The sequence below is a fragment of the Martinezella sp. CNPSo 3890 genome (assembly GCF_057784455.1).
Genome location: NZ_JBXSOR010000021.1, coordinates 1 through 56,893, shown reverse-complemented (window position 1 = coordinate 56,893; position 56,893 = coordinate 1). Strand labels below are relative to the sequence as shown.

Below are 56,893 nucleotides of genomic sequence, written 5' to 3'. Positions count from 1 at the left end.
CAGCGCGGTAAACGCCGTTGTTGAGCGCGGGATAGATCCGGGCATTGAAGCTGTCGATCTCGTCCCGCTTGCCGGCCGGATAGAGATCGATCTCGTTGCGGGCAAGATCGCCGAAGCCGTCATTCAGCATGCGCAGGATATCTGAGGACTCGTTGTTGACGATCGTGCCATTCTGCTTGTCCCATAGGACTGGCACCGTGGCGCGGCCGGTAAAGTGAGGATCGGCCTTCGTGTAGATTTCATGCATATAGGTAGCGCCGTTTATAGGGTCCTTTGTCGCGCCGGGATAATCGCCGAACCGCCAGCCCTGATTGGAGAGCGCCGGCTCGACCACGGAAACCGAAATAGCCTCTTCCAGCTCCTTCAGCTTGCGGCCGATCAGGGTACGCGACGCCCAGGGGCAGATCAGCGCGACGTAGAGGTGATAGCGGCCAGCTTCCGCCTTGAAACCGCCCTCGCCCGTCGGCCCCGGCCGGCCATCCGGCGTCACCCAGTTGCGGAAGCTCGAAATCTGGCGAACGAAACCGCCCTTCTCATCCTTGGCCTGGACAGGCTGCCAATCCTCAGTCCATTTTCCATTTACCAGCAAGACTCTATCTCCGCGTCGCACACGTTCCTATCGACGCTCAGCATAGCGAAACAGAATTTCACCGGAATAACGCAAACTTGAAACAGACTGTCTACCTGGCGAATGTAGATGCCTCTATGTATCAAACAACGCGTTTGCGAACAGGTTTATCGGAGAAATCCCATGGCAAAATCCGTTTCCCACGTCAGGACCGACCATGCCAGTCGCTATCTCCAGCAGCTCTGCAAGCATTGGAGCCATCGCTTCAGCGTGGAATTCGATGCGGCTGTCGGCAAGGTGCCGTTCAGCGCGGAAACTTTCCTCGATCTGGCAGCCGAGCCCGGCACCCTCGTCATGACGCTGACGGTCGAAAAGCCCGAAGACCTTGAGCGCATGCAGAACGTCGTTGCCGACCACCTCAAGCGCTTCGCCTTCCGCGAGGAGCTTGACGTGAGCTGGACTGCTCCAGTTTAAGTTTCCGTCCCTTTCATAACCAGCCAACGGCCAGCTTCGACCGCCCACGGCCAATCATCTCCAAGGAAAGAAGCCCTCATGACATCAAGCAACAGCCGCGAATCCCAATATCCGATCGATAAGCTCTTTCTCGACCGCTGGTCGCCGCGCGCCTATTCCAACGAGGCGATGCCGGAAGCAGACCTGCTGACCATTCTGGAAGCAGCGCATTGGGCACCTTCCGCCTCGAACCTGCAGCCCTGGCGCTTCCTCTATGCGCTGCGCGGCTCGGAACATTGGGATCGGTTTTTGAACGTCCTGATCGACTTCAATCAAGGTTGGGTGAAATCCGCCGGCGCGCTGCTTTTCGTCATTTCCCGCACCCACAGCGGCGAGCTTGGTTCGGCCGAACAGAAGCCGAGCTACAGCCATTCCTTCGACGCCGGAACGGCTTGGGGTTTCCTGGCAATACAGGCACATTTAGCCGGCTATGAAGCCCATGGCATGACTGGCTTCCACGTCGAGAAATCCTATGAAGTCCTCGGTATTCCGGATGGCTTCCGCGTCGAAGCGGCCGTCGCGATTGGCAAGATCGGTGACAAGAACCAGCTTCCGGAAAAGCTGCGCGAGCGCGAGGTGCCGAGCCAGCGCAAACCACTTTCGGAACTTGCTTTCAACGGCACCTTCATCGCCAAGTAACCGATGAAAAGAAAAGGGCCCGCCGAAACATCCGGCGGGCCCTTTTAGCATGTGATGTAAACGATCAGATGTCGAGATTGGCAACGCTCAGCGCGTTATCCTGAATGAATTCGCGCCGCGGCTCGACCTCATCGCCCATGAGCCGGGCAAACAGGCCGTCGGCATCGGTCGCATCCGTGACCTTTACCTGCAGCAGCGAGCGCACGTTCGGATCGAGGGTCGTTTCCCAGAGCTGCTCGGCATTCATCTCGCCAAGACCTTTATAGCGCTGCAGCGTCAACCCCTTGCGGCCGCTGGCAAAGATCGTGTCCAGTAGCTGGCGGGGACCGGAAATCTCCGTCTCGCCATCGCGGCGAACAAGCTTCGGCGGTGTGACATAGACTTCCTTCAGCCGCGAGCCGAGCTGGTCGATCAGGCGGGCATCCTGTGAACCGATGAGCGCCATGTCGAGGAAGACGACTTCCTTGACGCCACGCACCGTGCGCTCGAAGCGCAGGCCGCCCTCGCCGGTCACAGCACCGCTCCAACCACGTTCGGTTTCCTCGGCGATGACGTCGAGCCGCTTGGCAACGTCGTTGACGAGCGCTTCCGCCCGCGTGGGATCGCTGACCATTTCGGCGTTTAGGGCCCCTGCGATTGCAGCCTGTTCGACCACGGCGCGATTGTAGCGGGAATGCAGATTATCGATCAGCGTGCGCAGGCGCAGCGCATCATAGATCGCTTCGCGCAGATCCTGGCCAGTACGGACTTCGCCGTTGCCGAGGCGCAGGCTGGTATCTTCGGTGCCCTGGCCAATGAGATACTCTTCCAGCGCCTTCTCATCCTTGACATATTGCACCGACTTGCCGCGCGTCACCTTATAGAGCGGCGGCTGGGCGATGTAGAGATGGCCGCGCTCGATGAGATCGGGCATCTGCCGGAAGAAGAAGGTCAGCAGCAGGGTGCGGATATGCGCGCCGTCGACGTCTGCGTCCGTCATGATGATGATCTTGTGATAGCGCAGCTTTTCGGCGTTGAATTCATCCTTACCGATGCCGGTGCCGAGGGCGGTGATCAGCGTACCGATTTCCTGGCTCGACAGCATCTTGTCAAAGCGGGCGCGCTCGACGTTCAGGATCTTGCCACGCAGCGGCAGGATGGCCTGGTTTTCGCGCGAACGGCCCTGCTTGGCCGAACCGCCCGCCGAATCACCCTCGACGAGGAAGACTTCGGATTTGGCTGGATCGCGCTCGGAGCAATCGGCAAGCTTGCCGGGCAAGGAGGCGATATCCAGTGCGCCCTTGCGGCGCGTCAGTTCGCGCGCCTTGCGGGCGGCTTCGCGAGCCGCAGCAGCTTCGACGACTTTGCCGACCAGAACCTTGGCTTCGGACGGATGTTCTTCGAGCCAAGTGCTGAGGGCTTCGTTGACCAGGCTTTCGACGACCGGACGAACCTCAGAGGAAACCAGCTTGTCCTTGGTCTGCGAGGAGAACTTCGGATCGGGAACCTTAACCGACAGCACGGCGGTCAGGCCTTCACGGCAGTCGTCGCCCGTCAGCGTCACCTTCTCCTTCTTGGTGATGCCAGACGAATCGGCATAGGAGGTGATCTGACGCGTGAGAGCCGCGCGGAAGCCGGCCATATGGGTGCCGCCGTCGCGCTGCGGAATGTTGTTGGTGAAGCAGAGCACATTTTCGTGGTAGCTGTCGTTCCACCACATCGCCACTTCGACAGTGATGCCGTCCTTCTCGCTGCGGATCGATACCGGCTTCTGGACGAGCGGCTTCTTGGCGCGATCGAGATAGGAGACGAAGGCTTCCAGGCCGCCGTCATAGAGCATTTCTTCCTGCTTGACGTCGGAATGCCGCTTGTCGGTCAAGAGAATGCGGACGCCGGAATTCAGGAAAGCGAGTTCGCGCAGGCGATGCTCCAGCGTTCCGTAATCGAATTCCGTCATGGTGAAGGTTTCGGCACTCGGCATGAAGCTGACTTCGGTGCCGGTGGCTTCGCCGGCATCGCCTGTTACCTTCAGCGGCGCGTCGGCAACACCGTGGGTAAAGCTCATCTCATGGATCTTGCCCTGGCGGCGGATCTTCAGGCGCAGCCAGACGGAAAGCGCGTTGACGACCGAAACACCGACGCCGTGCAGGCCGCCGGAGACCTTGTAGGAATTCTGGTCGAACTTACCGCCGGCGTGAAGCTGGGTCATGATAACTTCAGCCGCCGAAACACCTTCGCCGCTGTGAATATCCGTCGGGATGCCGCGGCCATTGTCCGTGACGGTAACGGAGCCGTCGGGATTGAGCGTCACCGTCACGATATCGGCATGGCCGGCCAGGGCTTCGTCAATTGCGTTGTCGACGACCTCATAAACCATGTGATGCAGACCCGAGCCGTCATCCGTGTCACCGATATACATGCCCGGACGCTTGCGCACGGCATCAAGGCCTTTCAAAACCTTGATGCTATCTGCACCATATTCGGCATTGCGGCCATTATCGGTAATATCGGTCATTTTATTGAAGTCTTTCCAGCGTTTAGAGAATATCGCCGATCCCTTGCGAATCAGCGGTTTTTCCTAGCCTGAATATAGGATGTTTCACCCTGAAGTTCCAAACGGAAGGCCCCGAAATCAGGTATAAAACAGGGGATTAAGGCGGTTTTCAGCCGGTTTTTCCGGCATTTTCCAGAACCTTTGACAGTTCGCGGATCGTTGCCGCGTCAAGGTTGCGGATCTTGCCCGCCAAGTGGTTGACAAAGGCCGTATATTCCGGTGCAAGCCCGGATGTATCGACGACAACGCGCGGGTCGGAAAATCGTGCGAGCAGGAACAATTCCTCGGCCTCGTCCCAGATAATGTTGAAATAGCCGGCGATGCGCTGCAGGAGATCGAAGGTTGGCAGACCACGCTTTCCGTGTTCTAAGGCGGATAAATAAGCCGGAGTCACGTTCAGCGCAGCCGCCATCTGCTTCTGCGAGACGCCCTTGCGCAGGCGCAGCTTGCGAACCGCTTCGCCGAACGGGGTCAAGGCTTCTCCCCTTTCAGGCGCGACAGGCGAATATAGAGCGCACCTTCGCCGCCATGATGCTGCGCTGCCGTCTCGTAGGAAGAAATCAGGAACCGGAATTCAGGTTTGGAGAACCACAGCGGCACGGCACGCTTCAGCGCCCCCTCGCTGCCCATGGAGCTGCCCTTACCTGTTATGACGAGCACATGGCGCAGGCCGCGGCTATGGGCGCGCATCAGGAAATCCAGAAGCATGCCATGGGCCTCGCTCTGGAAGAGGCCGTGAAGGTCGATCCTCGCCTCCAGCGCCAGATGACCCCTCGCGATCTTGCGTTTGACGGGACGTTCGAGCGGATGATGACGACCGGCGGGCTGCTTGGCCGGCGCCGGGGCTTCCTGCGTTTCAGCCGAGGGAGATACGGGTTTCGTCTTTGCAGCCCGGGTGCGTTCCTCGCTTTCGGCTTCTGCCTGCAGTGCGGCTTCGAAGGCCTCGATATCAGCCACGCGTCCTGGCATAGGGCGCGTGCTCTTGGCGACCTTACCCCAGAGGATGCGATCCTCCGCGCTGAGCTTTCGTTCCTTGTCCTTCCGTTCCGGGGCCATCAGCCGAACCTCTGCGCCGCCGCCTTCGGAATGAGTATATAAAAATCGGCATCGTTGCGCACGGTGCCGGCCAGCTCGCCTGCATCGTAGCCCGAACCGGTAAAGATATCCCCGCGCGCCGGCCCGACGATAGCGGAACCCGTATCGAGCGCCAGCATCAGCCGGGCGAAGGGCTTGCCGGCATCGAGATGGGTCAGGCTTTCAGACCGAATGAAGAAGGGAAAACCGAAAGTGTGAATGAGCCGGTCGACCGCAAGAGAACGGCCAGCCAGCAGCGGCACCTTCGCCGCTGCAATCGGCCCGAGAGCGGGATCGCTGACATCGGCCTCACGGAAGAAAATATAGGACCGATTGTGCCAGAGGACTTCATCGACCTGCTCCGGATGTGCGTAGAGCCAGTCGCGGATCGTCTGCATGGAGATCGTCGTGCGATCCAGCAGCCCACGGTCGATCAGCAAACGGCCGACGGCCGAGAAGGGATGACCAGCCTTGGCGGCATAGGTGATGCGGCCGAGGCGCCCGTCCGGATAGCGCAGACGCGCCGCGCCCTGTACATGCACGAAGAAGACGTCGACCTTGGATTTCGCCCAGGCAATTTCCAGCCCCTTGCCCTCGAGATAACCCCGATCGATCTCGCCGCGGTCTGGATAGGTGGAAATTGCGCCACCCTGAAGCCTGCCGAACATGTAGGACGGATCAATTTCGGCGGGCCGGTTGCTATCATCCAAATCGATCAGATCATCCGGTCTGCGATAGAAGGGATACCGATAGGTTCCGTCTGGCACAGCCGAAACGGCTATTTCCGGCTCGAAGAAAGCGGTCACGAAACCACTGGCACCGCCATCCCGGCGAATGAAGAAAGGCTGGCAGTGCTCCTCGAAAAAAGCACGGGCTTCTGCCGCATTGCGCGGTTCCTTCCCTTCTGCGGCATCGAGGAGCGTCAGGAGATCGTCGGCCGTCAGTCCCACCGCACCCGTGCGATAGGGCTTCACATCGCGGATGTGAGTGCGACAGTCCTTCATGGCGCGAAAAAGGCTGGAAGGATCGTCCTCCTCCCAGCCCTTCAGATTGGCGAAGGTTACCGGCTCCAGCCTGAATTCCTGCGATGGGCTCGTCATTGTTCCGATTCGGTCGCCACGAGTTTCCAGTTCGGATCGCGCGAACGTGTGTCGCGCGCAAAGGTCCAGAGGTCGCTGATCTCGGCAACAGCTTCAGCATCGCCATCGATCAAGGTGCCAGCTTTGTCGTAGGTGGCAGAGATCATCTGGCTGATGATGCGCATGGTGATCAGGGCATCCGTGCCTTTCACTTCGGCGGTGACGATATCGGCCTTGTCGATGCCGACGAAGGTCGATTTGACCTTTTCACCCTTGGCTTCGCGATCGGCGATGGCGGCATCGAAGCCCTCATAGACCTCACGCGACAGCAGTCCCTTCAGCGACTTGCGATCGCCCTCGGCAAAGGCCATGACGATCATCTCATAGGCCATGCGGGCACCGTTGACGAATTCCTTCGGATTAAAGGAAGGATCGGCTTTGCTCACTTCGCGCAGCGAATCATTAAGCGGCGTGCCGGCCGGGGTGAAGGCATCGATGGCGGCAAAACGGTCTTCCTCTTCGGTGCCATCGCGCCGCGGCAAGGTCACCACCTTGCCGGCATCCGGCGGCGTCGGGCCGTTTACCGGATCTGCGGAGCCGTAGAGATCGCGCGGCGGCTTCTCATTTCCTGTGCGGCGGCCAAGAACGCTGCGCAGCTGAAAGAAGATCAGCACCGCCGCCACCAGGAAAAAGATCGTCACAAAGTCGTTTGCACCCATCTCGTATCGGAACCACCGTTAAAATTAAAAGATCAGTCCCCATATAGTCCGCATCGATCTATCATTCAAATAGCGGCCCGGTTTCTTTATTATATACGAGAAACCAACGCTTACGCGAAGAAACCCGCTCTCAGGACCACCGTAACATGCGCCTATCACTTCTTCCTATCGTCGTTTTTCTGATGCCTCTGGCTGAAATCGCCGGATTCATCGTCGTCGGAAAGATGATCGGCGTCTGGGCGACACTGGGGCTCGTCATCCTCAGCGTATTACTCGGTGCCGCTCTTTTGAGGATACAGGGCATCGGTATTCTTCAGCGCATCTCGGCCGAAAGCCGCAACGGCGGCGATCCCGGCCGCGAGATGGTGCATGGCGCCATGATCGTCGTTGCCGCCTTCTTCCTGATGCTGCCCGGCTTCATCTCCGATATCATCGGCTTGCTGCTTTTCATCCCGGCCGTACGTGATCTCGCCTGGCAGGTTTTGCGCAAGCGCATCGTCGTCGTCGGCAATTCGCGGGCGTTCCGCCGCGGGCAAAGCCCGGGCGCCGGACCGCAAGGCCGGCCGAACAAACCCGGAAACGTCGTCGATCTCGACGAAGGCGATTTCCATCGGGAGCCGAACCGCAACTCGCCCTGGTCGGATCAAAAGCGGCTGGAAGACTAGACAACGGCCTCCGGAGCGCCGGAGCCATAAGGGTTGTAAGCCCCTTTTCTAAATGCTAGATGGCGACACCCATCGAGACGTGAGAGGACACCCCATGGCCAACGAGACCAACGGCAACGGTGCAGCCAGCCCGAGCCTCAGCATCCTTGCTCAGTACACCAAGGATCTTTCCTTCGAAAATCCGGGTGCTCCGCGCTCGCTCCAGGCCCGGGAAAATGCTCCCGACATCAATATCAATGTGAACGTCAACGCCAACCCGCTGTCGGATTCCGATTTCGACGTGGTCCTGACGCTGAGTGCCGAAGCCAAAGATGGCGAGCGCGTTCTCTTCCACACCGAGCTGGTTTATGGCGGCGTCTTCCGCGTGACCGGCTTCCCGCAGGAACACATGCTGCCGCTGCTCTTCATCGAATGCCCGCGCCTGCTGTTCCCCTTCGCACGTCAGATCATCGCCGACGTCACGCGCAATGGCGGCTTCCCGCCGCTGATGATCGACCCGATCGATTTTGCGCAGATGTTCACGCAGCGTATGGCCGAAGAACAGGCCCGCGCTCAGGTTTCGGCTGTTCCGAACTAAGATTTCCATCTCTTGGAAACAGAAATGCCCGGACACCAATCCGGGCATTTCTTTTTGTACGCGAGAAAAGCAATTTACTCGGATGTGCGATATTTGGACCAGATGCCCTTCGCGCCGAGCTTGCTGACCAGTGCAGCATGAGCCGAAAGCTCCTCCTCGCTCAGCCGAATGGGTAATGGATTGGGTCGAGTAAAGATATCGACGACCACCTCGCCAGCATCCTCACTCTGGCGCGAGCGCGCCGATGAACCGACAAAACTGCCGAGCCCGAGCGCCGTCTGCCGGCCACCGATCATCTCGATATAGACTTCGGCCAGCAGTTCGGAGTCGAGCAGCGCTCCATGTTTCGTGCGGTGCGAATTGTCGATGCCGTATCGACGGCAAAGCGCGTCCAGCGAATTCGGCCCCATCGGATGCTTGCGGCGCGCCATGGCGAGCGTATCGATCACCATGTCGGGCAGGATCGGCGGGCGGCCAAGCCTTGCGAACTCCGCGTTGACGAAGCCCATGTCGAAGGTGGCGTTGTGCGCGATCCATTTGGCGTCGCCGAAAAATTCAAGAATTTCGTCCGCGACGGTTTCGAAGAGGGGTTTGCCCGTCAGGAACTCATCGGTAATGCCGTGCACGGCCAGAGCATCGGGATGCACTTTGCGGTCGCCCGGATTGATATAGATGTGCAGCGTCTTTCCGGTCGGAAAATGGTTGAAGAGCTCGATGCCGCCGATTTCGATGATACGGTCAGCCCTATTGTCGAGGCCGGTGGTTTCCGTATCGAAAATGATTTCGCGCATATCGAAACTCCGCTTTCCTATTTCTTGCTCTGCTGTTTGCGCCGCAGATCCGCGATGATCTCTTTGACCTGTTCGCCGGCCGCCTCGATGCTTCCACTCGTATCGATGACGTAATCGGCGCGTGCCCGCTTTTCCGCATCCGGCGTCTGGCGGGAGAGAATCATGTTGAATTTTTCCTCCGTCATGCCCGGTCGAGCAAGCACCCTCTCCCGCTGAATCTGTGGATCACAGCTGACGACGACGATCTTATCCAATCGCTTGTCGGCGCCGGTTTCGAAGAGCAGCGGGATATCCAGCACCACCATATCGGCGCCGGCCTTGCGCTGACGTTCCAGAAACTGACGCTCGCGATCGCGGACCAGCGGATGAACGATGGCTTCGAGACGCTTGAAGCCAGAGGGATCGCCAGCAAGCTTTCGGCTTAGCTTCTGCCGATCGACCCTGCCGTCAGCCGTTGTCCCGGGGAAAGCAGCTTCGACCAAGGGAACGGCTTCGCCGCTATAGAGATCATGCACGACCGCATCGGAATCGTTCACCGGGATTCCGGCTTCAACGAAGAGTTTCGCCGAGGTCGACTTTCCCATACCGATCGATCCCGTCAGTCCGATCCTGATCATGCTAGTGCTTTTCCATATCGGCGATGATCAATGCCCTCAAGGTTTCATCGACCGCAGGACGCTTTCCGAACCATTTTTCAAAGCCTGGCACGGCCTGGTGCAGCAACATGCCAAGACCATCGACGATGGCGAAGCCCTGCTCCTCGGCCTGAGCGAGAAGCGGCGTCTTCAGCGGTACATAGACAATGTCGGTGACGACGGCGCCTTCCACAAGAGGAGAGAAATCGATCCGGGGTGCCACTTCGCCATCCATGCCGAGCGAGGTCGTATTGATAAAGAGGCCGGCACCCTGCATGACCTCGCCGAGTGCGGCCATCGGATGCGCATGAACCCTCGCGCCAAAGCGATCCGCCAGTTCCTGCGCTCGCTGAACCGTGCGGTTGACCACATGGATTTCCTTGAAGCCGCGGTCGCGCACCGCCTGGATGACAGCGCGGCTGGCACCTCCTGCTCCGAGGATGACCGCACGATCATTGCGATCCCAACCGGGATGACGCTCGTCGAGATTCGCTGTGAAGCCGCGGCCATCGGTATTCGTTGCATGCAGCTTGCCATTTTCAAGCCACAGGGTGTTGGACGCGCCCAATTCTTCCGAAAGTTCGTCGGGCCTATCGGCGAGCTTGAAGGCTGCTTCCTTATGAGGGATGGTGACGTTGCCGCCGACGAAGCCGCTGGAACCATCCTTCAAGGATGAGATGAAGGCTTCGAAAGCCTCTACGGGAACTTCGTGTGCCCGGTAGCTACCGGCAAGCCCGAGCTGCTTCAGCCAGTAACCGTGGATCAAGGGCGAGCGCGAATGCCGGACCGGATAACCCGTTACGAAAGCGTTTACGCTCTGTGTTTCACGTGAATCATCCATCGATCGTCCCCAACTCTCGCAGTTTTTCCAGAAGCGGCAGCATCGGCAAACCGACGATGGTGAAATAATCGCCGTCGACTTTCGAGAAAAGCTGGATGCCCTCGCCCTCAAGCTGATAGGCGCCGACGCTCGACAATGCCTTTTCCCCGACGCGGCTCAGATGTCGATGGATGAAATCGGCCGGCAGCTCCCGCATGGTCAGATCGGCGTGGGATACATGCTCCCAGATGATGTCGCCGTTGCGTGCCAAAGCGATGGCGCTGTTCAGCCGATGGGTTTTACCCGATAGTGTCCGCAGATGATTTTCCGCCTCGGCCATCGACTTCGGCTTGTGAAAGACCTGAGCACCGAGCGACATGGTCTGATCCGAACCGATCACGAGCGATCCGGGGAAGCGATCGCTCACCTCTTTTGCCTTCGCCTTTGCCAGCACGAGCGCGACAGCATCCGGGCTGGCACCACCCATTTCCAGGGGTGCTTCGATCACACGCTCGTCGATATCGGCAGCAATAGCCTGAAAATGCAGTCCAGCATTTTCCATCAGCATCCGGCGGAACGGACTGGACGATGCGAGGATAAGGGGCGAGGTCATGACGGCTGCCTCCGAGATAATCATGTGCAGCGCTTAGCGCAGCTTGGGTCGGAGGGCAACAATCGCGGCAGCAGTCTCTTCGATCGAACGACGCGTGACATCGATGATCGGCCAGTTATGTCTGGCGCAGAGCGAGCGGGCATATTTCAGCTCTTCGGAGATGGCGGCCCGATCGGTGTAGTCGCCGCGGTCGAAGCCAGGAGTCGTACCGAGGATGCGATTTTCGCGAACCTGCGAGATCCGGTCTGTCGTCGCCACCAATCCGACGATCAACGGCTTTGTCGCCTTGATCAGGCTTTCCGGTAATGGCACGCCGTGGACGATCGGAATATTGGCCGTCTTGATGCCGCGGTTCGCCAGATAGATGCTCGTCGGTGTTTTCGAGGTGCGGCTGATACCAATGATGACGACATCGGCATCATCATAGTCATCGGGCATCTGGCCGTCGTCATGATCCATGGTGAAGTTCAACGCTTCGATGCGGGCGAAATAATCCGCATTCATCACATGCTGCGCGCCGACGCGCCGACGCGACGCCATGCCGAGATAGGTCTGGAAGACGTTCATGACCGGCTCGAGAACATTGACGGATGGTACGCCCATCTCCCTGCAGCGCTCGGCGATGAAATCGGCAAGTTCGCGATCGACGATCGTATAGAGGACAATGCCGGGGCTGTGATCGATCGCTTCCAATACAGGCAGAAGCTGCTTGCGATTTCTGATCAGCGGATAGACGTGCTCAATCGGCTGGCTAGCATGGAATTGCACAGAGGCCGCGCGGCCGGCGGAGATGAGAGTCTCGCCCGTTGAGTCAGAAATCAGGTGCAGATGAAAGAAGCTCGTCCGGTTTTCCACGCTACTTTCCATCGCCTGTTGATATCTCGGGAGAAAAGAGAGGTACGGGAAGGGTGCCATCTTGGGCAAGTGGAAAACGGCCGAGTTTTCCACATTTGGAATTTTCGAGAGATGGCTTTCGCAGTGGCTGTGAGCAATGTGGATAAGATCGACAACACCTCGCCCATCCCCGACTTGTCCCCAGATGGCGAAAAGCCGAATTTCTCTTCAACCTCCTCAAAAGATTGAAAAATCGCCTCTCTTATCCACATATTGGCTTGCGATCTCGAAATCTCTCCAAATTTATGCGCGAGGCGCGACAAATTGGACAGGCAAGGGATGAACTTTAATCCTTGCTACTCACCGACTCTAAGAAATAGAAACCTTTCAATATATGTTTGGTTTATATAGGACGACGTCTGTGACCGATGAACGCCGGAAGATCATGCGGGTCTTGAGCGGAGAAACGCTCACCCCTCCCCCGCTCTGGCTGATGAGACAGGCAGGCCGTTATCTACCCGAATATCGTGAAACGCGTGCGAAGGCGGGAAGCTTTCTCGATCTCTGTTATTCGCCGGATCACGCCGTCGAAGTGACGCTGCAGCCAATCCGCCGTTATGGCTTTGATGCGGCCATTCTCTTCTCCGATATTCTCGTCATCCCCGATGCGCTGAAGCGGAATGTTCGTTTCACCGAAGGACATGGGCCGGAAATGGACCCGATCAACGAGACGGGCATCATGGCTTTGAAACCGGAGGGCATCACGGCGTATCTGGAGCCTGTCATGGAGACGGTGCGCCGGCTGCGGCAGGACTTGCCTCAGGAAACCACGCTTCTCGGCTTCTGCGGCGCTCCCTGGACCGTTGCGACCTATATGATCGCCGGACACGGCACGCCGGATCAGGCCCCTGCGCGGCTATTTGCCTATCGCTATCCCAAGGCCTTCGAACACCTGCTGATGCTGCTTGCCGACATATCAGCCGATTACCTAGTGGCGCAAATCGATGCCGGTGCGGATGCCGTGCAGATTTTCGATTCCTGGGCTGGTGTGCTTGGTGAGAAGGAATTCGAGGCTTTTGCCGTCAAACCGGTCGCGAAGATGATCGCATCGATCAAGGCGCGGCGGCCACAGGCTCGGGTGATCGCCTTCGCCAAGGGTGCGGGCTATCTCTTGAAAACCTATCGGCAGAAGACGGGTGCCGATGCGATCGGCCTCGACTGGTCGGTGCCTTTGGCCTTTGCTCGGGAACTGCAGAAGGACGGGCCGGTGCAGGGCAATCTCGATCCGATGCGCGTGGTTGCCGGCGGCAAGGCTTTGGACGACGGTATCGACGATATCCTGCAGCAACTCGGAAATGGCCCGCTGATTTTCAATCTCGGGCATGGGATCACGCCCCAGGCCGATCCGGCCAATGTGGCGGCGCTGGTCGAACGCGTGCGGGGATGGAGGAGCTGATGACGGTGGAAAAGCAGACGGATTCCGCGCCGGGCCAGAAGGCCGGACGGCGGGCCTATTTCATGATCCTGATCTTTGCGGTGCTGGCGATCGGTCTGTTCGCCTGGCATCCGGCCGATCTCTATCTCTGGATCAAGGCCTTGCACATCATCGCCGTCATCTCATGGATGGCCGGCATGTTCTATCTGCCTCGGCTGTTTGTCTATCACACCGATGCCGCGCCGGGATCGCAGCAATCCGAGACCTTCAAGGTGATGGAGCAGCGTCTGCTGCGCTATATCATCAACCCGGCGATGATCCTGACCTGGATATTCGGGCTTTATCTTGCCTGGTCTGTCTATGATTTCCAGGGCGGCTGGCTGCACGCCAAGATCGGACTTGTTGTGCTTCTATCGGCCGTTCACGGCCATTTCAGCGCTGCAGTGCGCGCCTTCGCCAGGGATGAAAACAAGCGCTCGGCGCGTTATTGGCGAATGATGAACGAGGCGCCGACGCTGTTGATGATCGCAATCGTCATTCTTGTGGTCGTCAAGCCATTTGCATGAGGTGGGGCTGTATTAGGCGTGACGTAAAATTTCTTTCATTTTGCGTGCCCCCCTTGCGGTTCAGAAAGTGAGTCGCTATTTTCCCGCCATCTTCTCTTCGTGGCATGTATCCATTCTGTCGCCCGCGAGCGCCCCTATCGCGGTTCTGAATACGAACAACATTGCCTTTCCCCTCCTAAAAAATGAGTAATTCCCTTCATGGCTGAAATGAAGCTTCAGGAACTGAAAAATAAATCCCCGACCGATCTTCTGGCCTTTGCCGAATCGCTCGAGGTGGAAAACGCCAGCACGATGCGCAAACAGGAATTGATGTTTGCGATCCTGAAGGTACTGGCGAGCCAGGACGTAGAAATCATCGGCGAGGGCGTCGTCGAGGTTCTGCAGGATGGCTTCGGTTTCTTGCGTTCCGCTAACGCAAACTATCTTCCCGGTCCGGACGACATCTATATTTCCCCCTCCCAGATCCGCCGCTTCTCCTTGAAGACGGGCGATACGGTCGAGGGACCGATCCGCGGACCGAAGGAAGGCGAGCGCTATTTCGCGCTGCTGAAAGTCAACACCATCAATTTTGATGATCCCGAAAAGATCCGTCACAAGGTTCACTTTGACAATCTGACGCCGCTCTATCCGAACGAGCGTTTCCGTATGGAACTCGACGTTCCCACTTCGAAGGATCTTTCGCCCCGCGTGATCGATCTCGTGGCGCCGCTAGGCAAGGGCCAGCGCGGCCTGATCGTCGCACCGCCGCGTACGGGTAAAACCGTCCTGCTGCAGAATATCGCCCATTCCATTACCGCCAATCATCCGGACTGCTACCTGATCGTTCTCCTGATTGACGAGCGTCCGGAAGAAGTGACTGATATGCAGCGCTCTGTGCGCGGCGAAGTCATCTCGTCGACCTTCGACGAGCCGGCCGTGCGCCACGTCCAGGTTGCCGAAATGGTCATCGAGAAGGCCAAGCGCCTGGTCGAGCATGGCCGTGACGTCGTCATCCTGCTCGATTCGATCACCCGCCTTGGCCGCGCCTATAACACCGTGGTCCCCTCTTCCGGTAAGGTTCTGACCGGCGGTGTCGACGCCAATGCCCTGCAGCGCCCGAAGCGCTTCTTCGGTGCTGCGCGTAACATCGAAGAAGGCGGCTCGCTGACCATCATTGCGACGGCCCTGATCGATACCGGCAGCCGTATGGACGAAGTGATCTTCGAAGAATTCAAGGGCACCGGTAACTCGGAAATCGTGCTTGACCGCAAGGTTGCCGATAAGCGCATCTTCCCCGCGATGGATATCCTCAAGTCCGGTACGCGTAAGGAAGACCTGCTGGTGCCGCGCCAGGATCTGCAGAAGATCTTCGTTCTTCGCCGTATCCTCGCGCCGATGGGCACGACCGACGCCATCGAGTTCCTGATCGACAAGCTCAAGCAGACAAAGAACAACCCGGATTTCTTCGATTCGATGAATACGTAATCCTTAGCCGGATTCGTTATATTGCCGCTTCAGCGGTGCTTCCATGCTGTTATGATCGGGCTGCGAATTGCAACCCGATTTGTTTTGTGGGATCAGAAGTCGGGTTCAAGGGTCGCTCGACAATCGATTCGGATGCGGATCAATCTTATGTTGACGATGAATGAGACGATCTATGCTTTGTCCAGCGGCGGTCTACCGGCCGGCGTTGCTGTGATCCGTATCAGCGGAAGTCAGGCGCTCCGTGTTGCCGAATCCCTTGCCGGTACGCTGCCGCAGCCGAGGCAGGCCGCGCTGAGAACGATTCGGACTCGTAACGGTCTGGTGATAGACCGCGGCCTTGTCCTGATTTTTCCTGGTCCAGCCTCTTTTACGGGCGAAGATTGCGTTGAGATTCATGTCCACGGCGGTAAAGCTGTGGTGAACGCGCTTCTGGAAGAGCTCTCGACCTTCGAGGATTGCCGAATGGCGGAGCATGGCGAGTTTTCGCGGCGCGCACTCGAGAATGGAAAGATGGATCTGGTAGAGGTGGAAGGCCTTGCCGATCTCATTGGCGCGGAAACGGAGATGCAGCGCCGGCTTGCGCTGGAGCATGCGGCTGGCGGGCTGTCGGATCTCTATAACGGTTGGGCCGACAGGCTGACGCGGGCACGCGCCCTGATCGAGGCGGAACTCGATTTCGCCGATGAAGACGATGTGCCTGGTTCGGTCTCCGATATGGTATGGGCCGAGATGAAGCGGCTGCGTCTTGAAATTTCCGACCATCTCGCAGGCGCCGATCTCGGCGAGATCATCCGGGATGGCTTAAAGGTGGTCATTGCAGGCGCGCCAAATGCTGGCAAATCCAGTCTCATGAATGCCTTGGCAAAGCGCGAGGTGGCGATCGTCACCGATATCGCCGGCACGACCCGTGACGTATTACATGTCGATCTGAATATAGCAGGGTATGCCGTTAAGCTTTATGATACGGCTGGGTTGCGGGATACGGATGAGGTGGTGGAGCGTGAGGGCATTCGTCTGGCACTGCGGACGGTTGCGGATGCAGACCTTGTTCTGTCTCTGGCCGAGATTGGCGGTGAGGCACAGCGGAGTTTTCCGGGTTTTGCCGGCAAGGTCCTGACTGTCGGTACGAAAGCCGATATTCACGCCGAGAAAACCAATCAATATGATTTGCTGATCTCCTCGACCACCGGCTCAGGCCTGGCGGAATTGCATAACCTTCTGCGGCAGGATCTGCAGGCCCGTTCTGGGGCGCTATCGCTCGCTTTGCCGAGTCGACTGCGTCATCGCACCCTACTTGCAGAGAGCCTTGATGCAATTGAGGCTGCGCTAGGTTCGGAAGATCGCGGCCTGGATATCAGAGCCGAATACCTAAGACGGGCGGCCACAAGCCTTGGACGCATCACCGGCCGCGTCGATGTGGAAGATTTGCTGGACGTGATCTTCTCAGAATTCTGCATAGGAAAATGATTCACGTGAAACAGAGAGTCATATACTCTCGCTGGACGTTTCACGTGAAACCTTCTTGACTCCTGAAATTGGTGTGCCAAACAAGCGGCACGACCGAGGACCTGATGATGTTCGATAAAGCGTATGATGTGATCGTTGTGGGTGGCGGCCATGCGGGCAGCGAGGCTGCAGCTGCGGCCGCACGCCTCGGTGCGCGCACGGCATTGATAACACATAAGCGCGACACGATCGGTGTGATGTCCTGCAATCCCGCCATTGGCGGTCTCGGCAAAGGCCACCTGGTCCGGGAAATTGACGCTCTCGACGGTTTAATGGGTCGTGTTGCGGATGCTGCCGGCATCCAGTTCCGTATGCTCAACCGCAAGAAGGGTCCCGCCGTACGCGGTCCGCGCACTCAGGCGGACCGCAAGCTCTATCGTCTAGCCATGCAGGCGGAAATCGGCGCAACTGATAATCTTGATGTTTTCGAGGGCGATGCTTTCGATCTTACCTTCGAGCACGGCAGGGTGTCCGCGGTGATCCTGAAGGACGGGCGAGCCATTCGCTGCGGAGCTGTTGTTCTGACCACAGGCACTTTTCTCCGCGGTCTCATTCATATCGGCGACAAGAAGATCCCGGCGGGCCGTGTTGGCGAAGAGCCGTCGCTTGGGCTTTCTGCCACATTGCTGCGACACGGCCTTGCTCTGGGGCGATTGAAAACTGGAACGCCTGCTCGCCTTGACGGAACGACCATCGATTGGAATTCCGTCGGACGTCAGGGGGCGGACGAAGATCCAACACCCTTCTCTTTCATGACCGATTCCATCGTGAATCCTCAGATCGAATGCGGGGTAACCCGAACCACGTCCGAAACCCACAGGATCATTGCTGAAAACCTGAAGCGTTCAGCAATGTATTCTGGTCAGATTGAAGGCGTCGGACCACGCTATTGCCCCTCGATCGAAGACAAGATCGTCAAATTCGGCGAACGCGACGGTCATCAAATCTTCCTTGAGCCGGAGGGATTGGATGATAGCACGGTCTATCCAAACGGCATATCGACCTCCCTGCCCGAGGATGTTCAGGATGAATTTATCAAGACCATTCCGGGTCTGGAACGAGTCCGTATTCTCCAGCACGCCTATGCCATCGAGTATGACCACGTCGATCCGCGCGAATTGAAGCTGTCCCTCGAAGTGGAAAAGATTCCGGGACTTTTCCTAGCGGGCCAGATCAACGGCACGACGGGCTATGAGGAAGCTGGAGCTCAAGGTCTCGTCGCCGGGCTGAATGCCGCGCGTCTCGCCAGCGGTGGCAAAGCCATCGAGTTCAGCCGAACGGAATCCTATATCGGTGTGATGATCGACGATTTGACCTCTCGGGGTGTGGCGGAGCCGTATCGTATGTTCACGTCCCGTGCGGAATATCGGTTGTCGCTCCGCGCTGACAATGCTGACGTCCGTCTTACGCCCGTCGGACTGGCCTTGGGCTGCGTCGGTTTCAGCCGTGCAGCGCGTTTCGGGCAATATGTAAAGAGGCTTGAACAGGCGCGTGACCAGCTGAGAAGCCTGACGGTAACACCGAACGAAGCCGAAAAGGCAGGTATGCATCTTAACAAGGACGGTCAGCGGCGTTCGGCCTATGAGCTTCTTTCTCATCCTGGTCAATCCGTAGAGAACCTGTCGCGGCTATGGCCGGAATTGCAGTCCATCGAGGGGAACATAGCCGAGGCCATCGAGATCGAGGCGGCTTATGCCGTCTATATGGATCGCCAGACAGCCGATATCGTTCAGGCCCGCAGGGAAGAAGAGCGCGTCATTCCGGCGGAATTTGATTTTTCGGTTCTTTCAGGATTGTCCAATGAGCTGAAACAGAAGCTGGAAGCAGCCCGGCCGAAGAATATCTCACAGGCCTCGCGAATCGACGGTATGACGCCGGCGGCTATTTCTTTGTTATTGGCTTATCTGAGGAAAATGAGCGTGTCGGAAGAACAGAAGCTCGTTTCCTGACAATACTACAAGGTTAGAGAGTCCATAGCATGGAACTGAACGGTGTACGTGTTTCACGTGAAACACAGGAACGGCTGCAGCATTTTGCGCAGCTTTTCCAGAAATGGGCGAAGACCATCAATCTTGTTGCGCCATCCACGATTGACGATCTCTGGCGCCGTCACATCGCGGATAGTGCGCAGATTTTCCAGCTGCATCCGACAACGGATCATTGGGTAGATTTGGGGAGTGGTGGTGGATTTCCCGGTGTGATAACGGCAATCCTGTTGGCGGAAAAAGGTGCGGGGCACGTCGATCTGGTTGAAAGCAATCAGAAAAAAGCTGCTTTTCTGCGTGTCTGCCTGCGGGAATGCGCGGCCCGGGGCGCTGTTCATGCCATTCGCATCGAAGAGGCACCGGCAGCGATCCAGGCCTGCGACGTTATCTCAGCGCGGGCTCTTGCGGAGCTTGAAATCTTGCTGGACTACGCAGCCCCCTGGCTCGAGCGCAACGAAAATCTGCGCCTCTTCCTGCACAAAGGCCGGGATTACGAACGCGAGCTGCAGAAAGCCCGTGGTCGTTGGCAATTCGATCTGGTAAAACATCAGAGTGTCGTTGAGCGAGATTCCGTCATTCTGGAGCTCAGTCGCCTTCGACGCCTGATTTAACCATAATTGGATGTGCGGCAGATGATCGGCGAGCGAAACCGGATTATTACCATCGCAAATCAAAAGGGCGGCGTCGGCAAGACCACGACCGCGATCAATCTGGCGACGGCTCTTGCCGCCATTGGTGAGCGCGTCCTGATTGTCGATCTTGATCCCCAAGGCAATGCCAGCACGGGGTTGGGCATCGAGCGGCGTGACCGCAAGCTGTCTTCTTACGATCTATTGGTAGGTAGCCACGGGATTATGGATACGGTTCAGGAGACGGCCGTTCCGAATCTCTTCATCGTGCCATCGACCATGGATCTGCTTGGTATTGAGATGGAGATCGCGCAGCAACCGGACCGCGTTTTCAAGCTGCGGCGCGCACTGAATGCGTCGGACGCCCTCGCCTTTTCCTATATTCTGGTGGACTGCCCGCCTTCCTTTAACCTTCTGACGATGAATGCAATGGCCGCGGCTCATTCTGTTTTGGTGCCGTTACAGTGCGAATTTTTCGCCCTGGAAGGCCTCAGTCAGCTGCTGGAGACGGTCGATCAGGTAAGGCGCACGGTCAACCCGTCCCTCGATATCCAGGGAATCGTCTTGACCATGTTCGATTCCCGCAACAATCTGGCGCAGCAGGTTGTCACCGATGTACGGACTCATCTTGGCGAGAAGGTCTACCATACGTTGATTCCACGCAACGTTCGCGTGTCCGAGGCGCCGTCCTACGGCAAGCCCGCCATTCTTTACGACCTGAAGTGCGCGGGTAGCCAGGCCTATCTGCAGCTCGCTTCGGAAGTAATCCAAAGAGAGCGGCAGCGAAAAGCTGCCGCCTGATATGACGTAGTATTTGTTCCAGAGTGAGTATCGGCGATGAATGATGATCTTTCGAAGCGGCGTCTCGGGCGCGGACTGGCGGCTCTCATCGGGGAGATGGATCAGCCGACGCCCGTGGATGCCGGCAGACCGGCCGTCAATCCCGATCGCCTGGTGCCGATCGAATTCATCAGCCGCAATCCACGTAATCCTCGCCGCTATTTCGACGAGACCGAGCTGCATGATCTCGCCAGCTCCATTCGCCAGCACGGCATCGTGCAGCCGGTCGTGGTCCGCACCATTTCTTCCGATCGCTATGAGATCATTGCCGGTGAACGGCGCTGGCGAGCGGCACAGCTCGCGGGTCTGATCGAAATTCCAGTGATCGTTCGCGACGTCGATGACAAGACCGCGCTTGAGATCGCCATTGTTGAGAATGTGCAACGCGCGGACCTCAATCCATTGGAAGAGGCGCTCGGTTACGAGCAACTGATCGCTGAACACGGCTATACACAAAACGATCTTGGCGAAATCATCGGCAAGAGCCGCAGCCATGTCGCCAACTCTCTGCGTCTGTTGAAGCTTCCTGACCCCGTACGCGATATGCTTGCCGCAGGCTCGCTTTCCGCCGGCCATGCCCGCGCTCTCGTTTCGACCTCCGATCCGACCGCGCTGGCGCGAACTGTTGTTTCCAAGGGCATGTCAGTTCGCGATGCCGAACGTCTCGCGCAGAATGACATCAAGGCTCAGAACGACCCCCGCCCCGTCGGCGCGCGCAGGGATGAGAAGGATTCCGATACGCTGGCGCTCGAGCGTACGCTGTCTGACACGCTAGGGCTCGATGTTTCCATCAATCATCGCGGCAATGGTGGCCAGGTGAAGATCAGCTATAAGACGCTGGAACAACTCGAGGAAATTTGCCGGCTTCTGGAGCGCCGCTAAGACGGCTCTGCTCTGTATGGAACGTCAAATGGTTCCCGCTGTTTACTTCTCGTGTTTCTAGATAGAAGCGTTTACGCACTTTTCCGCAGTTGCGCGGAAGGTTACTATAGTCCTTTAAAAACAATGGGATAGGCTGCTGCGGCGTCCGCATGGCGGATGCTTGTCCAAGTCTGTTTCCCGTGAAACATCAGCCTCTGCGTGCCGACTGCAATGTGGTCGCAAGCAGGGTTTGTGTTGCGATCGTGTCTTCGAGGCTCGCACGCTGGCGTGTCTGGAGAATGGCGGATTGCAGCCTGTTCATCTCGCGGGCGATCGCAGGGCCCGACCAGGTCTTGAGGGCCTGTTCAATGATCGGCTTACGCCTGAAATGCAGATGGCGCCCATGCGTCTGCATGACCTGTGCCGGGGCAACGCGCTTTTCATCCATTTCGGCTCGCATCGTATCGAGCATCTGAAATTGCCGCAGGCAGCCCTGCAGCACGAGAAACATCGGAGTCTTGGAGGAGGCGATCTTCTGCATGGCATGCAGAAAGGCCTCGGAATCCCCCTTCAAGATGGCATCGACAGCATCGTCTGTGGAAATCGCGCTGGCATCGCCGATGATCTCCATGACATGGTTCTCTTCGATCGTGCCCTGCCCGCGGCAGTAAAGCGCCAGTTTGCGCACCTCGTTTCGGGAGGCGATCCGGTCGCCGCCCAGAAGCTCGAGTAATGCCTGACGGGCTGCCGGGGCGATGCGCAACCCTTCATTTGCCAGTTCTGTATCGATCAGACTATTCAGCGCTCTGGCATCGTCGGCATAGCAGGGAATGGTTGCGACCGAGCGCGTCGGTTCCGCCACCTTGCGCAGACCTGCGCCCTTCTTCAGATCGCCGGCTTCAATGATGATGAAGCTTGCCACCGGCGGGCTTTCGGCAATGATCTGCAGCGAATCGACCAATGCTTTTTCATTGGCGGCGCCGCGAATCCAGACCAGCTTTTCGCCGCCGAACAAACCGATGGCGTTGACTTCGTCGAGCAGGCGACCCGCATCGTTCTGCAGGTCACCGACATCGAGCTTGATGAGGGAAAATGCATCATTGAGATCGACGCCGGTCCTGGCGGCAATCTGTGCGGCACGTTCGGAAACGAGGCCGCGATCCGGGCCGTAGATTACGAAGACCCGATAATTGCGCGCGGCGTTTTGCAGGAATCCATCAAATTCGTGAGACTTGATTTCTGCCATGCCGCGCTCTTTATCAGCGGCTGAGTGCGGCAGCGATATCGGCTGCAACCATTTCGGCAACTTCGCGGGCAGCACGGTCTTCCGAATCACGGATTGCGCGCTGCTTGGCGAATTCCTGGGTCGGGAAGTCGACGAGCGACGTCACCGCACGACTACCCGATTTGATAACCTTGCCGGTGCCGATCTCCCTCAATGTGAACGAGACGGTCACAGTCGTGCGGCCTGCGGCCGACGTGCTCGAAGACGGAAGATAAAGCACACCGCCAGTACCGGAGCTGACGCTCAGATCGACATTGTATTTTGGCGTCTTGGTCTCGCCTGCGCCACGCCCCGCAATGAAGATCAGCTGATTGCGCACCTGGAGACCGACGCGCGAGCCTACGTCGGAGAAGGAAACCTCCGACAGCTTCTGCGTGACGCCAGTGCTGACGGCGTAGAGCGGCCGAACCTGGCAGGCCGACAGAAGGCCGGCAACGGCCACAAGAGACGCAACGCCGGCGATGCGGGCGAATTTGAAAAGACTATCAGACGACAATGTTTACGATCCTCTGTGGAACGACGATGATCTTCTTTGGCGCCTGACCATTCAATGCGCTCGTAACGGCATCCAGGGCGAGCACGGCTTGCTGCACGGCATTCTGATCTGCATCGCGCGCGATTGTCAATTCGGCGCGCTTCTTGCCATTGATCTGAACGGGATAGATGATCTCGTTCTCGATGACGAGGGCTTCGTCATAGACCGGCCATGGGCTAGTCGCGACCATATGCGTGTTGCCGAGGGCGGCCGAACATTCCTCGGCCAGGTGTGGCGTGATCGGTGCAACCAAAGCAATCAGGATCTCGACGGCTTCGCGGACGGCAGAACGATAGGTGCCATCCGCCTGGCCGGCGGCCACTTTCGTCAGCGGTGCCGCCAGCGCATTGACGAATTCATAGATGCGCGCCACGGCCTTGTTGAAGGCGAGCTTGTCGTAATCACCCTGAACGGCCTTCAGCGTGCGATGAGCTATCTGCGAAATCGCCAGTGCCTCGCCTTCCTTAGCCGGAGTCGATTCGGCCGCTTTCAGGGCGTCGGCGGCTTCGGAAACCAGACGCCACATGCGCTGCGTGAAGCGGTGCGCGCCCTCGACACCCGCTTCCGACCAGATGACGTCGCGATCGGGCGGCGAATCGGACAGCACGAAGAAACGTGCCGTATCGGCGCCATAGGAAGCGATGATGTCATCTGGGTCGACGACATTCTTCTTCGATTTCGACATTTTCTCGATCGAGCCGATGGCGATGTCCTCGCCCGTCGACAGCAGGGTAGCGCGGCGCTGGCCGTCCACTTCCTCGATCTTGATATCGGCTGGGGACACCCATTCGCGCGTGAGGCCGCTTCCGCGGCTATAGGTTTCGTGCACGACCATGCCTTGCGTGAACAGGCCCTTGAAGGGTTCTTTCACGTCAAGATGGCCGGTTTCGCGCATGGCGCGGGTAAAGAAGCGCGAATAGAGCAGATGCAGGATCGCGTGTTCAATGCCGCCGATATACTGGTCGACAGGCAGCCAGTGATTGGCGGCCTTGGGATCCGTCGGCTGGCTTTCCCAGGGGGCGGTGAAGCGCGCGAAATACCAGCTCGAATCGACGAAGGTGTCCATCGTGTCGGTTTCACGACGGGCATCCTTGCCGCATTGCGGGCAGGCGACATGGCGCCAGCTGGCGTGCCGGTCGAGCGGATTACCCGGCTGGTCGAAAGTCACGTCATCGGGCAGCTTGACCGGCAGATCCTTCTTCGGCACCGGCAGCACGCCGCAATCATCGCAATGGATGACCGGGATCGGGCAGCCCCAATAGCGCTGACGGGAAATGCCCCAGTCACGGAGGCGGAAATTCACCTTGCGCTCGGCCTGCGGTATGTTGCCGAGATACGTTTCGGAGAGCTTCGTTGCCACCGTCTGGAAGGCTTCCTCGGTGCTCATGCCATCAAGGAAGCGCGAGTTGATCATTACACCATCGCCGTCGTAGGCGACATCGCCGACAGTAAAGGTCGCTGCATCGCCATCAGCGGGCATGACGACGGGAACAACGGGCAGACCGTATTTACGTGCGAAATCCAGATCGCGCTGGTCGCCGGACGGGCAGCCGAAGATGGCGCCCGTGCCATAGTCCATCAGCACGAAATTGGCGATGTAGACGGGCAGTTCCCAGGATGGGTCGAAGGGGTGGCGGACGCGGATGCCGGTGTCCATACCCTTCTTCTCGGCCGTCTCCAGGGCTGCCAGCGAGGTGCCAGCGCGGCGGCATTCCTCACAGAAGGCCTCGATGGCCGGATCCTTGGCCGCCGCTTCCTTGGCGAGCGGATGGTCGGCCGAGATCGCCAGGAAGGAGGCGCCGAACAGCGTATCCGGACGGGTCGTGTAGACGGTGATTTCGCGATCGCTATTGGGAGCTGTTTCCGGCACAATTTCCCAGCGAACGGTCAAGCCCTCGGAGCGGCCGATCCAGTTCTTCTGCATCAGCCGCACTTTTTCCGGCCAATGATCCAGCGTATCCAGGGCATCCAGCAGGTCCTGGCTGAACTCGGTGATCTTGAAGAACCACTGCGTCAGCTCGCGCTGCTCGACGAGCGCGCCGGAACGCCAGCCGCGGCCGTCGATGACCTGCTCATTGGCGAGAACGGTGTTATCGACCGGATCCCAGTTGACCTTGGACTTCTTGCGGTAGACCAGGCCCTTTTCCATCATGTCGATGAAGAGCATCTGCTGGCGGTGATAATAGTCGACATCGCAGGTCGCGAATTCGCGGCTCCAGTCCAGCGACAGGCCCATGGCCTTCAGCTGGGTGCGCATCGAGGCGATGTTCTGGTAGGTCCATTCCTTCGGATGCACCTTGTTGTCGCGCGCTGCGTTTTCCGCCGGCATGCCGAAGGCGTCCCAGCCCATCGGGTGCAGCACGTTATAGCCGCGGGCACGCTTGTAGCGCGCAACGACATCGCCCATGGCGTAGTTGCGCACATGGCCCATGTGGATGCGGCCTGACGGATAGGGAAACATTTCTAGAACGTAGTACTTCTCACGCGGATCGGCATTGTCTGTCACGAAGACCTTTTCTTCGTTCCATTTTTCCTGCCAGCGGGGCTCGGCATCGCGCGGATTATAACGTTCGCTAGTCATCTGTTCTTGTATTCCGGAAAATCATGGGGATTAAGGCGTGACCTTCACCACGAAACCACCCAAGCGTCAAGTTTAGCGGATGCAGCAAGTGCCTTATCTTGCAAAGCAAAGCCGGATTCGCGCGCGATCGCCCTTGGCAAGGCCCGCAAGCCGCATTACTGCAAAGTTTGAGAAGCAAGCCAAATATCGAGGCGAAAAGATGGAACTTCAAGAGCGCCTGAACGAAGTCCGTTCCCATATCGCAGCCGCCGAGCGTCAGGCCGGCCGAGCTCCCGGCTCGGTGCAGCTCGTTGCCGTTTCCAAGACATTCGATGCCGATCAGATTCGCCCCGCCATTTCGGCCGGTCAGCGTGTGTTCGGCGAAAACCGCGTGCAGGAAAGCCAGGGCAAGTGGCCGGAATTGAAGGCGGAGACGCCCGGAATCGAGCTGCACCTGATCGGGCCGCTGCAATCGAACAAGACCGCCGATGCCGTGGCATTGTTCGATGTCATCGAGACGATCGACCGGGAAAAGATCGCACGCGCTGTTGCCGATGAAATGAAGCGGCAGGGCAAGAGTTTGCGGCTCTATGTGCAGGTCAATACCGGACTGGAACCGCAAAAGGCCGGGATTGCGCCCGACGATACCGTCGCTTTCGTCGAGCTGTGCCGCGAGGAGCTGGGGCTTTCGATCGAGGGCCTGATGTGCATTCCGCCGGCGGAGGAAAATCCGGGGCCGCATTTTGCCCTGCTTGCCAAGCTTGCCAAGCAGGCCGGTGTCGAAAAGCTCTCCATGGGCATGTCCAGCGACTACGAAATCGCCGTCGCTTTCGGCGCGACAAGCGTCCGGGTCGGCTCGGCGATTTTTGGGGCGCGGTAGTTCTGCCGAAACAAAAAGTGCGGAAGGCCTTGGTGTGTGGAGCACATGACTGGCCCGGATTGGAGATTTGACGGGATCCCTCAGTCCTGAAGATGGCAATCATGGAATTGTCCCCTCTCAACGCCTGCTGGGAGACGAGGTCTATAATGCTCTCCGACAAACAAAAAAGCCCCGGTTCGGCCGGGGCTTTGCATTCTTATCCGCTATGCCGGATCTTAGAACTGATCGTCGTCCTCGTCGTCGCGGCTGGTCGACTTCAGCGACTTCAGCTTGGCGAAAACGGCGTCGGCGTCGATTTCCTTTTCCTTCTCTTCTTCGCGATCGTAGCTGAAGCCGAGCTTTTCGGTTTCCTGAGCCGGCTGCAGGGTTGCGCCGAGTTCGGCGGCGGTCGGCAGCGGACGGCCCTTCGATGCCTTTTCAACTTCCATGTCGAGGTCGATCTGGCTGCAGAGGCCGAGCGTGACCGGATCCATCGGCGTCAGGTTGGCCGAGTTCCAGTGCGTGCGGTCGCGAATCTGCTCGATGGTCGACTTGGTGGTGCCGACGAGGCGCGAAATCTGCGCATCCTTCAGTTCCGGATGATTGCGCACCAGCCAGAGGATAGCGTTCGGGCGGTCCTGACGCTTGGAGACCGGCGTGTAACGCGGGCCGCGGCGCTTGGATTCCGGCACGCGAACCTTTGGCTCGGAAAGCTTCAGCTTATGGTTCGGGTTGGCTTCGGCACGGGCGATTTCATCGCGGGTCAGCTGGCCGGTCGAGATCGGGTCGAGGCCCTTGATGCCCTGCGCTGCTTCGCCATCGGCAATGGCCTTCACTTCGAGCGGATGCAGCTTGCAGAACTGCGCGATCTGGTCGAATGACAAGGCCGTATTGTCGACAAGCCAGATGGCGGTTGCCTTCGGCATGAGCAATTGTTGAGCCATGGATATAGTCCTTCTGTCAGTCCGCGCCGGTGTCGCGGTCCGGGGTGTAACACCACATTGTCCGGGAAATACGGCCCTATATAGCGATAGTGTCGCGGAATTGCAATTCTTTGCGCATGAAATGCACTTTGTCCAATTGCTGTCGTAGTTTGACCTGCTATTTATTGCGCGGAAAGAGCACTCGCGGTTACAAAATCGGCGTGCGAGGATTTGAGGAGGAAACAATGTCGGAGAAGATCCACCCCGTGACGAAACCGGTCAAGGCGCGCGCCCTGATCGACAAGGCGAAGTACCAGAAATGGTACGAGCAGAGCGTCGAGGATCCCGACAAGTTCTGGGGCAAGCACGGCAAGCGCATCGACTGGTTCAAGCCCTATACCAAGGTCAAGAATACGTCCTTTACCGTCAAGGTCTCGATCAAATGGTTCGAGGATGGCGTCACCAACGTTTCCTACAATTGCATCGACCGGCATCTGAAGAAGCATGGCGATCGCGTCGCCTTCATCTGGGAAGGCGACAACCCCTATATCGACAAGAAGATCACTTATAACGAACTCTACGAGCAGGTCTGCCGGCTGGCGAATGTGCTGAAGAAGCACGGCGTCAAGAAGGGCGACCGCGTCACCATCTACATGCCGATGATCCCGGAAGCCGCCTATGCGATGCTGGCCTGTGCCCGTATCGGCGCAGTGCATTCGGTCGTCTTCGGCGGCTTCTCGCCGGAAGCGCTCGCCGGCCGTATCGTCGATTGCGCCTCGACCGTCGTCATCACCTGCGATGAAGGTGTCCGCGGCGGCAAGTCCATCCCGCTGAAGGAAAACACCGATAAGGCCATTCAGATCGCCGCCAAGCAGCAGGTTGCGGTCAAGACCGTGATCGCCGTGCGCCGCACCGGCGGCAAGGTTGCCTGGGAGCCCGGCCGCGATGTCTGGTATCACGAGGAAACCGCCAAGGTGAAGGCGGAGTGCCCGCCGGCGAAGATGAAGGCGGAAGACCCGCTGTTCATCCTCTATACCTCCGGCTCGACGGGCAAGCCGAAGGGCGTGCTGCACACGACGGCCGGCTATCTCGTCTACGCGGCGATGACGCACGAATACACGTTCGATTATCACCCCGGCGATATCTACTGGTGCACGGCGGATGTCGGCTGGGTGACCGGCCATTCCTATATCGTCTACGGGCCGCTCGCCAATGCGGCGACTTCGCTGATGTTCGAAGGTGTGCCGAACTATCCGGACCAGGGCCGTTTCTGGGATGTGATCGACAAGCACAAGGTCAATATCTTCTATACTGCGCCGACAGCGATCCGTTCGCTGATGGGCGCCGGCGACCATTTCGTCAAGCGGGCCTCGCGCTCCAGCCTGCGCATCCTCGGCACCGTCGGCGAGCCTATCAATCCGGAAGCATGGGAATGGTATTACAAGGTGGTCGGCGACAGCCGCTGCCCGATCGTCGATACGTGGTGGCAGACGGAAACGGGCGGCCACATGATCACACCGCTTCCTGGCGCGACCGATCTGAAGGCCGGTTCGGCGACGCTGCCCTTCTTCGGCGTGCAGCCGCAGCTGGTCGACAATGAAGGCAACGTGCTGGAAGGGGCGGCCGACGGCAATCTCGTCATCGCCGACAGCTGGCCCGGCCAGATGCGCACCGTCTATGGCGACCACGAGCGCTTCATCCAGACCTATTTCTCCACCTACAAGGGCAAGTACTTTACGGGCGACGGCTGCCGTCGCGACGAGGACGGCTATTACTGGATCACCGGTCGCGTCGACGACGTGCTCAACGTCTCCGGTCACCGCCTCGGCACGGCAGAAGTGGAATCGGCGCTCGTATCCCACAAGCATGTCTCGGAGGCGGCCGTCGTCGGCTATCCGCACTCCATCAAGGGCCAGGGCATCTATTGCTACGTCACGCTGATGGTCGGGATGGAAGGCACTGAAGCGCTGCGACAGGAACTGATAAAGCATGTCCGCGCCGAAATCGGCCCGATCGCCTCACCGGACAAGATCCAGTTTACCCCTGGCCTGCCGAAAACCCGCTCCGGCAAGATCATGCGCCGCATCCTGCGCAAGATCGCCGAAGATGATTTCGGCGCGCTTGGCGATACTTCGACGCTCGCCGATCCTGCTGTCGTCGACGATCTGATCGCTAACAGGCAGAACAAGGCGGATGCGGCGTAGGTCGAGCCAGGGGCACTGGGTCATTTGACATTAGGCGAGAGCTTGGCTCTCGCCTAAATCTTTCGTCTTGCAGTGCTGAAAAAAGCAACTGCCATTTGAGCAATATAGTTGTGCACGTTTTCTCGCACCAAGCCAGCAACATCGGTAAAGACAGCTGGTGCGGCCTTCAGGCCTTGCGGCGTGGGTTCAGGCAAAAACGTATAATGGCCCACCCCGCCGCCCATGATTTCAAGGGAGCTCGAGCGCACATTCTCGTGGAGCCATGTGCAGCATTCGTGGGCCGGCGCTATGACATCCGCATCGCCGCCAACGACCTGAACTGGTGCTGTTATTTCCTCGAGACTTTCCTTGGAAAAGCCGAGAACCGACCGACCTGGCGCGATCGCCAAAGCGGCTTTTAATCGATCATCCCTAAAACTGTCTCGTCGTCGATTCCATGATTCCAGGAATATCTCATCTTGGAGAAGCGAGGGAATGTGATCCGCCAAATGAGGGAATTCTCTCGGTCCTCGTATCGGGCTCTTCTGAGGGTTATCCGGTTCGAACTGAGAGTACGCAACGCGCGCGCCGACGAGCAGCATCGCGGTATAGGCGCCGGCGGAGAAACCCGCGACGTAGGCATGCTTTTCGATAGCCCCGCCCAAAACCTCTCTCCAGTCATTGGCATTGAGCAAGGCGGTCAGATCGGCCGCCCGCTCCCAGAGACAGAGAAATCCCTCGGCTCTGTAAGGTTCTGAACCTGTGTGGCCGTGATGATCGATGCCCAGGGCCAAAAAGCCGGCCTGCGCCAGGCTATGTCCGAGCCATTCCAGGCCAATGGCAAGGCCGCCCGATCCGTGAGACAGCAACACCAGGGAGCGCGGATCGGTGGATTTCTTCATCGGCGCGTTGGGCGCGACCGGCTTTTGCTTGAACCAGGACGGCGAGGGTGCGATTTCGACTGCATCATCATTGGCCGGATACCACGCGCACCAAGCCAAAGGGCGGTGGCCCGTCCGGCTCCAGTTTGCGCGTTTCCTATCAAGGGACAGACCTTGAGAGAAACCTACAGGCATTATTCTCTCATCGAATTACGGCTAACCTAAACTCAAAAATCGATCGCGCGGCCGTTGATTTCCCAGTCGCCGAAGCGTGCGGGGTCGGCGCCGCCGCGGCCGCCGATTTCGGGGGGAAGTTCGGCCTGTGCTTGAGCTTCCTGCGCCTTGCGGCGCTCTTCTGCTTCGGCGAGGGCGCGCTTGGCCGCGGGTGAGAGCGGCTTGCGGGTGATTTCACCGGCTTCGGTGTCGAGTCTATTGTCGTTATCTGCGGTTTGCATGGTCTCGCGCGACCTCCGAAATATTGAAATGGAGGGAGGAATAGCCAAATCATAGTGCGTCCGGCCGCAAAGAAAAAGGTTCGGACTGCCGATCGTGTTGGAGACCCCTCGATGAATCTCATGCGTACTGCCATGCTGCTTGCCTTCATGACCGCGCTCTTCATGGGCGTCGGCTATCTGATCGGCGGCCAATCGGGCATGCTGATCGCATTGGTCGCCGCCGCCGGCATGAATTTCTTTTCCTACTGGAATTCCGACCGCATGGTGCTGTCCACCTATGGTGCGCAGGAGGTCGATGAGCGAAGCGCGCCGGAATTCTACCGCATTGTTCGCGATCTCGCCCGCAATGCCGGCCTGCCTATGCCGAAGGTTTATCTCTATGACAGCCCGCAGCCGAATGCTTTCGCGACGGGCCGCAATCCGGAAAATGCCGCTGTCGCTGCCTCCACCGGCCTGCTGCACGCGCTGACGCCGGAGGAAGTCGCCGGTGTGATGGCGCACGAGCTTGCCCACGTGCAGAACCGCGACACGCTGACGATGACGATCACGGCGACGCTTGCCGGTGCTATTTCCATGCTCGGCAATTTCGCTTTCTTCTTCGGCGGGCGCCGCGACAACAACAATCCGCTCGGCATGATCGGTGTCCTTGTCGCGATGATCGTTGCCCCCCTGGCCGCCATGCTGGTGCAGATGGCGATCAGCCGCACGCGCGAATATTCTGCCGACCGCCGCGGCGCGGAAATCTGCGGCAATCCGCTTTGGCTTGCCTCCGCGCTCGGCAAGATCGCCCGCGGCGCGGCGCATATTCCGAACGAAGAGGCTGAAGGCCATCCGGCGACGGCGCATATGTTCATCATCAATCCGCTCTCCGGCGAGCGCATGGACAATCTGTTTTCCACCCATCCGAACACGGAAAACCGCATCGCCGCGCTGCATGACATGGCCCGTTACGGTGGCGGCGGTGCTTCGCCGATGACACCGTCTTCTGGCCCATCTTCGGGCTTTGGCTCGACGGGACCGTCCTTCACTGCTAATCCGGGGCGCAAATCGCGCTCCGTGCCGAATACGGGTCGCGGTGGTTCGCAACCGCCGAAGGGTCCCTGGTCTTGAGTTCTGACACGAAAAACAAAGCTTCCCATAGAGATGGAAAACGATCGGGCAAGCGGCCTCAGCAATCGCGGCCGCTTGATTCGTCTCCACTCAAGCCCGGCCTTGCGGCCCGCGCGGCGGCGTCGAAGATCCTGGGCGCCGTGCTGGACCGTAAGACGCCGCTCGACGGCATGCTGGATGCCGAAGGCGGCAGCGCCGCCTATACGACACTCAGCGATAGCGACCGTGCGCTGGTGCGCGCTATCTTGAACAGCGCGCTGCGCCACCTGCCGCGCATCGAGGCGGCGATCTCGTCGCTGCTCGATTCGCCGCTGCCGGAGGGCGCCCGTGCCCTGCATCATGTCCTCGTCGTTGGTGCGACCCAGATCCTCTATCTCGACGTGCCGGATCATTCCGCCGTCGATCTTGCTGTCGAGCAAGCCAACCGCGATCCGCGCAATCGCCGTTTCGCCAAGCTGGTGAATGCCATCCTTCGCCGCATCGGCCGCGAGAAGCAGGCAATCCTTGAGCGGGTTGCGAAGGTGCCGGCCATGCCGGCCTGGTTCCTTTCTCGCCTGGAAGCGGCCTATGGCGCTCCCGCTGCGCTAAAGATTTCCGACACGCAACTCGAGCCGGCGGCGATCGACCTGACCGTGAAATCCGATGCCGAGGGCTGGGCGAAGCGGTTGAACGGCGTGGTGCTGCCGACCGGCGGCGTGCGGCTTGCCGCCTTCGAAGGTTCCATTCCCTCTCTCGAAGGTTTCGATGAGGGTGAGTGGTGGGTTCAGGATGCTGCCGCCAGCATTCCAGCAAAACTTTTCGGTTCGCTGGCCGGCAAGCGGGTGGTGGATCTCTGCGCAGCACCTGGCGGCAAGACGGCGCAACTCATTCTCGCCGGTGCTAAGGTCACGGCTCTCGATCAATCCGCCAATCGCCTGAAGAGGCTGTCCGGCAATCTGGCGCGTCTAGGCTTCGAAGCAGAAACCGTCGTTGCCGATATGAGCAAATATCAACCCGACGAACTTTTCGATGCGGCTCTTCTCGATGCCCCCTGCTCCTCCACGGGAACGACGCGCCGCCATCCGGACGTGCTGTGGACCAAGGGACCGGAGGATATCGCCAAGCTGGCCGCCCTGCAGGAACGCCTGCTTCGCCATGCCCTGACCTTGGTCAAGCCGGGCGGTGTGGTGGTCTTCTCCAATTGCTCGCTCGATCCCGAAGAGGGCGAAGATCTGGTTGCACGCCTGCTTGCCGACACGGAAAATGTCGAGCGCGTACCGATCGCATCAGGTGATTGGCCGGGTCTGGAAACGGCGATTTCGCCGCTTGGAGCCTTCCGCACCACGTCGGACATGCTGTCGCTTGCCGATGGCTTCGCCTCCGGCCTCGACGGCTTCTTTGCCGTCGTGCTTCGCCGCACGCATTAGTCCCCACCTCGAATCGTTTTTACCGGCCGGTTAAAAAACCGGCAAACATGTCTTTAATTGGTATATCTGTAACCTCTTTTTAACCACGGGTAATGAGAGTAAGCAGAAGCAAATATGCAGATCTGCGGCAGGGTTTAGTGAGTTCATACATGCGGGAAGCATGGCGGCGGATGTCGCGCCGCGCGGCGTTGACGCGATTGCGTCTCACCCGCCACACGATGCGTGTGCCGGAGCGCCTGATTGTGGCACCGACCGATCTGCGCAGCGTTGATCCCTTTTTCGTCGAAGAGCTTCTGAACGGTCGCATTCTGCTCGCCGGGCGTGTCCTGGAAACACAAGGTGCATCGCCCTTCTCATTGGAGCTGCCGTCGCTGGCCTTTGCCGCCCGGCTGCATAATTTCCGATGGCTGCGGCATTTGCGGGCGGAGAAAAGTGATCAGGCCTCGGCCATGGCGCGGTCGATCCTCACGGATTGGATTGCCGTCCACGGCCGCCGGCTGCATGGCCTTGCCTGGTCGCCCGACATAGCGGCGCAGCGGCTGATCGCGCTTCTGTCGCATTCGCCCGTGCTTTTGCAGGGTACCGATAGCGGTTTCTACCGCCGCTTCATGCGCATGCTCGTCTTCCATGTGCGCTTTCTGCGTCGGATCGTTGCGTCCTCGCCTGACGGCATCACCCGGTTCCGTGTGCGCATCGCGCTTGCCATGGCCTCGGTCGCCATGCCGAGCAGTTCCCTCACGCTGAAACGGGCGGGGCAGGCGCTCGACCGGGAGATCGACCGGCAAATCCTGCAGGATGGCGGCCATATCTCCCGCAATCCGCGGGCGTCACTGGAATTGCTGCTCGATCTGCTGCCGCTGCGCCAGACCTATGTCAATCTCGGCCACGACGTACCGATCCGGCTCATCCCCGGCATCGACCGCATGTATCCGGCGCTGCGTTTCTTCCGCCATCAGGATGGCGATCTGGCGCTGTTCAACGGTGCGACCTCGACGCTTGCCAACGAGCTGATGTCGGTGCTGCGCTATGACGAGACGGCCGGTCAGACCTTCAAGGCACTACCGCACACGAAATATCATCGTTTGGCCGCCGGTTCGGCTGTCGTCATCGTTGATGCCGGCTCTGCTGGCTCCGTCGATCTCAGCCGCACGGCGCATGCCGGCTGTCTTTCCTTCGAGATGTCGTCTGGCAAGTCGCGCTTCATCATCAATTCCGGCGCGCCTGAATTTGCGGGTGACCGCTTCATGCAGGCGGCGCGGGCGACTGCGGCGCATTCGACCGTCACGCTCAACGACACCTCGTCCTGTCAGTTCTCCAAATCGAAATCGCTTGGGCCGATCATGGTCAGCGGCGTCAAGAAGGTCATCGTCGAGCGCGCCGAGACCGAAGACGGGCGAGACTATGTCCGTGCCGCGCATGACGGCTATCTCTCCGCCTTCGGCTACGTCCATGAGCGCGAGATCAGTCTGAATGCCAGCGGCACGATCGTCGCCGGCCGCGACCGGTTCTTCGTGCCGGAGGGCAAGAAGCATCAGCCGAAGGGTGAGGGCATTGCTTCTGCCCGTTTTCACATTCACCCCTCCATCAGCCTGCTGCAGACCGAGACGGATGCCGCGCTGCTCATCGCCCCGGATGGAGAGACCTGGATCTTCTCCTCCCCCGGCAACGAGGTGCTGGTCGCGGAAGATATCTTCTTTGCCGATCCCTCAGGTATGCGTTCCTCCGATCAGCTTGAGATTGTCTTCCGGATCACGGAAAAGCCGGAAATCCGCTGGTTTTTATCGCATCGGCCATAGGCTAAGCGCGTGAGCTATGCTAACGGGGCGGCATTATCCGTCCCGCGCCCTTTTTTGCCGGACGCCACATCTCCCTACGCCAGACCGGAGAAAGCCCATGGCCGTCGTTTCCAAGAAAATTCCCGCTCCCGACAAGGTGAAGGTGAAAACCGCGCTTCTGTCCGTTTTCGACAAGACCGGCATCGTCGAGCTGGCGCGTGCGCTGAGCGAACAGGGCGTGCGCCTGCTGTCGACCGGCGGTACGCACAAGGCGATTGCTGCAGCCGGCCTTGCGGTGACCGACGTGTCGGAAGTGACGAATTTTCCTGAGATCATGGACGGCCGCGTCAAGACGCTGCATCCGAAGGTGCATGGCGGCCTGCTCGCCATTCGTGACGATGCCGAGCATCAGGCTGAAATGAAGGAGCACGGTATCGAAGGCATCGATCTTGCCGTCATCAATCTTTACCCCTTCGAGGACGTGCGCAAAGCCGGAGGCGATTATCCGACAACGGTGGAGAATATCGACATCGGCGGCCCGGCGATGATCCGCGCTTCGGCCAAAAATCACGCCTATGTGACGACGCTCACCGATCCCGCCGATTATGCCGAGCTGCTGGCTCAGCTTTCCGCCGATGCCGGCCAGACGACCTATGATTTCCGCAAGCGCATGGCCGCAAAGGCTTTTGCCCGCACCGCTGCTTACGACGCGATGATCTCTAACTGGTTTGCCGAAGCGCTGGATATCGCCACGCCGCGCCACCGCGTCATCGGCGGTGTTCTGCGCGAGGAGATGCGTTATGGTGAAAATCCGCACCAGAAGGCGGCTTTCTACCTGACTGGCGAAAACCGTCCCGGCGTCTCGACGGCAACGCTCATCCAGGGCAAGCAGCTGTCCTACAACAACATCAACGACACTGACGCGGCCTATGAGCTCGTCGCCGAGTTCCTGCCGGAAAAGGGGCCGGCCTGCGCGATCATCAAGCATGCCAATCCCTGCGGTGTCGCCACGGGTCCGAGCCTGGTGGAAGCCTATAAGCGCGCTCTCGCCTGCGATTCCACCTCCGCCTTCGGCGGCATCATTGCGCTGAACAGCTTGCTCGATGCCGAAACGGCCGAAGAGATCGTCAAGCTCTTCACCGAGGTCATCATCGCGCCCGAAGTGAGCGAGGAAGCCAAGGCGATCATCGCCCGCAAGCCGAATCTCCGCCTGCTCTCGGTTGGCGCCCTGCCCGATCCACGCGCCGCTGGCCTCACCGCAAAAACCGTCTCCGGCGGGCTGCTGGTTCAGAACCGCGACAACGCGCTGGTCGAGGACATGGAGCTCAAGGTCGTTACCAAGCGCGCGCCAACGGTGCAGGAGCTGGAAGACATGAAATTCGCCTTCCGTGTGGCCAAGCATGTGAAGTCGAATGCCGTCGTTTACGCCAAGGATGGCCAGACGGCCGGCATCGGCGCCGGACAGATGAGCCGCGTCGATTCCGCCCGCATCGCTGCCATCAAGGCCGAGGAAGCCGCCAAGGCCATGGGGCTTGCCGAGCCACTGACGCGTGGTTCCGCCGTCGCTTCCGAAGCTTTCCTGCCTTTTGCCGATGGCCTACTCTCGGCGATCGCCGCCGGCGCCACCGCCGTTATCCAGCCCGGCGGTTCGATGCGCGACCAAGAAGTGATCGACGCGGCCAACGAGCACAATGTCGCGATGGTCTTCACCGGCGTTCGCCACTTCCGTCACTGATCGGCGGATATACCGGATTTATAAAACGTATATCCCGGTTGGTTTGCGAGCCGGGATTTTTCTTTGCCTACTTCGCTCTATCGGCCGGATAAGGCGTCGGCAACAGAAGCAGCAGGCCACCGGCGAGGAAGATGACAAGCGTCGCCATGCCGAGGCGAGCCGAGCCGCTCCAATAGGTCACCAGCGAGAAGAACAAAGTCGCCATGAAGCTAGTGGCGCGGCCTGACAGGGCGTAGATGCCGAAATAGCGGCCGGCTTCCGAGAGGCTGACGCTGCGGGCGAGATAGGACCGCGAGGAGGCCTGCACAGGCCCGAAGGCGATGCCGATCAAAAGGCCGTAGCCGATATAGGCCTTTTCCGCCGCCGTACCGAACAGACCACCGGCGCTGACGGTGGAGAGCGGCACGAGGCCCAAGAGCGTGAAACCAGGGCCGGTTGAGAGGATGCCGAAAGTGGCGACGAGCAGCAGCGTCAGACTAATGATAACGGTCGTCTTCGAGCCCAGCCAGCGATCGACATAGCCGGCGGCAAAGCAGCCGAAAATGGCGATGATGTTGAGGATGATGCCGTAGATGCCAATCTCGATCGTCGCCCAGCCGAACATGCCGGCCGCGAAGGTGCCGCCGAGGATCAGGAGGCCGTTGACGCCGTCCTGATAGATCATCCGGGCGACAAGAAAGAGGCTGATGCCGCGCCGGCGCCTCAGCTCGCCCAAGGTCGCCGATAGCTCGCGCAGGCCCGAGCGAACGGCGGCGCCCAAGGGCAAGCCGCGTGCGGCATCCGGCGTGAAGAGAAACATCGGCAGAATGAAGATGAAATACCAAACGGCCGAAATCGGCCCGGTGATACGAGCATCCTCGCCTAGCGTGGCGTTGAGGCCGAAGAGCGGGGTGAGGCCGAGAATGGTCTTGCCGGTCTGTGGATTGCCGGCGAGCAAGGCCACGACGGTGATCAGCACGATCATGCCGCCGAGATAGCCGAGCCCCCAGGCGGCGTTCGACAGCCTGCCGACATCATCCTTACGAACCAGCCGCGGCATCATGGAATCATTGAAGACGATCGAGAATTCGGCCGAGATCGAGGCGAGGATCATGAAGATCACCGGATAGATGACCGGCGAGCCGGGTGCCGCGCCCCAGAGGCAAAAAAGGCTTGCGATCTTGATGACGGCGAAGAAGGCGATCCATGGCTTGCGGGCGCCGGATTGATCGGCGATCGAGCCGAGGACCGGTGAAAGGATGGCGATGATCACCGAGGAGATCGTCGCCATATTGCTCCATGTCGTCTGCGCGGAGACGGGATCGGCCGTCAGCCGCGCGACGAAATAGGGGCCGAAGATGAAGGTGGTAACGACCGTGAAGAACGGCTGAGCCGCCCAGTCGAAGAACATCCAGCCCCAGATACCGCGTGCCGGCACTTTGGCCGGCACGTTATCGTCAACAATTTCGGTCGCCACCAGATCCAGCCCTCATTCCCTCATCCCGTGACGGGGACGAGTCGGACTGTCTCATCTTGCCCGGCCGTTCGCAAGATCGCTGAGCAGGCCGGCAGCGACGGTGATGCGGGCGAGGTTCGGATCGCCGCTTTCGCTGAGGCCGCCGAGCTCTTCGGCGATGCGATTGATGCGGATACGGTCTTCCGCATGCCATGCCTGAACCGGCTGCTTGTCCTTCGGATGGTTGGACAAAGCGGAGATGACAATGTCACGGCGGGCGCCAGCGATCTGGTCGAGGCTACGCGCCAGCGCCAGGCTCTCGTAATGATCGCCGGTAACGATCCGGCTGCCGGCCAGCAGCAGGCGGCCGACGCGGAAGGTCTGCGATACGGTGAAGTAGCTTTCGGCCGCGCGGTTCAGCGTATCGCCGGTCCGTTCGGCGATCTGCATGATCTCAGGCACGAGGACAAGCGCATAGATTGTGGCGATCTCCGACGCGAGCTTCTCCGGCAGGCCGGCTGCCAGATATTCCGCTTCGCGGGCTGCGATCTCGGCCGCGAAATCTGCCGGGATATGGGTGAGGAAGACGGGTCGCAGCTTCTTCAGAGCTGCGCGAAGCCGGCTAACGGTTTCCTCGATTTCACCCTTGGCGGCCCCAGTCTTCAATAGCAGGCGCGTAAGCACGGTATAGACTTCAGTGATCTCGCCATAGACGCGGTTCTGCATCTGGCCGCCGACCTTACCGTCAAGTGCATCCGTCTCGTTCCAAAGCCGGTCGAGATCGAAGCCGTCGCGGGCAATGACGGCGGCCTTGACCACCTCGGCCGCCGACGCAGCCGTTGCATCCATCATGCTGACGGCAAAGCCCGGACCACCACGATTGATCGCTTCGTTGGCAAGCGCCGTGCCGATGATCTCGCGGCGCAGACGATGGCTTTCGATGTCCGTTGAATTCGAGCGTTGCATCTTTGCCGGGAAATAGCGGCTGAGCGTGGTGGCGAAATAGGGATCGTCAGGCAGGTCGCTGGCAACAAGGGCATCGAAGAGAACGATCTTGGCGTAGGAGAGCAGCACGCCGATTTCGGCGCGCGTCAGCGGCCGCCCATTGGCGTAACGCTCGGCAAACGTTTGATCGTCGGGCAGGGTTTCGACCTTGCGGTTGAGCTGCTTTGCCGCTTCCAGCACGCTCATGAAGCGGCTGAGTTCCAGGCCATTGCCGGTCCCCTTGCGCTCGGTCAGCGAGATCGCCAGCGATTGCAGATAGTTGTTGCGCAGGACGAGCGCTGCCACTTCGTCGGTCATGGAGGCGAGCAGCGTATCGCGCTTGGGGCGTGTCAGGCGGCCGTCATGCATGGCGTTGGCAAGCGCTATCTTGATGTTGACCTCGACGTCGGAGGTGTTGACCCCGGCCGAATTGTCGATGGCGTCTGAGTTGCACCGGCCGCCCTTGAGGCCATAGGCGATGCGGCCTTTCTGCGTGACGCCGAGATTGGCGCCCTCGCCGATCACTTTGGCGCGGACTTCGTCCGCCGTGATGCGGATCGGATCGTTGGCGCGATCGCCAACTTCCGAATCGGTTTCGGACGCCGCCTTGACGTAGGTGCCGATGCCGCCGAACCAGAGCAGGTCGACGGGTGCCTTGAGGATCGCCGTCATGATCTCGAAGGGGGTTGCGACCGACTTGTCGATGCCGATGGCGGCGACGGCTTCCGGCGTCAGCGTGACCGATTTTGCCGATCGGGAAATAATCATCGCGCCCTTCGACAAGACAGACTTGTCGAAATCCTGCCAGCTAGAGCGCGGCAGGTCGAACAGGCGCTGGCGTTCGGCGAGCGTCTTTGCCATGTCCGGATCGGGATCGATGAAGATATCGCGGTGGTCGAAGGCGGCGAGCAGGCGGATTTTCGGCGACAGGAGCATGCCGTTGCCGAAGACGTCGCCGGACATGTCGCCGACGCCGACGACGCTGAAGGGCGTCGTCTGGATGTCGATGTCCATTTCGCGGAAATGCCGCTTCACGGTTTCCCAGGCACCGCGGGCCGTGATACCCATCTTCTTGTGGTCGTAGCCGGCCGAGCCGCCCGAAGCGAAGGCGTCGTCCAGCCAGAAGCCTGCTTCCTGCGCCAATGCATTGGCAGTGTCGGAGAAGGTCGCCGTGCCTTTGTCGGCGGCAACGACGAAATAGGGGTCGTCACCGTCAAGCCGTACGGTGTCGGCAGGCGGGATGATATCGGCGCCAGAGATGTTGTCGGTGATCGACAGCAGCGTGCGGATATAGGTCTTGTAGGCTTCGCGGCCGGCGTTGAAGATCTCGTCGCGGCTGCCGCCGACCGGAAGCTTCTTCGGATAGAAGCCGCCTTTGGCGCCGACGGGGACGATAACGGCGTTCTTCACCTGCTGTGCCTTCACAAGGCCTAGAACTTCGGTGCGATAGTCTTCAGCGCGATCCGACCAGCGCAGGCCGCCGCGCGCCACCTTGCCGAAGCGCAAGTGTACGCCTTCCACTTCGACGCCGTAGACGAAGATTTCGCGGAAAGGGCGCGGTTCCGGCAGGCCGTCGAGCAGCTTGGGATCGAGCTTGAAGGCGAGCATGGCCTTCGGCGTGCCGTCCGCATTCTTCTGGAAATAGTTGGTGCGCAGCGTCGCGTCGATGGCGTTGACGTAGCGGCGCAGGATGCGGTCGTCGTCGAGGCTCGGTACGTCGGCAAGCTCGGCTTCGATGCTCGCGTGCAGCTCGGAGAGCTTCTTCGTGCGGTTCTTGTCGCTGAGCTTCGGGTCGAGCGTATCGTGGAACAATCGGAAGAGCGATGCGGCAATCCTAGGATATTTATCCAGCGTCGCAGAGATATAATCCTGCGAATAGGCGATGCCGGCCTGTCTGAGATAGCGGGAATAGGCGCGCAGCACATTGGTTTCGCGGGCGGAGAGATCGGCAGAGACGATCAGCCGGTTGAAGGCGTCGTTGTCGATCGTGCCGCCGAAGGCAGCAAGGAAGGCTTCTTCCAGGGCGGCGCCATGGCGGGCGAGATCGATCGTCAGGCCGCTGCGGGTTTCGAGCTCCATGTCATGGAGCACGACATGGCCGGTCGAACCGTCCTTGGCCGTGACATAGATATCGAAGGTGCGCTCGCTGATAACGTTGAAACCGAGATTTTCGAGCAGCGGCACGCGGCGCGACAGCGCCAGGTTGCCGTCGCCGTGGAAGATCTTCAGCGAGAGAATGTCGCCTGCCTCGTCCTTGCGGATATAGAAGCCGATGCGGATCGGCTCAACACCGGCAGTGGCGATGATATCTGGCAGATCGGCAAAGGCGTCTTCCGGCGAGAAGGCTTCTTGAAAAGCCTGGCTGACGGAGATGCTCGGCGCCTTCGGGCCGGCCAGCATGGCGAAGCGCTCGTCCCAGCGGGCTGTGATGGCACGGATCGCCTCCTCCAGCTTGGCCTGCGGAACATGCGGCGTCTTGCCGGCGCTGCGACCAATGATGAAGTGCACGCGCGCCACGCCACCTTCCGGGAAAGCCGGGTAATAAGCGGAGACGCGGCCGTCATAGACCGACTTCAGGTAATTGCCGATCTTCTCGCGGACAACGGAATCATATTCCTCGCGCGGGACATAGACGATGACGGAGACGAAACGGTCGAAATGGTCGATGCGCGGCAATGCGCGAACGCGCGGCCGGTCGGTCAGGTCGTTGATCTGCTCGGCGAAGCTTGCCAGCAATGAGGTGTCGATCTGGAAGAGATCGTCGCGCGGATAGGATTCCAGCGTGTTTTCGAGCATTCGGCCGGAATGGCTTGTGGGGTCGAAACCGAAATGATCCTTGACCTTCTGCACCTTTGAGCGCAGCAGCGGCACTTCCGCGGCAGCGCTGGTATAGGCGGTGGAGGTGAAGAGGCCAACGATGCGCAGCTCGCCCGTCACGTTGCCATCCGTGTCGAAGCGCTTGACGCCGACATAATCCATATAGGCGCGGCGGTGGACGATCGATTTGACATTGGCCTTGGTGACGATCAGGAAATCCGGGCCGTCGAGGAAAGCGAGTATCTCCGGTGTCGTCGTGACGGCGTCCTTGCCCTGCCGAAGAACGCGGACATCCGGATTGGAGAGGATGCCGAGGCCGGTGCCGCGATCCCGCTCGACCTTCGCATCGGCGCCCTTGCCGGAATAGACATATTCACGCATGCCGAGGAAGGTGAAATTGCCGTCCCGTAGCCAGGCAAGGAAGGCGAGCGCTTCGTCGCGATCGTTCTTGCGGCGGCCGGCGGCCTCATAGGTTGATAGTTCCGATATCACGGTATCCAGGCGCGACAACATTGGCTTCCAGTCGGAAACGGCAAGATGCGTCTGATCGAGCACGGTCTGAAGCCGCTTGGTCAGATCGCTCGCCTGCGCTGTCGTCAGCGGCGAGAGATGAAGCTGGATATGGCTGACGCGACGGGCCGGGTCGCTCGGCTGATCGGCCGAATAAAGGCTCGGCTGCTTGCCCTTCTCTATGACCAGGATCGGGTGAACGGCCATATAAAGATCGCGGTAGCTGCTGGTCACCTCGCCCATGATCGATTCATAGAGGAAGGGCATGTTGTGGTCGGTGATCGAGAGGATCGACACCGCAACGCCATCGGGCTCGATGCCGGCGACCTGCTCTATGTTGACGCGGGGAACCGTGCCGCTCCAGGCTGCCAGTTCCCTAGCGGCATGCGCCGCGGCAAGTGCCAGCATTTCCGGGCTGTAAAGCTCCATGTCGTCATTGCTCGCCCGGCCGAACAGGATTTCGGGATCGAGATGCGCTTCACCCGTTGCCGCGGCAATTTTGCGTGCCGCTTCGATCTGTTTTTCCCGTTTCGGATTGATCTTAGGCGCCATGGAATTCCTCCCGATCTTCGAATTTTGACGACAGTAGCAGAAGGTTTAGCGAAAAAACTGGCAAAAAGAATGCGAATTTGGTTGCTTTCGGACTGATTTTGGCCGGTTTCTTTAAAAATCTTGCCGAAACGCGCGATCTCGATGCAAAGCGGATATCATCGGTGTGACATTGGCGGAATCAACTCGTCAACAGAGGTTTTCATGACTCTGTGAAGTGCGGTTGACAGAGTGCCGCCAAAGGGATCATCAACGGCGCCATGGCAGTTTGAAGCCCTGAACTTGAAAGCTAGCATCATGTCGCAAGTGTCCGCCGGCGCTGTTATCGTCATCTCCAGCCACGTCGTCCGAGGGTCCGTCGGCAATCGCGCCGCCGTTTTCGCGCTGGAGACGCTTGGCCATCCGGTGTGGGCGCTGCCGACGATCGTTCTGCCGTGGCATCCCGGTCATGGACGTTCGACGCGCTTGACCTTCAACGAGGCGGATTTCGACCATGCGATCGACGATCTCATCGCCGCACCCTGGCTTTCCGAGGTAAAGGCAGTTCTGTCGGGATATTTCGGCAATGCTGCACAGGCGCATTCCGTTGCAAGGCTCGTAACGGCTTTGCGGGAGAAGAACCCTGATCTCCTGTATGCCTGCGATCCTGTCATCGGCGATGCCGGCGGGCTTTATGTGCCTGAGGCAACGGCGGAAGCGATCCGCGACCATCTGATCCCGCTGGCGTCGCTCGCAACGCCGAACCGCTATGAGCTTGCCTGGCTTGCGGGAGCGCCCCTCGAGGATAACAACGCCATCATGGAGGCGGCTCTCGCGCTTGGCCCGTCGCGCATGCTGGTGACGTCTGCCGTGCCGATGATGGCCGGCGGCATTGGCAATCTCTATCTCAGCGGCCGAAATGCGCTGCTTGCCGAACATCGCAGCGCGGAAGGTGCGCCGAACGGGCTCGGCGATCTCTTATCCGCTGTGTTCCTGTCGCGCCTGCTTTCCGGCATGGATGAGGAGCGGGCGCTGCAGCTGACGACGGCTAGCGTCTTTGAAGTGCTGGCGCGCGCCGTCAAGCGCGGCAGCAACGAGTTGACGCTTGCCGTCGATTCCGCAAGCCTGTCGACGCCGATGGCGATGGTGCAGCTAAGGCATCTCGTCCATCCGGTGCAGCGGAAGAAAAAGTAACGGCTGGAAGCGGCGGGAGCTTTTTGCGGCGCAGCAGTTGCCATCGGCCGAAGTGCATTGTAATTCAATATCATGAAAAGCTTTCCCGACACCCTTCTGAACGGTTATCGCAACTTCATGAGCGGGCGTTACGTCGATGAGCGCGAACGCTATCGCACTCTCGCTGAGCTTGGCCAAAGCCCATCGACCCTCGTGATAGCCTGTAGTGACTCCCGTTCGGCGCCGGAGATCATCTTCGACGCCGGGCCGGGCGAACTCTTCGTCATCCGCAACGTCGCCAACATGGTGCCGCCCTACGAGCCGGATAGCAATTTCCATGCGACTTCGGCAGCGCTGGAATTCGCTGTTCTGTCGCTCAAGGTTTCCGATATCGTCGTGATGGGCCATGGCCGCTGCGGCGGCATTCGCGCCGCACTTGACCCGAATGCGGAGCCGCTGTCGCCGGGCGATTTCATCGGCCGCTGGATGGCGCTGCTGAAGCCGGCCGCCGAACAGATCCAGAGCAACGACATCATGACGCAGACCGAGCGACAGACGGCTCTGGAGCGCATCTCGATCCGCAATTCGCTCGACAATCTCCGCAGTTTTCCGGAGATCAGAGCGCGTGAGGAAGAAGGCAAGCTTAGCCTTCACGGTGCTTGGTTTGATATTTCGACCGGCGAGCTCTGGGTCATGGACCCGGCGACGCGCGACTTCATACGCCCTGAGGTTTAGAGGCCCAAGGTAAAGGGCCTGACGCTTGGCAAGGCGGAGCGTAGACCATTTAAAAAGGCGCTGCGGACCATTCGGTCGCAGCGCCTTTTTGATGTGATGAGATCACGCCTTACTTGCCGTCGATCTGCTGCCCGATATAGGCGATTGCCTGCTGATAGACCTTCGCGTCGTTCCAGCCGGCAATGGCGGAGAAATTCGGCTCGCCGGGCTGATAGCCGGCGCCGGGCTGCCATCCGTGGCCGCGCAGGAAGTTGGCGGTCGAGGCCAGTGCATCCGCGCGCGAGCCGACAAGATCGACCCTGCCATCGCCATCTTCGTCGACGCCGAAGGCGACTACGTTTTTCGGCATGAACTGCGTCTGGCCGATTTCGCCATGAGCCGCGCCGCGTGCTGACGGGCTGAGATAACCTTCGCCGACGAGCTTCAGGGCCGCGTAGAGTTGCTCGGTAAAGAACGCGGAACGACGGCAATCATAAGCAAGCGTCGAGACGGCCGAAAGCGTATGCTGGTCGCCCATATAGCTGCCGAAGCCGGTTTCCATGCCCCAGATGGCGATGATCGGGCCTGGGGGAACGCCGAAGCGCTTCTGGATCTTGGCGAAGAGGGCCGCATTAGCCTGCTTCATGCTCTTGCCGCGATTGATGATCGTCTGGCCGCCGCGCTTCTTCATGAATTCCTCGAAGGAAAGCTTGAAGCTCTTCTGGCCGCGGTCGGCGCGGATGGTGGGCTGGTTGTAATGAACGTTGGCGAAGGCCCTGTCGAGGGTAGAGGGGCTAACACCCTGTCCCTGCGCTTCCCGTTTGAATTCCTGCACCCAATTCTCGAATCCGGCGGAAGTGTTGCCGCAAGATGCGGCGTTTGCCGCAAGCGGCATTCCCAGCAGCAATCCGCCCGCCACGAGAGCTGCCATTCCAGATTTTGTGAAGCGCATTCAGTGTCCCCGAAATCTTACCGCGGTGCGAACGCGGTAACCGTTTTCAATGGCGCATAAACCCTTGAAAGCCAGGGGATCACGCGCGTTTAGTCGCCACCGGACCATGCCAGCATCCGATCATCATGTCATCATGTTTTAGCGAGTGATGTTTTCGTTTCATGTGAAACATCGCCGCCAAAATCATTCAGAAAAGCCCCGCCTTTCATCCGAAATGGCGGGGCTTCCGTTCTAACCTGCTTACCCAAAGAGGGTTGATAAACCGTAAATTGGTTTACAGATCCTTATGCAGCCTGCTTGCGCGGCTTGATCAGGCCGCGATTGACGAGCAATTCGGCGATCTGAATGGCATTGAGCGCGGCACCCTTGCGCAGGTTGTCGGAGACAACCCAAAGGTTGAGGCCGTTCTCGACGGTCGCGTCTTCACGGATGCGAGAAATATAGGTCGCATCTTCGCCGGCGGATTCGTAAGGCGTGATATAACCGCCGTTTTCGCGCTTGTCGATGACGAGGCAGCCGGGCGCTTCACGCAGGATATCGCGAGCCTGATCGGCGGTGATCTCGTTTTCGAACTCGATGTTGACCGATTCCGAATGGCCGATGAAAACGGGCACACGGACAGCCGTGCAGGTGACCTTGATTTTCGGGTCGAGCATCTTCTTGGTCTCGGCCAGCACCTTCCATTCTTCCTTGGTGTAGCCATCTTCCATGAACACATCGATATGCGGGATGACGTTGAAGGCGATGCGCTTGGTGAACTTCTTTGCCTCGATCGGATCGGCGACGAAGACGGCGCGGGTCTGGTTGAACAGCTCGTCCATGCCGTCCTTGCCGGCGCCGGAGACCGACTGGTAGGTCGAGACGACGACGCGCTTGATCTTGGCGAAGTCATGAAGCGGCTTCAGGGCGACGACGAGCTGCGCGGTCGAGCAATTCGGGTTGGCGATGATGTTGCGCTTGGTGAACTGCGTGACGGCATCCGGGTTTACTTCCGGCACGATCAGCGGCACGTCGGCGTCATAACGCCACGCGGAAGAGTTGTCGATGACGACGCAGCCCTGGGCGCCGATCTTCGGCGAGAACTTCTTCGAAACGTCGCCGCCGGCCGACATCAGGCAGATGTCGGTGTCGGAGAAATCGTAGTTCTCCAGGTTGGAAACCTTCAGCGTCCGGTCGCCAAAGGAAACTTCGGTTCCCTGCGAGCGGGCCGATGCGAGTGCCACGACCTCATCGGCCGGGAAGCCGCGTTCGGCCAGGATATTGAGCATTTCGCGGCCGACATTCCCGGTCGCGCCCGCTACTGCAACTTTGAAACCCATTTCTCAAGCTCTCTTTCTCTTCTCTCCTCTTTGGCGAGGGGGGAACCGCAGCCATAACGACCGGTTCCTGTCCCCGGCCGAGCCGGGGAGAGAGCGGCAGGCCAGAGACGTCAGACGGTTTTCGTCGTCGTTTTGGCCTTGGTTTTGGAAGAAACCGGAAAATAGACATCCCGCCCGGCACATTGCGCCAGGTGACTGAAGCTATCGAGCTGTTCGAAGCGAACCATGGAAGTCTTCCTTTTCCGTCGCCGGTTCTAAGATGTTTTCCACAGGAGTCAAGGATTTCCTCGCTTGTATCGGTGCGGAAGCGAGGAAATCGGAGGCGTCGAAACCAGCCTTCAACTTATCAAATTGGAAGGCGCCGGTTCGGTGTCAGCGGTTGGACTTGCGCGTGGTTTCAAACAGGAACCAAGTGCGGCGCTCGGTCTCGTCTATCCAGTTTTCCAGAAGGCTGGCCGTGGCGACATCGCCATATTCGTCGCAAACGTTGTGGACGGCGCGCATTTCGGCGGAGAGCTTGAGGTTATCGTCAGCCAGTTCGGCGAGCATGTCCTGCGGATCGACATATTCGGCGTCGTTGTCGGGAATGCGCTGCAGCTTGGCGATCTGGCCGATCGAGTGGAGGGTCGTTCCGCCGATCTTCCGGCAGCGCTCGGCCATAGGATCGGTCATGGCGAAAATCTGATCGCCGTGCTCGTCGAGAAGCAGGTGATAATCACGGAAATGCGGGCCACTCATGTGCCAGTGAAAATTCTTAGTCTTCAAATAGAGAGCAAAGACATCCGCCAGCAGCGCGGTCAGAGCCGCGGAAATATCGCGCGTCGCGTCTTCGCTGAGATTGGTGCGAGTGCCCAATTTCGATTTGGTATTGGCAGTATTCATAAAGACGTCCTCCATTTGTTGTTCACGACAGCGATCGTCGGCGGATCTTAGGGGAGTTCGATGACATCAGCTGCTGCGTGGGATCGCATTGAAGACAGGATTATTTTAAATCTCACAGCCGAGCTGTCGCTTCGCGGCACGATCAACTGCGATGCTAAGCGGAAAACCCGAACGTCTTTACTAAATAGGAAAATGAGGTGGTTTGGCAATTGCTTGCTAATGTATTGGCCAGGCGCGCGGTTGTGTCGCGCCCGGCAAACTGCCTCCTCTCGGAAGGCAGCACCGCGAATAGCGGCTACTTCAGACCGCCACCGACATAGAGGGTTTCGCCGGTCACCCACGCGGCATCCTGCGAAGCGAGGAAGACGGCGACCGGAGCGATATCGGTCGGCTGGCCGAGACGGCCGAGAGGTGTCTGAGAGACGAGATGCTTCTCGAAGTCGCTGCCGATCACGCCTGCCGCAACGACACCCTCTGTTTCAACGCCGCCCGGCGCCAGGTTGTTGACCCGGATATTCCGCGGCCCGAGCTCTTTGGCGAGGATCTTGGTAATGGAATCGACCGCGGCCTTGGTTGCCGTATAGACGGAGGCAGTCGGCAAGTTCATGCTGACGGCGTTGGAGCCGATGTTGATCACATTTCCACCTTCCGGGCCGAAATACCTGACGGCTTCCCGCGTGGTCAGCAGCGTGCCCAGCACGTTGATATTGAATTCACGGTGGAATTCTTCCTCGGTGAATTCCTCGATGGTCGCGAATTGGTAGACGCCGGCATTGTTGACGAGGATATCGACGCGGCCAAATGCCTGTTTCGTTTCGGCGAAGAGGCGTTTGACGTCTTCGGCTTTGGAAACGTCGCCGTGCACGGCGAGCGCCTTGCCGCCCTTGGCGGTGATTTCGGCTACTACCCTGTCGGCGCCTTCGCGGCTCGATGCGTAATTGACGACAACTGCCGCGCCCGCTTCGCCCATTGCCTTGGCGATGCCGGCGCCGATGCCCTTGGATGCTCCAGTCACGATCGCGACCTTGCCTGCCAGTTTGCTCATGTCACTTTCCTTCGAAAAACTTAGACAATTTTACAATCATCGAATCATTTGGCGCATGCGACCCGAAAACCGATCGCACCGTCACTTTGATATTTAGATAATCATCTAATTGATACAAGAGCCACGAGAAGAAATGCTGATGGCGTGTAAGGAATTGTCAGATCTTGGAAAGTTCCGCCATATAGGCGTTCAGAGTGTCGCGACGTAACACGAGATTGGCGAATTTACCTTCGCGCTGGATCTCGATGAGCCCGGCATTCTCCAGTTCCTTGATGTGATGCGACATTGTCGCGGCGCTGACGGCGTGGCACTCGTTTAGGAGGCTGCAGGGCGTAGGCTCGGTTCGCGTGCCGATCTCTTTCAGAATCTGCACACGTCGCGGTTCGGCAAGTGCCCGGGAGATCAATCCCATCTGCCTCTCGCTTAAACGTATTGGCCCGGCATCCATGGTGTTCATCGCAAACGAAATCGGGTTGACCGTCTTCGGTCATCCCTATTCTGCCAGATATATGAATGTGCGAGGGCCTTGGCAACCTTTGCGCTGCGGCCGTGACCGGCTCAGGAATCGGTCTGTCGCGTCTTGCCGCTTTTGAATAGTGGCAAGCGCGGCGTCGGCCAGCCGGCGGCGTTGATGCGAAAAAGCAAGCCGTAGCGGGAATAGATGATCGCCGTTACGAAGGAAAACCAGCCGCCGAGCGCCAGACCGGCCACCACGTCACTCGGATAATGGGCGCCGACCATGACACGCGTGATCGCCAGCCATAAGGCGCAGGCGGCGAAGATGTAGCGATAGCGCGGAAACAGGAAGGCAAGCGCCACGAACAGAGCGCCGATGGTCGTGGCATGGCCGGAGGGGAAACTTTCGAAGCTGGCACGGCCATTGAAGGGCGAAAAGCCGAAGGGTCCCCAATCGGCAAAATGCGTGGGGCGGGCGCGTCCAATGGCGCGCTTCAGCAAATTGGCGAGGATACCGGAAAGCGCCACGGTCGTCAGGAGATAGCCGCCGATCTGGCAGATGCGCAGTGCCTGGCAGCGACAGCGCTGCGAATACAGCAGCCTGCTGCCAGCCCAACCTTCGAAAAACAGGAAGGCACTGATGAGAAGGATCCATCCGGAATCGCCGAAATCCGTCAACATTCCGCCGACGAAGCGAAGGGAGGGTGACAGGCTTTTAAGGGTGGCGCCGACAGGCCAATCGAACAGGAGAGCCGAGAGAAGGACGATATTGGCGGTCAGAAAAAGGCATATTTTCCAATGGGATGGCGCAAAAGCAGCATCACTTCGCCGCCAACGCCTGTCGAGAGACGTCAAGATCGCCTGCATAATCAGTGCCTATGTCGATTTCCAATCGGTCCGATTGATAGCAGGTTGTTGTTACAGTTTTTTAGAAAATCAGGACGGAGCGTCGCGGCGATCTCGAGCTGAGACACGCCTATCCCGTTCACAAGAAAAACCCCGTTCCGCGGAACGGGGCTTCGTGTTTCACGTGAAATATACCAGGCGATCTACCTGGCTTACGCCGAAAGGGCCTTGAATTCGGCGAGGATTGCGTCGCCCATTTCTGTCGTGCCGACCTGGCGGCTGCCAGGCGACATGATGTCGCCGGTGCGGATGCCGCTGTCGAGCACGTTGGCGATCGCCTTTTCTAGCGCATCGGCCTCAGTGACGAGGCCGAAGGAGTAACGCAGGCACATGGCGAAGGAAGCGATCATCGCGATCGGGTTAGCGATGCCCTTGCCGGCGATATCGGGGGCGGAACCGTGCACGGGTTCGTAGAGCGCCTTGCGCTTGCCGGTCTTGGCATCGGGGGCGCCGAGCGAAGCCGACGGCAGCATGCCGAGCGAGCCGGTTAGCATGGCGGCGACGTCGGACAGCATGTCGCCGAACAGGTTGTCCGTCACGATGACGTCGAACTGCTTTGGCTGGCGCACGAGCTGCATGCCGCCGGCATCCGCGAGCATATGCTCGAGCTGCACGTCGGAATATTTTTCCTTATGCGTCGCGGTAACAACCTGGTTCCAGAGCACGCCAGACTTCATGACATTGCGTTTTTCCATCGAGCAGACGCGGTTGTTGCGGGTACGCGCCAGTTCGAAGGCAACGCCGGCAATACGCTCGATCTCGTAGGTGTCGTAGACCTGGGTGTCGATGCCGCGCTTCTGGCCGTTGCCGAGGTCGATGATCTCCTTCGGCTCGCCGAAATAGACGCCGCCCGTGAGCTCGCGCACGATCAGGATGTCGAGACCCTCGACCAGTTCCGGCTTCAGCGACGAGGCCGACGCCAGCGCCGGGTAGCAGATGGCTGGGCGCAGGTTGGCGAAGAGCTGCAGATCCTTGCGCAGGCGCAGCAGGCCGGCTTCCGGGCGCACTTCATAGGGAACGCTATCCCACTTCGGGCCGCCTACGGCGCCGAAGAGCACGGCGTCGGCGGCAAGCGCTTTCTGCATGTCCTCTTCGGAGATGGCGGCGCCATGCGCATCATAGGCGCTGCCGCCGACAAGACCTTCATCCGTAACGAAGCCGGCATTCTTCGCCTCGTTCATATAGGCAATGATCTTGCGAACTTCGCCCATGGCCTCGGGGCCGATGCCGTCGCCCGGCAGGAGGAAAAGATTGCGAACTGTCATGGGAAAGCCTCCGCGAAAGAAAAAGTTGCGGGGTTTTTAGACCTGCAAATGCGGCTTTTCAAGCGAGGAAGGGGTCGAAACGGTACGGTTTTCGGGCTTTTGAGACCAGTCACCCGCCCTTGGACCACGAGGGCGGGTGGCTTGCGTTGCTTATCCTTACTCAGCCAGCCCGAGCGAGGCGAGGTAGGCGGCCGATGCCGGGATCTTCGACTTGTCCTTGATTTCGATGATCAGGCGCGGATTGCTGTTAAGCTTGGCAATAGCGGCAAAGACGGCGCGCCAGTGGATGTTGCCTTCGCCGAGGCTCCAGTGGCGATCGGCATAGCCATCCGCATCCTGCAGGTGGACATGTTGCAGGCGATTGCCGGCGGCGTGGACGTAGTAGTCGACCGGCGGAGCGCCGGTATAGCCGTGGGCGTAATGGGCATGACCGGTGTCGATGGAAACGGCGACGGCGGGCGAATTGAAGCTGTCGGCGAGGCCGACGCGGATATGGGGATCCTTGTCCTCGATGTTCTCGATGACCATGGTGAGCCCGATGTCTTCGGCGCGCTTGACGGCCTCTTTCAGCGTCAGATGCGTATATTCGATGATCTTCTCGCGCTCGCCCTTATTGTTGTCGAGGTTGTTGTAGGACCACGACGTATAGGGGCTATGGATGACCATTTGCGTGGCGCCGATATTGGCACAGACGTCGAGTGCCTGCAGCAGGCGCTTTGTGACGACGCCGCGGACGTCCGGGTCCTGTGAGGCGATGACAAAGCCCCAGAACGGGCCGTGGATGCCGAGGCGGCCCTGATGGCCGTCAAGCAGCTTGCGGGCGCGTTCGGCCAGCGGAGCCCAGTCGCCGTTGAGGATTTCGGCTTCAACGAAGCTCTGCAGCTCTAGGTCACGCGGCTTTTCGAGCAACCAGTTACGATGGATTTCGACGTCGTCGAGCGTCATGGCGGCGCCAACAATGGGAAGGGAGGTCATGGAGAGGCTCCATTGCGTGGAGAAGATTTAAGGGCGGGAGAAGAGGCCCGAAGGTCTCGGCACGCCTGTATGAACCCCCTTCTTGTCGATCATATTACAACGGTTGGGAAAGATGGTGTCCCGTTTCCGGGATTTGCGTTTTCCGCTCCCTGAGGTGCCGCAGCCGCGGATAGTTCCCTCTCTCTGCAGGCGGCGGGCGTTTTGGCATGAAAAAAGCCGGGCGCGAGGCCCGGCTTCGAAACGCGAAATAGTGATGAAACCGATCAGGCGGCCCAAGGGCGCGATGCGGCGTTCGACTTTTCGAAATTGTCGATCGCGGAGGATTTTTCCAGCGTCAGGCCGATATCATCAAGGCCGTTCAGCAGGCAGTGACGCTTGAATTCGTCGAGTTCGAACTTCAGCGAGCCGCCGTCCGGGCCGGTGATTTCGAGGTTTTCGAGGTCGATCGTCAGAATGGCGTTGGAGCCGCGCGAAGCGTCGTCCATCAGCTTGTCGAGATCTTCCTGGCTGACCTTGATCGGCAGGATGCCGTTCTTGAAGCAGTTGTTGTAGAAGATGTCGGCGAAGCTGGTCGAGATGACGCAGCGGATGCCGAAATCGAGCAGTGCCCAGGGCGCATGCTCGCGCGAGGAGCCGCAGCCGAAATTGTCGCCGGCAACGAGAATCTTGGCGTTCTGATAGGCCGACTTGTTCAGCACGAAATCCGGGTTCGGAGAACCGTCTTCATTGTAGCGGGCTTCAGCGAAAAGGCCCTTGCCAAGACCCGTGCGCTTGATGGTCTTCAGATAATCCTTCGGGATGATCATGTCGGTATCGACATTGACGACCGGGAGGGGTGCTGCGACACCGGTCAACTTCACGAACTTGTCCATGGGGTCCTGCCTTCATTCTCGTCTAAGCACGAATTATCCTGCCAATAGAGCAAATCCGGCCCGAAATGAAGGAGAATCTTGGAAATGCTCTAAAAGGCGGCGCTTTGGGCGCTTTGCCCTTCAGCACGTGGCCTGAATTGGACACATGATCAAGGGATTCGGCAATAGGCCGCCCTGCCCTGTTTCAATCTCAGAGATCGATGATGGTGCCGCGACCGTCGTTCCAGATGCGCATTTCGCGCTCGCCGTTCGTCTTCGCGCGCACCGGTGCCGGCTTCATGCGCAGCGAAATCGCGCGGGCCGCCATTAGCACGGTCAGTATAGCACCGACAGCAAGCGTAACCGAAACGGTAAGCAGCGCCATGGCTGCAAACACGGTGATACCGGCAAGCGCGATGAACAGGGAACGGATATTCTGCATGGTCGAGACCTCTCTACACCAAGCAATGTGGTCTTCATCTCTGCCATCTGCAAGAGGAGCATGGCTTTTTGTTGACTTGCTTGTCGATTAAAAGCGCGGCAAAACGGCACAATGAGCCAGTCCGAGAGCCAAACCTCCCCTTCCCGCCCTGCCCGCCTGCGCCGCTCCATCTTGAGCGTTCCCGCCATCAACCGCCGTGCCCTGGACAAGCTTTCGAGCCTGGATTGCGATGCCGTCATCTTCGATCTCGAGGATTCCGTTTCGCCGGAGAAAAAGGCCGAGGCGCGGGAAAATCTGCGGGCCTTCTTTGCCGCCTCCCCGCTTCCCGGCAAGGAGCGGATCATCCGCATCAATGCGCTTTCCTCGAACTTCGGTGCCGAGGATATGGCGCTGGTCGTGGAGCTGGAGCCGGATGCGGTGCTGCTGCCGAAGGTGGATGAGCCGCAGGATGTGACTGGTGTCAGTGACCGGCTTGCGGAAGCCGATGCGCCGGAAGACTTGCGCATCTGGGCGATGATCGAGACGCCGCGCGGCATCCTGAATGCAGCCGCGATCGCCGAGGCTGGCCGCACGGCCGGCAGCCGGCTCGATTGTTTCGTCGTCGGCCTAAACGATCTCAGGAAGGAAACGGGCGTCCTGCCGCAGCCCGGCCGTCCCTATCTCGTGCCCTGGCTGATGCAGGTGATATTGGCCGTCAGCGCTTACGGCCTCGAGGCCATCGACAGCGTCTTCAACGATTTCAAGGATACTGAAGAATTCGCGGCAGAATGCGGCCAGGGGGTTGCCATGGGCTTTGCCGGCAAGATGCTGATCCATCCGAGCCAGATCGAAGCCGCCAACTGGCATTTTGGCCCTGACAAGGCCGCTGTTGCCGAGGCGGAATCCATCATCGCCGCCTTCGCCGCACCGGATGCCGCCACTCTCAATGTCGTGAACCTCGGCGGGCGGATGGTGGAGCGGCTGCATCTTGTCCAGGCAGAGAGACTCGTCCATAAAGCTCGCCTGATCGAGCAGCGCTCTTCGGGCGCCGCCGGAACGCCCCGTAGCGATGTGTGATTGCTAAATACAAGAAAGATGCCTTGATGAAACTCTACCGCTTTCTCACCGGCCCCGATGACGCATCCTTTTGCCACAAGGTAAGCGCGGCGCTGAACAAGGGCTGGGAGTTATACGGCTCGCCGACCTATGGCTTCAATTCAGCAAGCGGGCGGATGGAATGCGGTCAGGCTGTCGTCAAGGACGTGGCCGGCAAGGATTACGATCCGGATATGAAGCTTTCCGAGCAGTAAGCACCGGCTGAAATTCTCATTCTTCCCGATCGTCTTGCGGCCGGGACCGATATCAGCGATCCGTCGCTTCCTCGGCGCTCGCCTCGATGCGCTCCATGTCCTCGTCGCTCAGGCCGAAATGGTGGCCGATCTCATGGATCAGGACATGGGTGATGATGTCGCCGAGGGTTTCTTCGTTCTCAGCCCAGTAATCGATGATCGGCCGGCGATAGAGGCGGATCTTGTTGGGCATGTCCCCCGTCTGGGCGGTGAAGCGCTCCGATATGCCGCGGCCTTCGAAGAGGCCGAGCAGGTCGAAGGGCGTTTCCAGCGCCATGTCCTCGAATACCTCGTCATCCGGGAAATCTTCGATGAGGATGACGAGATCACCGGTGAGCGAACGGAATTCGTCTGGCAGGTGGCTGTAAGCCTCCATTGCCAGGGATTCGAATGTACTGATGGAGGGCGAGTGGCGATCCCGCCAATCTTCGCTCTGGTCGACGCGAGCCATGAATATTCCTTCCTTGGCTGGTCATATAGAGACTTTACGCCGCTTTTACGAGTGTAGATTGCGGCAGAGGAATATTTTCTCATGAAATGGTGTTGACTCTTTCTGCAAGCTCTGGAATCCATAAGAACATAACAGGAACATTATCGATCTGGAGTGAACGTCATGGCCGAGGCTGCCGTGGCGCGGGAAACGCTTTTCGCCCTGCGTGAAACCATTGCCCGACTGGAAGGCAGGCCGATCCCGGCACTGGCCGCTGCGGCGCATGAAACGCTGACAGACAAGCCGGCGAGGCAGATGGCGGCTATTGCGAAATCCCTGCCTATTCAGCCTATGCGTGAACAATCGCTCCTTCCGATCGGTGTCGACGAGCTTGATGCGGCGCTGCAAGGCGGTTTGCCGCTCGATGCGCTGACGGAAATCCGCTCGCTCGGCCTCCGCGATGCCGGTGTGGCCAGTGGTTTTGCCCTGGCGCTTGCCGCGCGGCTGCATGCGCAAGCTTCGGATCCGGTCCCGGCCAAGTCTCCGGTTCTGTGGATCGGCGATACGGTCGCGACGATGGAGGCTGGCCTGCCCTATGCCATCGGCATCAGCGATTTTGGGCTGGAGCCTCAGGCTTTTCTGCAGGCGTCGCCCCGCAAGCTGAACGATGCGCTCTGGGTGGCGGAGGCGGCGCTTGGCAGTGCTGCCTTTGCCGCCATCATACTGGAAGTACGCGGCAATCCCGCCCGTTTCGGCCTGACCGAAAGCCGGCGGTTGGCGCTGAGGGCCAAGGCGGCGGGGCGGCCCTTATTTCTGTTGCGACAGGGA

Annotated in this window: 53 protein-coding genes (1 of these 53 cut by a window edge); 23 read left to right on the top strand and 30 right to left on the bottom strand. The window is 59.4% G+C overall.

Annotation, left to right across the window (positions count from 1 at the left end; genetic code table 11):
* On the bottom strand, positions 1-589 hold the 5' portion of the coding sequence (locus AC13RC_RS30425; protein ID WP_113395798.1) for a glutathione S-transferase family protein. It extends 365 nt beyond the left edge of the window; 589 of the gene's 954 nt are visible here — the first part of the coding sequence; it begins with the start codon at positions 587-589; the stop codon falls past the left edge of the window.
* A 162-nt stretch (positions 590-751) separates the two neighbouring features.
* Here AC13RC_RS30425 and AC13RC_RS30420 point away from each other — a divergent pair, with 162 nt between their 5' ends.
* The gene (locus tag AC13RC_RS30420) at positions 752-1,042 is read left to right on the top strand and encodes a DUF2218 domain-containing protein (RefSeq protein ID WP_113333421.1); all 291 of its coding nucleotides are present in this window, start codon (positions 752-754) and stop codon (positions 1,040-1,042) included.
* Between the two features lie 78 nt (positions 1,043-1,120).
* Positions 1,121-1,720, top strand: a complete 600-nt coding sequence (locus AC13RC_RS30415; protein ID WP_113395797.1) for a nitroreductase family protein — start codon at positions 1,121-1,123, stop codon at positions 1,718-1,720.
* A 64-nt stretch (positions 1,721-1,784) separates the two neighbouring features.
* On the opposite strand, the gene gyrB is transcribed toward AC13RC_RS30415, so the two are convergent.
* The 5 genes from gyrB to AC13RC_RS30390 all read right to left on the bottom strand — a co-directional run bounded on the left by gyrB (position 1,785) and on the right by AC13RC_RS30390 (position 7,125).
* Entirely contained in the window at positions 1,785-4,214 is a 2,430-nt protein-coding gene (gyrB, locus tag AC13RC_RS30410; RefSeq protein WP_488559472.1) for a DNA topoisomerase (ATP-hydrolyzing) subunit B, read from the bottom strand.
* Between the two features lie 148 nt (positions 4,215-4,362).
* Positions 4,363-4,728: a helix-turn-helix domain-containing protein gene (locus tag AC13RC_RS30405; protein ID WP_113333424.1), complete on the bottom strand. Its 366-nt coding sequence runs from the start codon at positions 4,726-4,728 to the stop codon at positions 4,363-4,365.
* Positions 4,725-5,309, bottom strand: coding sequence for a Smr/MutS family protein (locus AC13RC_RS30400; protein ID WP_113352861.1), 585 nt, complete (start codon positions 5,307-5,309; stop codon positions 4,725-4,727). Before AC13RC_RS30400 ends, AC13RC_RS30405 begins: the two co-directional genes overlap by 4 nt.
* Positions 5,309-6,427 (bottom strand): murein transglycosylase A, encoded by a 1,119-nt coding sequence (mltA, locus tag AC13RC_RS30395; RefSeq protein ID WP_113395796.1) that lies wholly within the window; start codon positions 6,425-6,427, stop codon positions 5,309-5,311. The genes AC13RC_RS30400 and mltA overlap by 1 nt, the downstream gene beginning before the upstream one ends.
* On the bottom strand, positions 6,424-7,125 hold the full coding sequence (locus AC13RC_RS30390) for a Tim44/TimA family putative adaptor protein (protein ID WP_113333427.1): 702 nt from the start codon (positions 7,123-7,125) through the stop codon (positions 6,424-6,426). The genes mltA and AC13RC_RS30390 overlap by 4 nt, the downstream gene beginning before the upstream one ends.
* Before the next feature lie 146 nt (positions 7,126-7,271).
* Here AC13RC_RS30390 and AC13RC_RS30385 point away from each other — a divergent pair, with 146 nt between their 5' ends.
* On the top strand, positions 7,272-7,790 hold the full coding sequence (locus AC13RC_RS30385; RefSeq protein WP_113333428.1) for an FxsA family protein: 519 nt from the start codon (positions 7,272-7,274) through the stop codon (positions 7,788-7,790).
* Between the two features lie 94 nt (positions 7,791-7,884).
* Positions 7,885-8,367: a protein-export chaperone SecB gene (secB, locus tag AC13RC_RS30380; protein ID WP_069613913.1), complete on the top strand. Its 483-nt coding sequence runs from the start codon at positions 7,885-7,887 to the stop codon at positions 8,365-8,367.
* A gap of 74 nt (positions 8,368-8,441) precedes the next feature.
* Here the strand turns inward: secB and dnaQ are convergent, their stop codons facing one another.
* Genes dnaQ through AC13RC_RS30355 form a run of 5 tightly spaced genes read right to left on the bottom strand, consistent with a single transcriptional unit; the run spans position 8,442 to position 12,081 of the window.
* Positions 8,442-9,158: a DNA polymerase III subunit epsilon gene (gene dnaQ / locus AC13RC_RS30375; protein ID WP_113389659.1), complete on the bottom strand. Its 717-nt coding sequence runs from the start codon at positions 9,156-9,158 to the stop codon at positions 8,442-8,444.
* 17 nt (positions 9,159-9,175) lie between these two features.
* Positions 9,176-9,775 carry a dephospho-CoA kinase gene (coaE, locus tag AC13RC_RS30370; RefSeq protein ID WP_113352857.1) on the bottom strand — a complete coding sequence of 200 codons (600 nt, stop codon included), beginning with the start codon at positions 9,773-9,775 and terminating at the stop codon, positions 9,176-9,178.
* Position 9,776: 1 nt separating this feature from the next.
* On the bottom strand, positions 9,777-10,634 hold the full coding sequence (locus AC13RC_RS30365) for a shikimate dehydrogenase (protein WP_113389660.1): 858 nt from the start codon (positions 10,632-10,634) through the stop codon (positions 9,777-9,779).
* A complete protein-coding gene (locus AC13RC_RS30360; protein WP_113389661.1) occupies positions 10,627-11,226 on the bottom strand; it encodes a Maf-like protein in 600 nt (199 codons plus the stop codon). The genes AC13RC_RS30365 and AC13RC_RS30360 overlap by 8 nt, the downstream gene beginning before the upstream one ends.
* Before the next feature lie 33 nt (positions 11,227-11,259).
* Positions 11,260-12,081: a pyruvate, water dikinase regulatory protein gene (locus tag AC13RC_RS30355; protein ID WP_488559471.1), complete on the bottom strand. Its 822-nt coding sequence runs from the start codon at positions 12,079-12,081 to the stop codon at positions 11,260-11,262.
* A 400-nt stretch (positions 12,082-12,481) separates the two neighbouring features.
* On the opposite strand from AC13RC_RS30355, the gene hemE reads away from it, so the two are divergent.
* The 8 genes from hemE (at position 12,482) to AC13RC_RS30315 (ending at position 21,367) form a co-directional block, all read left to right on the top strand.
* On the top strand, positions 12,482-13,516 hold the full coding sequence (gene hemE / locus AC13RC_RS30350; RefSeq protein ID WP_113389662.1) for a uroporphyrinogen decarboxylase: 1,035 nt from the start codon (positions 12,482-12,484) through the stop codon (positions 13,514-13,516).
* Positions 13,516-14,061, top strand: coding sequence for a protoporphyrinogen oxidase HemJ (gene hemJ, locus AC13RC_RS30345; protein ID WP_173004663.1), 546 nt, complete (start codon positions 13,516-13,518; stop codon positions 14,059-14,061). Before hemE ends, hemJ begins: the two co-directional genes overlap by 1 nt.
* Positions 14,062-14,259: 198 nt before the next feature.
* On the top strand, positions 14,260-15,525 hold the full coding sequence (gene rho / locus AC13RC_RS30340) for a transcription termination factor Rho (RefSeq protein ID WP_004127423.1): 1,266 nt from the start codon (positions 14,260-14,262) through the stop codon (positions 15,523-15,525).
* Between the two features lie 147 nt (positions 15,526-15,672).
* Positions 15,673-16,992: a tRNA uridine-5-carboxymethylaminomethyl(34) synthesis GTPase MnmE gene (gene mnmE / locus AC13RC_RS30335; protein ID WP_488559470.1), complete on the top strand. Its 1,320-nt coding sequence runs from the start codon at positions 15,673-15,675 to the stop codon at positions 16,990-16,992.
* A 107-nt stretch (positions 16,993-17,099) separates the two neighbouring features.
* Positions 17,100-18,980 carry a tRNA uridine-5-carboxymethylaminomethyl(34) synthesis enzyme MnmG gene (mnmG, locus tag AC13RC_RS30330; protein WP_488559482.1) on the top strand — a complete coding sequence of 627 codons (1,881 nt, stop codon included), beginning with the start codon at positions 17,100-17,102 and terminating at the stop codon, positions 18,978-18,980.
* Between the two features lie 29 nt (positions 18,981-19,009).
* Positions 19,010-19,627: a 16S rRNA (guanine(527)-N(7))-methyltransferase RsmG gene (gene rsmG / locus AC13RC_RS30325; protein ID WP_113389664.1), complete on the top strand. Its 618-nt coding sequence runs from the start codon at positions 19,010-19,012 to the stop codon at positions 19,625-19,627.
* A 21-nt stretch (positions 19,628-19,648) separates the two neighbouring features.
* Positions 19,649-20,446, top strand: coding sequence for a ParA family protein (locus tag AC13RC_RS30320; protein ID WP_113333436.1), 798 nt, complete (start codon positions 19,649-19,651; stop codon positions 20,444-20,446).
* A 36-nt stretch (positions 20,447-20,482) separates the two neighbouring features.
* The gene (locus tag AC13RC_RS30315) at positions 20,483-21,367 is read left to right on the top strand and encodes a ParB/RepB/Spo0J family partition protein (RefSeq protein ID WP_069613904.1); all 885 of its coding nucleotides are present in this window, start codon (positions 20,483-20,485) and stop codon (positions 21,365-21,367) included.
* Positions 21,368-21,554: 187 nt separating this feature from the next.
* On the opposite strand, the gene holA is transcribed toward AC13RC_RS30315, so the two are convergent.
* Genes holA through leuS form a run of 3 tightly spaced genes read right to left on the bottom strand, consistent with a single transcriptional unit; the run spans position 21,555 to position 25,747 of the window.
* Positions 21,555-22,592, bottom strand: coding sequence for a DNA polymerase III subunit delta (holA, locus tag AC13RC_RS30310; RefSeq protein WP_488559469.1), 1,038 nt, complete (start codon positions 22,590-22,592; stop codon positions 21,555-21,557).
* Between the two features lie 13 nt (positions 22,593-22,605).
* A complete protein-coding gene (gene lptE / locus AC13RC_RS30305) occupies positions 22,606-23,127 on the bottom strand; it encodes an LPS assembly lipoprotein LptE (protein WP_113333438.1) in 522 nt (173 codons plus the stop codon).
* Positions 23,117-25,747, bottom strand: coding sequence for a leucine--tRNA ligase (leuS, locus tag AC13RC_RS30300; protein WP_488559468.1), 2,631 nt, complete (start codon positions 25,745-25,747; stop codon positions 23,117-23,119). Before leuS ends, lptE begins: the two co-directional genes overlap by 11 nt.
* A gap of 199 nt (positions 25,748-25,946) precedes the next feature.
* On the opposite strand from leuS, the gene AC13RC_RS30295 reads away from it, so the two are divergent.
* Positions 25,947-26,606: a YggS family pyridoxal phosphate-dependent enzyme gene (locus AC13RC_RS30295; protein WP_488559467.1), complete on the top strand. Its 660-nt coding sequence runs from the start codon at positions 25,947-25,949 to the stop codon at positions 26,604-26,606.
* A gap of 215 nt (positions 26,607-26,821) precedes the next feature.
* Here the strand turns inward: AC13RC_RS30295 and AC13RC_RS30290 are convergent, their stop codons facing one another.
* A complete protein-coding gene (locus tag AC13RC_RS30290) occupies positions 26,822-27,529 on the bottom strand; it encodes a DUF1013 domain-containing protein (protein WP_095433387.1) in 708 nt (235 codons plus the stop codon).
* A 224-nt stretch (positions 27,530-27,753) separates the two neighbouring features.
* On the opposite strand from AC13RC_RS30290, the gene acs reads away from it, so the two are divergent.
* On the top strand, positions 27,754-29,712 hold the full coding sequence (acs, locus tag AC13RC_RS30285; protein ID WP_488559466.1) for an acetate--CoA ligase: 1,959 nt from the start codon (positions 27,754-27,756) through the stop codon (positions 29,710-29,712).
* 53 nt (positions 29,713-29,765) lie between these two features.
* Here acs and AC13RC_RS30280 read toward each other — a convergent pair whose 3' ends face one another.
* On the bottom strand, positions 29,766-30,767 hold the full coding sequence (locus AC13RC_RS30280) for an alpha/beta hydrolase family protein (RefSeq protein WP_488559465.1): 1,002 nt from the start codon (positions 30,765-30,767) through the stop codon (positions 29,766-29,768).
* Between the two features lie 32 nt (positions 30,768-30,799).
* Positions 30,800-31,027: a DUF1674 domain-containing protein gene (locus tag AC13RC_RS30275; RefSeq protein WP_069613897.1), complete on the bottom strand. Its 228-nt coding sequence runs from the start codon at positions 31,025-31,027 to the stop codon at positions 30,800-30,802.
* 111 nt (positions 31,028-31,138) lie between these two features.
* Here AC13RC_RS30275 and htpX point away from each other — a divergent pair, with 111 nt between their 5' ends.
* The 4 genes from htpX to purH all read left to right on the top strand — a co-directional run bounded on the left by htpX (position 31,139) and on the right by purH (position 37,053).
* Positions 31,139-32,137, top strand: a complete 999-nt coding sequence (gene htpX / locus AC13RC_RS30270; RefSeq protein WP_152094576.1) for a zinc metalloprotease HtpX — start codon at positions 31,139-31,141, stop codon at positions 32,135-32,137.
* Complete coding sequence (locus AC13RC_RS30265; protein WP_113397767.1) at positions 32,134-33,543, top strand: RsmB/NOP family class I SAM-dependent RNA methyltransferase; 1,410 nt, start codon at positions 32,134-32,136, stop codon at positions 33,541-33,543. Before htpX ends, AC13RC_RS30265 begins: the two co-directional genes overlap by 4 nt.
* 149 nt (positions 33,544-33,692) lie before the next feature.
* The gene (locus AC13RC_RS30260; protein ID WP_233788773.1) at positions 33,693-35,339 is read left to right on the top strand and encodes a heparinase II/III family protein; all 1,647 of its coding nucleotides are present in this window, start codon (positions 33,693-33,695) and stop codon (positions 35,337-35,339) included.
* A 97-nt stretch (positions 35,340-35,436) separates the two neighbouring features.
* Entirely contained in the window at positions 35,437-37,053 is a 1,617-nt protein-coding gene (gene purH / locus AC13RC_RS30255; protein WP_488559464.1) for a bifunctional phosphoribosylaminoimidazolecarboxamide formyltransferase/IMP cyclohydrolase, read from the top strand.
* Positions 37,054-37,120: 67 nt separating this feature from the next.
* Here the strand turns inward: purH and AC13RC_RS30250 are convergent, their stop codons facing one another.
* Together AC13RC_RS30250 and AC13RC_RS30245 are read right to left on the bottom strand one after the other, a co-directional pair.
* A complete protein-coding gene (locus AC13RC_RS30250; protein WP_488559481.1) occupies positions 37,121-38,512 on the bottom strand; it encodes an MFS transporter in 1,392 nt (463 codons plus the stop codon).
* Positions 38,513-38,560: 48 nt separating this feature from the next.
* Positions 38,561-43,351, bottom strand: a complete 4,791-nt coding sequence (locus AC13RC_RS30245) for an NAD-glutamate dehydrogenase (RefSeq protein ID WP_488559463.1) — start codon at positions 43,349-43,351, stop codon at positions 38,561-38,563.
* Between the two features lie 294 nt (positions 43,352-43,645).
* On the opposite strand from AC13RC_RS30245, the gene pdxY reads away from it, so the two are divergent.
* On the top strand, positions 43,646-44,521 hold the full coding sequence (gene pdxY / locus AC13RC_RS30240) for a pyridoxal kinase PdxY (RefSeq protein ID WP_488559462.1): 876 nt from the start codon (positions 43,646-43,648) through the stop codon (positions 44,519-44,521).
* 72 nt (positions 44,522-44,593) lie between these two features.
* Positions 44,594-45,235, top strand: a complete 642-nt coding sequence (locus tag AC13RC_RS30235) for a carbonic anhydrase (protein WP_113397762.1) — start codon at positions 44,594-44,596, stop codon at positions 45,233-45,235.
* Positions 45,236-45,344: 109 nt separating this feature from the next.
* On the opposite strand, the gene AC13RC_RS30230 is transcribed toward AC13RC_RS30235, so the two are convergent.
* The 10 genes from AC13RC_RS30230 to AC13RC_RS30185 form a co-directional block, all read right to left on the bottom strand.
* Positions 45,345-46,166 carry a lytic murein transglycosylase gene (locus tag AC13RC_RS30230; RefSeq protein ID WP_092718611.1) on the bottom strand — a complete coding sequence of 274 codons (822 nt, stop codon included), beginning with the start codon at positions 46,164-46,166 and terminating at the stop codon, positions 45,345-45,347.
* 284 nt (positions 46,167-46,450) lie between these two features.
* Entirely contained in the window at positions 46,451-47,485 is a 1,035-nt protein-coding gene (locus AC13RC_RS30225) for an aspartate-semialdehyde dehydrogenase (RefSeq protein ID WP_069613887.1), read from the bottom strand.
* 372 nt (positions 47,486-47,857) lie between these two features.
* The gene (locus tag AC13RC_RS30220) at positions 47,858-48,367 is read right to left on the bottom strand and encodes a Dps family protein (protein WP_113420591.1); all 510 of its coding nucleotides are present in this window, start codon (positions 48,365-48,367) and stop codon (positions 47,858-47,860) included.
* Between the two features lie 295 nt (positions 48,368-48,662).
* Entirely contained in the window at positions 48,663-49,412 is a 750-nt protein-coding gene (locus tag AC13RC_RS30215; RefSeq protein ID WP_113352835.1) for an SDR family NAD(P)-dependent oxidoreductase, read from the bottom strand.
* A 157-nt stretch (positions 49,413-49,569) separates the two neighbouring features.
* On the bottom strand, positions 49,570-49,824 hold the full coding sequence (locus AC13RC_RS30210) for an ArsR/SmtB family transcription factor (protein WP_113352834.1): 255 nt from the start codon (positions 49,822-49,824) through the stop codon (positions 49,570-49,572).
* Between the two features lie 146 nt (positions 49,825-49,970).
* Complete coding sequence (gene lpxE, locus AC13RC_RS30205; RefSeq protein WP_145321754.1) at positions 49,971-50,735, bottom strand: lipid A 1-phosphatase LpxE; 765 nt, start codon at positions 50,733-50,735, stop codon at positions 49,971-49,973.
* Positions 50,736-50,926: 191 nt separating this feature from the next.
* Positions 50,927-52,039 carry a 3-isopropylmalate dehydrogenase gene (leuB, locus tag AC13RC_RS30200; protein ID WP_113389676.1) on the bottom strand — a complete coding sequence of 371 codons (1,113 nt, stop codon included), beginning with the start codon at positions 52,037-52,039 and terminating at the stop codon, positions 50,927-50,929.
* A gap of 156 nt (positions 52,040-52,195) precedes the next feature.
* Positions 52,196-53,014: a sugar phosphate isomerase/epimerase family protein gene (locus tag AC13RC_RS30195; protein ID WP_069613881.1), complete on the bottom strand. Its 819-nt coding sequence runs from the start codon at positions 53,012-53,014 to the stop codon at positions 52,196-52,198.
* 263 nt (positions 53,015-53,277) lie between these two features.
* Positions 53,278-53,886 (bottom strand): 3-isopropylmalate dehydratase small subunit, encoded by a 609-nt coding sequence (gene leuD, locus AC13RC_RS30190; RefSeq protein ID WP_488559461.1) that lies wholly within the window; start codon positions 53,884-53,886, stop codon positions 53,278-53,280.
* Positions 53,887-54,076: 190 nt separating this feature from the next.
* Positions 54,077-54,307 carry a hypothetical protein gene (locus AC13RC_RS30185; RefSeq protein WP_269245604.1) on the bottom strand — a complete coding sequence of 77 codons (231 nt, stop codon included), beginning with the start codon at positions 54,305-54,307 and terminating at the stop codon, positions 54,077-54,079.
* Positions 54,308-54,418: 111 nt separating this feature from the next.
* On the opposite strand from AC13RC_RS30185, the gene AC13RC_RS30180 reads away from it, so the two are divergent.
* Complete coding sequence (locus AC13RC_RS30180) at positions 54,419-55,363, top strand: HpcH/HpaI aldolase/citrate lyase family protein (RefSeq protein WP_145321758.1); 945 nt, start codon at positions 54,419-54,421, stop codon at positions 55,361-55,363.
* Positions 55,364-55,389: 26 nt separating this feature from the next.
* Positions 55,390-55,596 carry a DUF1737 domain-containing protein gene (locus AC13RC_RS30175; protein WP_069611395.1) on the top strand — a complete coding sequence of 69 codons (207 nt, stop codon included), beginning with the start codon at positions 55,390-55,392 and terminating at the stop codon, positions 55,594-55,596.
* Positions 55,597-55,648: 52 nt separating this feature from the next.
* On the opposite strand, the gene AC13RC_RS30170 is transcribed toward AC13RC_RS30175, so the two are convergent.
* The gene (locus AC13RC_RS30170; RefSeq protein ID WP_069611396.1) at positions 55,649-56,086 is read right to left on the bottom strand and encodes a metallopeptidase family protein; all 438 of its coding nucleotides are present in this window, start codon (positions 56,084-56,086) and stop codon (positions 55,649-55,651) included.
* Between the two features lie 162 nt (positions 56,087-56,248).
* Here AC13RC_RS30170 and AC13RC_RS30165 point away from each other — a divergent pair.
* The coding region (locus tag AC13RC_RS30165; RefSeq protein WP_488559460.1) for a hypothetical protein at positions 56,249-56,893 on the top strand (645 nt) is incomplete at its 3' end.

What these genes read in the sequence shown, in the direction of transcription:
- AC13RC_RS30420 (WP_113333421.1), top strand. Translation starts at nt 752, where the DNA reads ATGGCAAAATCCGTTTCCCACGTCAGGACCGACCATGCCAGTCGCTAT.
- AC13RC_RS30415 (WP_113395797.1), top strand. Translation starts at nt 1,121, where the DNA reads ATGACATCAAGCAACAGCCGCGAATCCCAATATCCGATCGATAAGCTC.
- gyrB (WP_488559472.1), bottom strand. Translation starts at nt 4,214, where the DNA reads ATGACCGATATTACCGATAATGGCCGCAATGCCGAATATGGTGCAGAT.
- AC13RC_RS30400 (WP_113352861.1), bottom strand. Translation starts at nt 5,309, where the DNA reads ATGGCCCCGGAACGGAAGGACAAGGAACGAAAGCTCAGCGCGGAGGAT.
- mltA (WP_113395796.1), bottom strand. Translation starts at nt 6,427, where the DNA reads ATGACGAGCCCATCGCAGGAATTCAGGCTGGAGCCGGTAACCTTCGCC.
- AC13RC_RS30390 (WP_113333427.1), bottom strand. Translation starts at nt 7,125, where the DNA reads ATGGGTGCAAACGACTTTGTGACGATCTTTTTCCTGGTGGCGGCGGTG.
- AC13RC_RS30385 (WP_113333428.1), top strand. Translation starts at nt 7,272, where the DNA reads ATGCGCCTATCACTTCTTCCTATCGTCGTTTTTCTGATGCCTCTGGCT.
- secB (WP_069613913.1), top strand. Translation starts at nt 7,885, where the DNA reads ATGGCCAACGAGACCAACGGCAACGGTGCAGCCAGCCCGAGCCTCAGC.
- dnaQ (WP_113389659.1), bottom strand. Translation starts at nt 9,158, where the DNA reads ATGCGCGAAATCATTTTCGATACGGAAACCACCGGCCTCGACAATAGG.
- coaE (WP_113352857.1), bottom strand. Translation starts at nt 9,775, where the DNA reads ATGATCAGGATCGGACTGACGGGATCGATCGGTATGGGAAAGTCGACC.
- AC13RC_RS30365 (WP_113389660.1), bottom strand. Translation starts at nt 10,634, where the DNA reads ATGGATGATTCACGTGAAACACAGAGCGTAAACGCTTTCGTAACGGGT.
- AC13RC_RS30360 (WP_113389661.1), bottom strand. Translation starts at nt 11,226, where the DNA reads ATGACCTCGCCCCTTATCCTCGCATCGTCCAGTCCGTTCCGCCGGATG.
- hemJ (WP_173004663.1), top strand. Translation starts at nt 13,516, where the DNA reads ATGACGGTGGAAAAGCAGACGGATTCCGCGCCGGGCCAGAAGGCCGGA.
- rho (WP_004127423.1), top strand. Translation starts at nt 14,260, where the DNA reads ATGGCTGAAATGAAGCTTCAGGAACTGAAAAATAAATCCCCGACCGAT.
- mnmE (WP_488559470.1), top strand. Translation starts at nt 15,673, where the DNA reads ATGTTGACGATGAATGAGACGATCTATGCTTTGTCCAGCGGCGGTCTA.
- mnmG (WP_488559482.1), top strand. Translation starts at nt 17,100, where the DNA reads ATGTTCGATAAAGCGTATGATGTGATCGTTGTGGGTGGCGGCCATGCG.
- rsmG (WP_113389664.1), top strand. Translation starts at nt 19,010, where the DNA reads ATGGAACTGAACGGTGTACGTGTTTCACGTGAAACACAGGAACGGCTG.
- AC13RC_RS30320 (WP_113333436.1), top strand. Translation starts at nt 19,649, where the DNA reads ATGATCGGCGAGCGAAACCGGATTATTACCATCGCAAATCAAAAGGGC.
- AC13RC_RS30315 (WP_069613904.1), top strand. Translation starts at nt 20,483, where the DNA reads ATGAATGATGATCTTTCGAAGCGGCGTCTCGGGCGCGGACTGGCGGCT.
- holA (WP_488559469.1), bottom strand. Translation starts at nt 22,592, where the DNA reads ATGGCAGAAATCAAGTCTCACGAATTTGATGGATTCCTGCAAAACGCC.
- leuS (WP_488559468.1), bottom strand. Translation starts at nt 25,747, where the DNA reads ATGACTAGCGAACGTTATAATCCGCGCGATGCCGAGCCCCGCTGGCAG.
- AC13RC_RS30295 (WP_488559467.1), top strand. Translation starts at nt 25,947, where the DNA reads ATGGAACTTCAAGAGCGCCTGAACGAAGTCCGTTCCCATATCGCAGCC.
- AC13RC_RS30290 (WP_095433387.1), bottom strand. Translation starts at nt 27,529, where the DNA reads ATGGCTCAACAATTGCTCATGCCGAAGGCAACCGCCATCTGGCTTGTC.
- acs (WP_488559466.1), top strand. Translation starts at nt 27,754, where the DNA reads ATGTCGGAGAAGATCCACCCCGTGACGAAACCGGTCAAGGCGCGCGCC.
- AC13RC_RS30280 (WP_488559465.1), bottom strand. Translation starts at nt 30,767, where the DNA reads ATGCCTGTAGGTTTCTCTCAAGGTCTGTCCCTTGATAGGAAACGCGCA.
- AC13RC_RS30275 (WP_069613897.1), bottom strand. Translation starts at nt 31,027, where the DNA reads ATGCAAACCGCAGATAACGACAATAGACTCGACACCGAAGCCGGTGAA.
- htpX (WP_152094576.1), top strand. Translation starts at nt 31,139, where the DNA reads ATGAATCTCATGCGTACTGCCATGCTGCTTGCCTTCATGACCGCGCTC.
- AC13RC_RS30260 (WP_233788773.1), top strand. Translation starts at nt 33,693, where the DNA reads ATGCGGGAAGCATGGCGGCGGATGTCGCGCCGCGCGGCGTTGACGCGA.
- purH (WP_488559464.1), top strand. Translation starts at nt 35,437, where the DNA reads ATGGCCGTCGTTTCCAAGAAAATTCCCGCTCCCGACAAGGTGAAGGTG.
- AC13RC_RS30245 (WP_488559463.1), bottom strand. Translation starts at nt 43,351, where the DNA reads ATGGCGCCTAAGATCAATCCGAAACGGGAAAAACAGATCGAAGCGGCA.
- pdxY (WP_488559462.1), top strand. Translation starts at nt 43,646, where the DNA reads ATGTCGCAAGTGTCCGCCGGCGCTGTTATCGTCATCTCCAGCCACGTC.
- AC13RC_RS30235 (WP_113397762.1), top strand. Translation starts at nt 44,594, where the DNA reads ATGAAAAGCTTTCCCGACACCCTTCTGAACGGTTATCGCAACTTCATG.
- AC13RC_RS30230 (WP_092718611.1), bottom strand. Translation starts at nt 46,166, where the DNA reads ATGCGCTTCACAAAATCTGGAATGGCAGCTCTCGTGGCGGGCGGATTG.
- AC13RC_RS30225 (WP_069613887.1), bottom strand. Translation starts at nt 47,485, where the DNA reads ATGGGTTTCAAAGTTGCAGTAGCGGGCGCGACCGGGAATGTCGGCCGC.
- AC13RC_RS30220 (WP_113420591.1), bottom strand. Translation starts at nt 48,367, where the DNA reads ATGAATACTGCCAATACCAAATCGAAATTGGGCACTCGCACCAATCTC.
- AC13RC_RS30215 (WP_113352835.1), bottom strand. Translation starts at nt 49,412, where the DNA reads ATGAGCAAACTGGCAGGCAAGGTCGCGATCGTGACTGGAGCATCCAAG.
- AC13RC_RS30210 (WP_113352834.1), bottom strand. Translation starts at nt 49,824, where the DNA reads ATGGGATTGATCTCCCGGGCACTTGCCGAACCGCGACGTGTGCAGATT.
- lpxE (WP_145321754.1), bottom strand. Translation starts at nt 50,735, where the DNA reads ATGCAGGCGATCTTGACGTCTCTCGACAGGCGTTGGCGGCGAAGTGAT.
- leuB (WP_113389676.1), bottom strand. Translation starts at nt 52,039, where the DNA reads ATGACAGTTCGCAATCTTTTCCTCCTGCCGGGCGACGGCATCGGCCCC.
- AC13RC_RS30195 (WP_069613881.1), bottom strand. Translation starts at nt 53,014, where the DNA reads ATGACCTCCCTTCCCATTGTTGGCGCCGCCATGACGCTCGACGACGTC.
- leuD (WP_488559461.1), bottom strand. Translation starts at nt 53,886, where the DNA reads ATGGACAAGTTCGTGAAGTTGACCGGTGTCGCAGCACCCCTCCCGGTC.
- AC13RC_RS30185 (WP_269245604.1), bottom strand. Translation starts at nt 54,307, where the DNA reads ATGCAGAATATCCGTTCCCTGTTCATCGCGCTTGCCGGTATCACCGTG.
- AC13RC_RS30180 (WP_145321758.1), top strand. Translation starts at nt 54,419, where the DNA reads ATGAGCCAGTCCGAGAGCCAAACCTCCCCTTCCCGCCCTGCCCGCCTG.
- AC13RC_RS30175 (WP_069611395.1), top strand. Translation starts at nt 55,390, where the DNA reads ATGAAACTCTACCGCTTTCTCACCGGCCCCGATGACGCATCCTTTTGC.
- AC13RC_RS30170 (WP_069611396.1), bottom strand. Translation starts at nt 56,086, where the DNA reads ATGGCTCGCGTCGACCAGAGCGAAGATTGGCGGGATCGCCACTCGCCC.